Raw genomic sequence first — 57399 nt, forward strand, 5'->3', positions numbered from 1 at the left:
CATATCTGGCGTTGACTTTTGGCACGCTGTTGAGTTCTCAAGGAACGGTCGCTTCCTTTGTACTCACCCTCTCGGGCTTTCCTCCGGGCTTCCCTTCGGTGTTTCCGACTCTATCAGATCTTTTCTCGATCCGATTTCCTCGGTGCTTTCCAGGTTCCCGCTCTCGCGTTTCCCTTTCCGGCGGTTCCGACTCTATCAGACCCTTTCGGTGTCTAACCCCCAGTCAGCGGGGCTTGTCTTCCCGGCCGTTGGGCCGTTCCGACGTCTCAAACCTTAGCGGATCGCTCCGGCAATTCCCAATCGGGCCGCCGAATCCCTATTCGAATTGAATTCGGGCACGCCGAAATCAACCCGGAGGGAGATCGTGCTGTTGGTGTGAGAGGTGCCGCTCGAAGCGGCTGAGGTGCCACCGCGGAGACACTACGGCCCCGCGGCAACCCGAAGAACTCTACGGACCAGACCGGGGCGTGTCAACCACCCCTGTCAAGATCTTTTCTGCTGCCTCAGTCGAGATCGCTGAGGCGGCCGCCGGCGTCCGGCTGGGCGTGCTCCACCCGGCGCAGCAGCGTGGTGAGGACTTCGCCGAGGACCGAGCGCTCGGCGGGGGTGAGGTCCTGGAGCAGGTCCTCCTCGAAGACGGTCGCGAGGCGCATCGCCTCCAGCCACTTCTCGCGCCCCTCGGGGGTCAGCTCGATGATGACCCGCACCCGGTTGGCCTCGTCGCGCTCCCGCGTGACCAGGCCCTCGGTGACCATGCGGTCGATCCGGTGGGTCATGGCGGCCGGGGTGAGGCCGAGGCGCTTGGCGAGGTCGCTGGGGCCCAGCCGGTACGGGGCGCCGGAGAGGACCAGCGCCTTGAGCACCTCCCACTCGGCGTTGCTGATGCCGAGGGCGGCGGTCTGGCGGCCGTACGCCACGTTCATCCGGCGGTTGAGCCGGGACAGGGCCGACACGATCTTCTCGACCTGCGGATCGAGGTCCTGGAACTCGCGCTGGTAGGCGGCGATCTGTTCTTCGAGGGTCGGCTCTGTGACGCCGGCGCTGTCGGCCATGGCCCGAGTATGGCACGCGGCCGCTTTGCCTTGAAGTCCTTCACTGTGTACTCTTTAGCTTCGAACTTTAGTTTCGAAGTCTTCACTCCTAACTAGTGAGAGAGGTGAACGTGACCAGGGCGATGGGCGCTGCGATGCGCCGGATCCACGTGGGCAACGCACTCAGCGCATTCGGACTCGGCTTCACGGTTCCGTATCTGTACGTCTATGTGGCGCAGGTGCGGGGTCTGGGGGCCATGACGGCGGGACTGGTGCTCGCCGTCTTCGCCGTGGCCGCGCTGATCGTGCTGCCGTTCGCCGGCCGGGCGATCGTGCGGCGCGGCCCGCTGCCGGTCCTGCTCGCCGCCCTGGTCACCGCCGCCTTCGGAGCGCTGAGCCTGGGTCTCGCGGGCAGCGCCTGGTCCGTGCTGCTCGCCGCCTCGGCGCTCGGTGCCGGCCAGGCCGTGATGCAGCCGGCGCTGGCCACCATGATCGTGGACTGCTCCAGCGCCGACACCCGCTCCCGAGCCTTCGCGATGCAGTTCTTCCTGCAGAACCTGGGCCTCGGCATCGGCGGCCTCATCGGCGGTCACCTGGTCGACACCACGCGCGTGTCCTCGTTCACCCTGCTGTTCGCGATCGAGGCGGCGATGTTCCTGCTGCTGGTCGCGGTGATGGCGACCGTGCGGATGCCGCACTCCCCTCGCGTGGAGGACGCCCCGGCGTCCGCGAAGGGCAGCTGGAAGCGGCTGCTCGGCAACCGGGCGATGGTGCAGCTGTGCGTGCTGGGCTTCGTGCTGTTCTTCGCCTGCTACGGGCAGTTCGAGTCGGGTCTGAGCGCGTACGGCGTGGAGGCCGCCGGGATATCCACCTCCACGCTGGGCACGGCCCTGGCCGCGAACACGCTGATGATCGTGGTCGCCCAGTTCGCCGTGCTGCGGTTCGTGGAGCGTGCCCGGCGCACCCGCGTGATCGCCCTGGTGGGCCTGGTCTGGACGGTGGCCTGGGTGGCCGCGGGCTATGCGGGGCTCGGGCACGGCAGCCAGGAGATGGCGACGGCCGCGTTCGTGTCGACGTACGCGCTGTTCGGTCTCGGCGAGGCGATGCTGTCGCCGACGGTCGCCCCGCTGGTCGCCGATCTGGCGCCGGAGGGTCTGGCCGGCCAGTACAACTCGGCGTTCGCGCTGGTCAAGCAGCTGGCGCTGGCCGTCGGTCCGGCGGTCGGCGGCCCCCTCGGGGCGTCGCTGCACGCGCCGTACATCGTGACCTTCGTGCTGTTCTCGCTGGGCATCACGTATCTGGCGCTGCGGCTCGGGCGGCAGCTCACGGTGGCGCAGGACCAGCCGTGGTCGGTGCGGGCGAGCCGTGTGGTCAGCCGGGGCGGGGCGCCCGCCGAGACGGTGACCGCGGAGGCGTGACGCTGCGCGGGTGAAGGGGCGGAGGCCGGTGGGTGCGCGAGCGTGCCCACCGGCCTCCGTGTCGTGGTGGCCGCTCGCGCGCGGCGCGGCTCACGCCCCCGGTGCCCGTCGCCGCTCAGGGCCCCGGTTTCGGCAGCGGGAACTCGCACCAGACGGCCTTCCCGCCGTCCGGGGTGCGGCGGCAGCCCCAGGCGGAGGCGATGGTGGCGACGATGGCGATGCCCCGGCCGGACTCGTCGGCCGGTTCGGCGCGGCGGCGCCGGGGGAGGTGGTCGTCGCCGTCGGTGACCTCCACGATGAGCCGGCGGTCGGTGCGGCGCAGCCGCAGGCGCATGGGCGGGGTGCCGTGCTGGAGGCTGTTGGCGACGAGTTCGCTGGTCGCGAGGACGCCGAGGTCGTGCAGTTCGGTCGGGAAACGCCAGCTGGTGAGGACGCCGGAGGCGAAGGCGCGGGCGCGCGGGGCGGCCTCGACGCCGCCGAGGAGGTCCAGGGCCGCGCCCCGGAAGAGGTCGCCGTCGGGGCCGGTGCGGGCCGGGTGCTGGAGGACGAGCACGGCCACGTCGTCGTCGTGGTCGGCGGTGACGCCGGCCGAGCGGACCAGGCGGTCGCAGATGACCTGGGGGGAGCCGGTGGCGCCGGCCAGGGCGCGTTCCAGAGCGGCGATGCCCTCGTCCAGGTCTTCGTTCCTGCGCTCCACCAGGCCGTCGGTGTAGAGGACCGCGGTGGAGCCGGGGGCCAGCGCGATCGAGCCCGAGGAGTGCATCCAGCCGCCGGTGCCGAGCGGCGGTCCGGTGGGTTCGTCGGCGCGGGCGACCGTGCCGTTCTCGTCGCGGACCAGGATGGGCAGGTGTCCGGCGGAGGCGTACACCAGCCGGCCCTCGTTGGGGTCGTGGACGGCGTAGACGCAGGTGGCGATCTGGTGGGGGTCGATCTCGGTGGCGAGGCCGTCGAGGAGCTGGAGGACTTCGTGCGGGGGCAGGTCGAGGCGGGCGTAGGCGCGGGCGCCGGTGCGCAGCTGGCCCATGACGGCGGCGGCGCGCACACCCCGGCCCATGACATCGCCGATGACGAGCGCGGTGCGGCCGCCGCCGAGGGTGATCACGTCGTACCAGTCGCCGCCGACCGCGGCCTCGGTGCCGCCGGGCTGGTAGGTGGCGGCGATGCGCAGGTCGTCGGGTTCCTCCAGGTCCTGCGGGAGCAGGGAGCGCTGGAGGGTGACGGCGGTCTCGCGCTGGCGGCGTTCGCTGGCGCGCAGTCGCTCGGCGGCTTCCGCGTGGTCGGTGACGTCGGTGGCGAAGACCAGGACCGCGCCGTCGCCGCCGTCGCCCTCGGTGACGGGGGTGCAGGTGAAGGTGTACGAGCGGCCGTCGGCCGCGCGGCGGGACTTCAGGGTGCGGGGGCGGCCGCTGCGCAGCACCTGGTCGAGGAGCGGGAGCAGGCCCAGCCCGGCGAGTTCGGGCAGGGCCTCGCGGGCGGGGGCGCCGGTGGGGCGGGGGCCGAAGGCCGTCGTATAGGCCCCGTTGACGTAGGCGAGGCGGTGGTCGGGGCCGTGCACGAGGGCGACGAGGGCCGGGACGCGGTCGAGGACGTCGCGGGCGGGCAGTGCGTCGACGGCGGGCACCGGTCCGGACTCGTCGGCGGGGCCCCCGGCGCGGGCCGCGGGCACGGAGCCTTCGCCTCGCCGGTCCGGGGGTGGCGCGGTCTCGGTCCGCGCGGCGGCGCGGCGCTGCGTTCCGGGGAGCCGGGCGCTCCAGCGCGTGAAGTTCACTGTGGGCAAGGCCTCGTGGGTGCTAGGGCGGGCGGGAGCCCGTCCGATGTCGTGGGGCAGTCTGGCAGGGAGCGGGCCGCGGCGGGCGACATCCGTCAGACGGTGGGGCGGGCCGTGGAGTTCCTGGATCCGGTCAGGACGACCCCTTCGGGTCGTGAGGATGCTTTCCCCTGGCCGCGAGTTCGAACTCGGCGCGCGGGTGTTCGAGTGAACCGAGCGAGACGATCTCCCGTTTGAAGAGTCCGGAGAGGACCCATTCGGCGAGCACGCGGGCCTTGCGGTTGACGGTGGGCACCCGGCTGAGGTGGTACACGCGGTGCATGAACCAGGCAGGGTAGCCCTTCAGCCGGCGCCCGTAGACCTGGGCGACGCCCTTGTGCAGGCCGAGGGAGGCGACGGAGCCCGCGTGGGCGTGCGCGTAGGTCTCCAGGGGTTCGCCGCGCAGGGTGTGGACAAGGTTGTCACCGAGGACCCTGGCCTGGCGTACGGCGTGCTGGGCGTTGGGCGCGGTGAGGGTGCCGGGTTCGGCGGCGGTGACGTCGGGGACGGCCGCGGCGTCCCCTGCGCCCCAGGCGTGCTCGGTGCCCTCGACGGTCAGCCGGGCGGTGCACTTGAGCTTGCCGCGGTCGGTGAGCGGCAGATCGGTGGCGGCGAGCAGCGGGTGCGGTCTCACGCCGGCGGTCCAGACGACCGTACGGGTCGGGAAGCGCTGGCCGTCGCTGAGCACGGCGACCCGGTCGGCGCAGGATTCCAGGCGGGTGCCGAGCAGCACCTGGATGTTGCGGCGGCGCAGCTGGGTGACGGTGTAGCGGCCCAGGTCGGAGCCGACCTCGGGCAGGATGCGGTCGCTCGCCTCGACGAGGATCCACCGCATGTCCTCGGCACGGACGTTGTGGTAGTAGCGGGCGGCGTAGCGGGCCATGTCCTCCAGTTCGGCGAGGGCTTCCACGCCCGCGTAGCCGCCGCCGACGAAGACGAAGGTGAGGGCGGCGTCGCGGATCGCGGGGTCGCGGGTGGAGGAGGCGATGTCCATCTGTTCGATGACGTGGTTGCGCAGGGCGATGGCCTCCTCGACGGTCTTGAAGCCGATGCCGTACTCGGCGAGGCCGGGGATGGGCAGGGTGCGGGCGACGGAGCCGGGGGCGAGCACCAGCTCGTCGTAGCGGAAGAGTTCGGTGCGGCCCGCGTCGGCGGTGGCGAGGGTGGTGACGGTGACGGTGCGCGCCGCGTGGTCGACGGCCTTCGCCTCGCCGACGACGACATGGCACTGGTCGAGGACGCGGCGCAGCGGTACGACGACATGGCGGGGGGAGATCGAGCCCGCGGCCGCCTCGGGCAGGAAGGGCTGGTACGTCATATACGGGTCGGGGGTGACGACGGTGATGCCGATCTCCCCGCGCCCGAGCTCGGCCCTCAGCTTCCGCTGGAGGCGCAGGGCCGTGTACATCCCGACGTAGCCGCCGCCGACAACCAGAATGCGCGCACGTTCCTTCACCATCCCATGACGCACCCGGCGCTGTTGTTTGTCCACAGGCCCGGCAATTTGTGTGACCGGAGGTCTCGCGGCGGGCGGTACCGGCCCGGTGGCCGGGGTGGTGGAAAGGGGGCAGGTCAGCGGGGGCGGATGCGCGGGCGGACGCGCCGGGAATCGGGACGTATACGGCTCGTGCTCCGATCGGGGGGCGCAGTGTGCGGAACCTGCCCCTTCTGAATTGACTCCCTCTCAACTATGTTCGTGTCGACGGGGTGTAGGGGTTGTGGTCGTTCGGGCTCTGTGACGGGTCGGCCCGCGGCGACCGGTGCCCCTTCGCGCATTCCGGCATCAGTGACGGGGAGTGTCTCCGGGGGGAGACGTCATGCACCGGGGGAAACACATGCATATGCAGGACACGCACTGGTCGTCCGCCACCGCGGTGGCGACCGCAGGCTCGACGCTGCCGGCGGTGCCGGCGGTCGCGACGGTGAACGGGCGCGCGGACGGGGCGCGTACGACGCCGCTGCGGGTGGACGCACAGCGCAATCTGGAGCACGTGCTGCGCGCGGCGCGTGAGGTGTTCGGCGAGCTGGGCTACGGCGCGCCGATGGAGGACGTGGCGCGGCGCGCGCGGGTCGGGGTCGGCACCGTCTACCGGCGTTTTCCCAGCAAGGACGTGCTGGTCCGGCGGATAGCCGAGGAGGAGACGGCGCGGCTCACCGAGCAGGCGCGGGCGGCGCTGGGGCAGGAGGACGAGCCGTGGTCGGCGCTGTCCCGTTTCCTGCGCACGTCGGTGGCGTCGGGGGCGGGCCGGCTGCTGCCGCCGCAGGTGCTGCGGGTCGGTTCCGCGGAGGACGCCGGGGCTCCGGCCGACGGGGTCCGCCCGGTCGGTTCGGTCGCCGGGGAGACTCGTGTGCCGCAGCAGCGGCTCCAGCCCGGCACCGCTGAACTGCGGCTCGTGGGGCAGGAGTCCGGCCCCGCGGAGGATGCCGGGGCCGGGGAGCTGCTCGCGGTCGTGGGGCGGCTGGTGGAGCGGGCGCGGGCGGCCGGGGAACTGCGGGCCGATGTGTCCGTCTCCGATGTGCTGCTGGTGATCGCCACGGCGGCGCCGTCGCTGCCGGATGCCGCGCAGCAGGCGGCGGCGTCGGCGCGGCTGCTGGACATCCTGCTGGAGGGTCTGCGGTCCCGGCCGGCGATCGGCTGACCGCGCCTTCGGCGGGGATTTCCGGTCGCCCGCGTCACCCGAGCGATCTTCACACTCGGGTGGAGCGGGCGGCCCGTCTCCGTGGCTCCTTCCACGACGGTCCCGGTGGCTCGCCGCGCGTCTCCTTCCTGTCCCTTCGCGTCTCTCTTTCGCGGGCGTTTTCCCGCGAATCCCCTCGGACGGGTGACAGGGGGCGGAGGGGGTCGTTGAAGAAATGACGATGTGGCACGCTGGGGCGGTGATGTCGGGCTGGGGCGGGGGCGTTCCGCGATGAGTGCTGGCAGGGCACGTGAGGACGAGGGCGCCGGGGCCCAGGTGCCCAGCCAGGGGCGCCGGACGAGCAGGTGGAACGTCCCGGCGCAGCGGGGCATGCCGGCCGGTGACGCCGAGCTGATCGAGCGGATGCGGGGCGGCGACGACTCCGCGTACGAGGAGCTGTACCGGCGGCACGCGGCCGCGGTGCGCCGGTACGCGGGCACCTGCTGCCGGGACGCGCACACCGCCGACGACCTGACGGCCGAGGTGTTCGCCCGGATGCTCCAGGCCGTGCGCGGCGGCTCCGGCCCCGAGCACGCCGTACGGGCCTATCTGCTGACCTCGGTGCGACGGGTCGCCGCGCGCTGGGTCAGCTCGGCCCGGCGCGAGCAACTCGTCGACGACTTCGCCACGTTCGCCCAGCAGGCCGCCCGCTCCTCGGCGGTGTCCGATGACGACACCCTCGAACTCGGCGCCGACGTCAGGGCGTTGCACGAGGCCGAGCAGTCCATGGCCATGCGGGCGTTCCGTTCGCTGCCCGAGCGCTGGCAGGCCGTGCTGTGGCACACCGAGGTGGAGGACGAGTCCCCGAGCGAGGTCGCCGTCCTGTTCGGTCTGGACGCCAACGGCACCCGCGTGCTCGCCAGCCGCGCCCGTGAGGGGCTGAAGCAGGCGTACCTCCAGGCGCATGTCAGCACCACCCTCACCGAGGACGCGGAGTGCGCCCGCTACGCCGACCAGCTCGGCGGCTACGCCCGCCGCAAGCTGCGCGTGCGCGCCGAGCGGGGCCTGCGCAAGCATCTGGAGGAGTGCGCCAGGTGCCGGCTCGCGGCGGCGCAGATCGAGGAGGTCGCGGGGGGCATTCCCGCGGTCGTGCCGGTCGCGGTCATCGGCTGGTTCGGGGCCGCCGGGTACGCCAAGGCGCTCGGCCTGGTCGCGGGCGGCGCGGGGGCCGGTGCCGCGGGGGCGGCCGCCGCGGCGGGCGGGTCCTCCGGCGGATCCGGTGCCGCGGGCGGGGCCGCCTCGGAGGCGATCGGGGCGCCGGTCAAGGCGGGCATCGCCGCCGGTGTCGTCGCGGTCGCCGCCGCCGCGGTGGCCTTCGGCCTGGTGTACGACGGCCATCCGGCGAAGGAGGTCGCCAAGCCCGCCGCGCCGGCCCCGCCGGCCGTCGTGCGCACACCTTCCCCGACACCCGCCCCGCCGAAGCCGAAGCCCGTCCCGAAGCCGGCCCCGAAGCCGGTGGCGCCCGCCGCGCCCGCGCCGGCGCCCACCCCGGCCCCGACGCCCCCGCCGAAGCCGTCGCCGAGGCCCGCACCCCCGAAGCCCGGCCCCAGGCCCACGCCCACCCCCGTACCCACCCCGACCCCGACGCCCCCTGTCCCGGCGCCCCCCGTCGTCTACCAGCTCAGCGAGCTGGGCTACGACGTGAGCGGCGACCGCACCCGGCCGGAGATCGCGCTCGGCGCGAGCAGCTGGGTGTGGCAGCGGTACGGCCTGGAGGTCGGCGGCACGCGGTACGCGCACGGCGCGACCGTCCGCGGCGAGTCCTCCGTGACCATCGACCTCAACCGGCGGTGCACCGCGTACGACGCGGTGGCCGGTGTGGACGACCTGACCCTCGGCCTGGGCAAGGTGACCTTCGCCGTCTACGCCGACGGGGTCCCGCTGTGGCAGTCGGGGCTCGTCGAGGGCCGCGACCGGGCCGTCCCCGTCCATGTGGACCTCACCGGGCGCCGGACCGTACAGCTCGTCGTGCGCCCGCACCGTGCCCCCTTCGACCGGATGGCGCTGGCGGACTGGGCGGAGTCCCGGTTCACCTGCCGGTAGCCCGGATCACCCGAGGGCGGCGCGGCCGAGGAGTGCCCCGAAGGGGCGCGGGGAGCCGGACGGGCGCCCCGGCTCCGGGTCGCGGGCGGGACCCGACCGCCGTCGTCCCCGCTCGCGCCGCGGGCATCACGCGCCGGAGGCCAACGCGTCCCTCTTCCGCTGGATCCCCGCCGGCACCGCCCGCGACCGCGCCGGTGTTCCGGTCCAGCAGGTGCCCCGGCGGGCCAGCAGGCGGTGCAGCCACAGTTCGAGGGAGACCAGGTCGGCCAGCCCCTCCACCGTGGACCCCGCCGCCGCCGAGCGGAGCGCCTTGCGCACCACGCCCCCGTCCACCAGCCCCGCGTCCGCGAGCAGCGGGCGGGAGAAGAGGTCGAGCAGCGGTTCGGCGGACAGCCGCAGGCCCGCCCGCGCGGCCGCGGCGGCGGACGCGTGCGACGGGGTGCCCCAGCCCGGCGGCAACTCCGTGATGCCGGTGCCCTCCAGGACCGTGCGCAGGATCTCGGCCCGCGCGCCGGGCCGTACCCGCAGCGCCTCCGGCAGCTCACGGCACGCACGGACCACCTGGTTGTCCAGGAAGGGCGCGTGCAGCCGCTGCGAACGGACCTCCGCGGACTGCTCCAGCACCCGCAGGTCGGCCGCGTACCGGGCGAGTGCCGCCCGCGCCCGGTACTCGCCGGGCCGCTGCGCCCCCGTACCCGACCGATCCCCCTCCACCCCGAGCAGAACCGATACTTCAGCCAGTGCCTCCCCCGTGAGCCACCGGGCGGCCGGACCCGGCGCGGCCCAGGTCAGCGCCGCGAGCGACGCCCCGACGGCCCCCCTCGGCTCCTCGAACCGCCGCCGCATCAGCCGCTCGGCGAGCGCCTCCAGCCCGTCCCGGTACGGCGTGCGGGCGAGCCGCCGGGCCGCGCCGTACACGCGCGCGGAGACCAGGACCGAGCCGTCCGCACGGGCGAGCGCGGCGACCGGCCGGACCAGATGGCGGCGTCTGCGGTCCATCAGCAGGTCGGCGAGCCGGGCCGGATGCGCGTCCAGGACCTGGCGCGCGCCGTGCCCCGTGAAGTGGTCCGCGCTGCCCGCGGCCAGCCGCGCCCGGTGCCGTCCGGCCGTGACCAGCGAGGGTCCGGGCTCGTCGGTGAGGGGGCCGTCGAGGTCGGCGTAGGGCAGCGCCTCCTCGCCGCCGGTCACCACCACGTGGTGCAGCCGCGGATCGGCCCCGAGCGCCGCCGCCCGCTGCACCTCGGCCTCGCGGCCGGCGACGGCGAGGTCGTTGAAGGTGACGGCGAGGAGGCGTTCGCCGGCGCCGTGCCCGAGGAGGGTGCCGGGCCGGCCGGGCAGCCCGGCGGCGAGCAGCGCGAGGGTGGCGGAGGCCGGCCCGCCGGACAGGTCGGCGCCGATTCCGGGCACCGGCATCCCGCGCCGGGCGCGCCGCTCGGCGGGCCCCATTCCGGGCACCGGCCCCGGATCGAGGTCGGGCACGTGCCGCGGCGCCGAGAGCCGGGTGCGCACCGCCTCCACCAGGGCGTCGCGTACGGCGTCCACCGCGCGGACGGGGTCGGCCGGGGGCGCGGACACCGCGAGCGAGGAGACCGGGTCGTACCCGGCGATCTCCCGCGCCCCCGCGCGCAGCACCAGCGCGTGTCCCGGCGGAACGCGCCGTACCCCTTCGTAGGGGGTGGTGTCGCGCAGCGCGGCCGGGACGTCCGGGGCGGCGAGCAGGGCGGCCAGATGACCGAAGTCGAGGTTGGCCTCGACGAGGTCGGCGAGCGGCAGCGCGGCGGTGGCGTACGCCGTGCCGCCCGCCCACGGGGTGTGGAAGACCGGGCGGGCGCCCGCGAGGTCGCCGCAGACGGTGACGCGGCGGCCGACCTGGACGACGGCCGTGTAGCTGCCGGGCCAGTTGGTCAGATGGCGCAGCGCGCCGCCGCGCGCGGTGAACAGGCCGCGCCGCAGCTCCTCGTCGGAGGCGCCGCAGATGCCGAGGACGGCGATCCGGTTCTGCTCGTCGGCCTTGACCACGCGCACCTCGTCCGGGCGCCAGTCGCCGACGGCCCACAGCGGGTCGGGATCGCCCCACAAAAGCTGGGAGCCGACCGGGTGCAGGGTCTCGCCGTCGGGGCCCGGGGAGCCGGCGGAGCCGAGCCCGGCCGCGCCCCCGGCGGCGCTGCTCCACCCCACCAACCACCGCATCGTGCCTCCACAGCCTGTGGCAACCAGTGCACCGATCGAACCGGTCCCCATGCTGCCACGAAGGACGCGTGGGAGAGGTGTGGTGACACCGCCCGGAACGGCGGAGGGAGAAGGGGGGTCGGCGGTCGGGCGCCGGGTGCGGAGCGGAGGACGGGCGGGCGCTCACCAGGCAGGGCGCGACGTGAATGCGCCCCCGGTACGCTCCCCCAAAACGCCCTTCGCGCCCCCAAGTTGCATGGTCGGAACGGACATCCCCCGGACGACACCGGGACGATTTTCAGCCAAATAGCAGATGTGACACGGGAGATGAGCACGCTCTGTAGGGGCTCGCGGCCCGCGCGGCACCCCGGACGCACGCACGGTCCGGGAGACGGCATCCGCCTCCCGGACCGGTCCGCCGCCCGCGGGGATGAAGGCGGCGGTGTCCCCCAGCCCGCTGGATCCAGTACAGCGGGCCGACCCACGCAGGACCAGGTAACCGCCCGCCGCCCGGCCGCAGGAGAGCGCACGGCCGGGCGCACGGCCACACACGCGGGGGCACGGGACGGCCGTCCGTGCACGGTGCGTACTGGTCCGCACTCCCGTACGGACCACAATCCCGCCATCCGGAACAATGCCCCTTAACGCTTGGGATGCGGCGAACTACGCTGGGTTTACGAATGCCGCACGGTTATGCCCGCGCGGCGGCCGTCTGTGTCGAGGGGTGGCGCATGTCCAGGGAGCAACGCGGGCCGAACGAAAAACTCGGCGCCGTTCTCGCCCTCGCGGGAATCAGCAACGCAGGACTCGCGCGCCGCGTCAACGACCTTGGCGCCCAACGCGGGTTGACACTTCGCTACGACAAGACGTCGGTGGCGCGCTGGGTGTCGAAGGGCATGGTGCCGCAGGGCGCCGCGCCCCACCTCATCGCGGCCGCCATCGGACAGAAGCTCGGCCGCCCGGTGCCGCTCCACGAGATCGGCCTGGCGGACGCGGACCCCGCGCCCGAGGTCGGCCTCGCCTTCCCGAGGGACGTGGCGCAGGCGGTGCGCTCGGCGACCGAGCTGTACCGCCTCGACCTCGCCGGACGCCGGGCCGGCTCGGGCGGGATCTGGCAGTCGCTGGCCGGATCGTTCGCGGTGAGCGCCTACGCGACGCCCGCCTCGCGCTGGCTGATAACCCCCGCCGACAGCTCGGTCGCGCGGGCGGACGGCGCCGCCGAGGGCACCGGCGCACCGGTCAGAGTCGGCCACAGCGACGTCCGCAAGCTGCGGGAGGCCGCCGAGGACGCCAGGCGCTGGGACTCCAAGTACGGGGGCGGCGACTGGCGTTCGTCGATGGTGCCGGAGTGCCTGCGGGTCGAGGCGGCGCCGCTGCTGCTCGGCGGGTACTCCGACGAAGTCGGCCGGGCGCTGTTCGGCGCCTCCGCCGAACTGACCCGGCTCGCCGGATGGATGGCCTTCGACACCGGCCAGCAGGAGGCGGCGCAGCGGTACTACATCCAGGCGCTGCGGCTCGCCCGCGCGGCGGCCGACGTACCGCTCGGCGGGTACGTCCTCGCCTCCATGTCGCTCCAGGCGACCTACCGGGGATTCGGGGACGAGGGCGTCGACCTCGCGCAGGCCGCGCTCGAACGCAACCGGGGACTGGCCACCGCGCGCACGATGAGCTTCTTCCGGCTGGTCGAGGCGCGCGCCCACGCGCGCGCCGGGGACGCCCAGGCGGCGGGCGCGGCGCTGAAGGCGGCGGAGAGCTGGCTGGAGCGCTCCCGCGAGGGGGACAACGATCCCTCGTGGCTCGGCTTCTACGGCTACGACCGGTTCGCCGCCGACGCGGCCGAGTGCTACCGGGACCTGAAGCTGCCGCGCCAGGTGCGCCGCTTCACCGAGCAGGCACTGTCGAAGCCGACGGAGGAGTTCGTGCGCTCGCACGGGCTGCGCCTGGTCGTCTCCGCGGTCGCCGAGCTGGAGTCCGGCAACCTCGACGCGGCCTGCGAGCAGGGGGTGCGGGCGGTCGAGGTGGCCGGACGGATCTCCTCGGCGCGGACCACCGAGTACGTCCGGGATCTGCTGCACCGGCTGGAGGCGTACGGCGACGAGCCGCGGGTGGTCGAGCTGCGGGAGCGGGCCCGGCCCCTGCTGATGGCGCCCGCGTAAAGACATCCCCGCGCCTTCGGCCGTACCGCGGCATCCCGTGTTTGAAGGCATTGTCAGTGGCGCAGTGCACTATCGACGTGGGAGGTGGTGCAGGTGCCGGTCGGGGCGTACGACTGCGATGTGCTCGTGGTCGGAGGGGGGATCGTCGGGCTGTCGACGGCGTACGCGATCGGCCGTGCGGCGCCGGGGACGCGGGTGACCGTGCTGGAGAAGGAGCCGGGCCCGGCCCGCCACCAGACGGGCCGCAACAGCGGGGTGATCCACAGCGGGATCTACTACCGGCCGGGCTCCCTCAAGGCGCGGTACGCGGTGCGCGGCGCGGCCGAGATGGTCGCGTTCTGCGCCGAGTACGGCATCGAGCACGCCGTCACCGGCAAGCTGATCGTGGCCACCGAGCGCGCCGAGCTGCCCCGGCTGCACGCCCTGGTCCAGCGCGGCCGGGAGAACGGAATACCGGTGCGCGAGCTGGGCGCCGCCCAGATCGAGGAGTACGAACCCGAGGTGCGCGGGCTGGCCGCGATACACGTCGGCAGCACCGGCGTGTGCGACTACACGGGTGTCGCCCGGCAGCTCGCCCGCGCCTCCGGCGCCGACCTCCGCTACGGCGCGCGGGTCGTCGCCGTGCACCGGCGCCCCGAGCGCGGCGTGGCCGTGCGCACCGCGGCCGGCGAGGTCGTGCGCGCGCGGGTGCTGGTGAACTGCGCCGGGCTGTACTGCGACGAGCTGGCCCGGCTGACCGGTGACGAGCCGGGCGTGCGGATCGTGCCGTTCCGCGGGGAGTACTACGAGCTGGCGCGGCCCGAGCTGGTGCGCGGCCTGGTGTATCCGGTGCCGGACCCGGCCTTCCCGTTCCTCGGCGTGCATCTGACCCGCGGCGTCGACGGCGGCGTCCACATCGGCCCCAACGCGGTCCCGGCCCTGGCCCGCGAGGGGTACGAATGGGGGGTCGTACGGCCGCGGGAGCTGGCCGGCACCCTGGCCTGGCCGGGCTCGTGGGCGATAGCCCGGCGGCACTGGCGCTACGGCGCCGGTGAGCTGCACCGCTCGCTGTCGAAGGAGGCCTTCCTGGCGGCGGTGCGCAGACTGCTGCCCGCGGCGCGGGCCAGCGACCTGGTGCCGGCGCCGGCCGGGGTGCGGGCGCAGGCGGTGCTGCGGGACGGCTCGCTGGTGGACGACTTCCTGATCAAGGAGGGCCCCCGCGCGGTGCATGTGCTGAACGCGCCGTCCCCGGCGGCCACCGCGTCCCTGCCGATCGGCCGGGAGGTCGCGCGCCGGGCCCTGGAGATGCTGGCGGCGGCCGACGGCGCGGGCATATCCGCCGCACGCCCGTAGACTCGTTCGTACTGTGTCTGATGCGCTGAACACCCCCGACGTCCTGTCCGAGCCGGCCCCGGACGCCCCCGGTGCCGCCCCCCGGCCCGACCGGGCCAAGGGCGCGCCGCGTTTCCCGGACGGCCCGAAGGCCGATCCCGCCGGCTCGCACTTCGAGCGGCGGATCCGCAGCTTCCAGCCGCGCCGCAGCCGGGTCACGAGCGGGCAGGCCGACGCGCTCCAGCGGCTGTGGCCGGCCCGGGGACTGGACATCGACGGACAGCGGGTGCTCGACCTCGCCGAGCTGTTCGGCAACGACCGTCCGGTGGTCCTGGAGATCGGCTTCGGCATGGGCGAGGCCACCGCGCAGATGGCCGCCGCCGACCCGGACACCAATGTGCTCGCGGTCGATGTGCACACCCCCGGCCAGGGCAATCTGCTGAACCTCGCCGAGCAGAACGCGCTGGACAACATCCGGGTGGGCAACGGGGACGCGATCATCCTGCTGCGCGAGATGCTCCGCCCCGACGCGCTCGCCGGGCTGCGGGTCTACTTCCCGGACCCCTGGCCCAAGAAGCGCCACCACAAGCGGCGGCTGATCCAGCCCGCGTTCCTCGACCTCGCCGCGACCCGGCTGCGGCCCGGCGCGCTGCTGCACTGCGCCACCGACTGGGAGCCGTACGCCGAGCAGATGCTCGACGTGCTGACCGCCCACCCCGACTTCGAGAACACGCAGCCCGACGGCGGTTACGCGCCCCGGCCCGCGTTCCGGCCGCTGACCCGTTTCGAGGGGCAGGGGCTGGACAAGGGTCATGTGGTGCACGATCTTCTCTTCCGCCGCAGGTAAACCACTCAGCCCCGCGTCCCGCCACCGTTAGGGTCGATGCCGTGGCCACCAGTTCCGCGTACCCGATGTACCCCCCGAACCCCGGCGGCGAGATGCTGCGCCACCCGCACTGGTGGCAGCTGCGGTGGGTGCGGTACGGCGCACTGATCACGCTGCTGGCCATGTCCGGGCTGGTCATCCTGGCGCTGGTGCGCAAGGAGACCGGCACCGAGGGGTTCCTGGTGGGTCTCGGCCTCGCGGTGCTGCCGGTGCCCTGGCTGGTCACCGCGTTCCGCTGGCTGGACCGGGTGGCGCCGTTCGCCTGGCGGAACCTGGTGTTCGCGTTCTGCTGGGGCGCGTTCGCGGCGGCGCTGATAGCCATCGTCGCGAACAGCTTCGCGACCAAGTGGATAGCCACCTCCACCGCCGACCCCGCGGGCGCCAACACCCTCGGCGCCACCCTCATAGCCCCGATCGTGGAGGAGTCCGCCAAGGCGGCGGCCGTCCTGCTGGTCTTCCTCTTCCGCAGGCGCGAGTTCACCGGGATCGTGGACGGGATGGTGATAGCCGGGATCACCGCCACCGGGTTCGCGTTCACCGAGAACATCCTCTACCTCGGCACCGCCTTCGGCACCGACCGGATCAGCGGCGGCCACGGCATCGTCTCCGTCACCGCCGCCACCTTCTTCGTGCGCATCGTGATGTCCCCGTTCGCGCACCCCCTGTTCACCACCTGCACCGGCATCGGCTTCGGCCTCGCCGCGCTGTACGGGGCCCGCGGGCGCGCCCGGCGGGTGCTGCTCCCGCTCGGCGGTCTGCTGCTCGCGATGTGCATGCACTCCCTGTGGAACAGCTCCGCCGGCTTCGGCCAGTACGGCTTCCTCGCCGTCTACGGCGCCTTCATGCTGCCGGCGTTCGGGCTGCTGACCTGGCTCGCGATCTGGACCCGGCAGCGGGAGCTGCGCACGGTGCGCGAGGAGCTGCCCACGTACGTGCTGGCCGGCTGGCTGGGCCCGGCCGAGCCCTTCGCGCTCGGCTCGATGCGCGCCCGCCGGATGGCCCGCGACTACGCCCGCCACCACGCCGGCCGGCCCACGGCTCGGGCGGTCGCCCAGTACGAGACGTACGCCACCGCCCTCGCGCTGCTGCGCCGACAGGGCCGCCAGGGGCGGGCGGGCGCCGACTTCGCCCTCCGCGAGCGGGAACTGCTCGATCGGCTGTGGCAGCGCCGGGAGGCCGCCCGGCCCGCCCTGGAGTACGCGGCCCTCAGAGCGGCCGCCGCCCACGTCCCGATGGGATGGGCGCCCGCGCCGTACGGGCACGCGTACATCCGGCCGGGGCAGCCGCAGGGGCACGGGTACGGCTACCCGGCGGCGCCGTACCCGTCGTACCACCCGTACCGGATGTGACCTGCGAACCGCCGGCTGCTCAGGCCGAGGCGGCCGTCAGCTTCTCCAGCTCGTCGTCCGTCAGCTCCAGGTCGCCGGCCGCCAGCAGCGGCGGGAGCTGCTCCAGGGTGCGGGCCGAGGCGATCGGGGCGATGACGGTCGGCTGGGCGGCCAGCCAGGCGAGGGCGACGGTGGCATGTGCGGCCCCGTGCGCGGCGGCGATCTCGTCGAGGGCGGCGAGCACCTTCTGCCCGCGCTCGGTCTCCGCGTACTTCGCGGCCGAGCCGGCACGGGCGCTGTCCACCGTGGCGCCGGGCCGGTACTTGCCGGTCAGGAAGCCCGCGGCGAGTGCGAAGTACGGCACCGCGGACAGGCCCTCGCGGGCGACGAGGTCCTGGAGCGGGCCCTCGTAGGTGTCGCGGGAGACCAGGTTGTAGTGCGGCTGGAGCGCCACATAGCGGGCCAGGTTCTCGCGGGCGGAGAAGTCCAGGGACTCCTTGAGCCGCTCGGCGCTGATGTTGGACGCGGCGATCTGCCGCACCTTGCCGGCCTTCACCAGTTCGTCCAGCGCGCCGATGATCTCCTCGACCGGCACCTCGGGCTGGTCGAAGTGGGTGTAGTAGAGGTCGATGTAGTCGGTGCCCAGGCGGGCCAGGGAGGCGTCGGCGGCGGCCTTGATGTTGGCCGCGGACAGGCCCTTGTACTGCGGGTGCTGGCCGACCTTGGTGGCGATGACGACGTCGGAGCGGTTGCCGCGGGCCTTGACCCACTTGCCGATGACGGTCTCGGACTCGCCGCCCTGGTGGCCCTCGACCCAGGCGGTGTAGACGTCTGCGGTGTCGATGAAGTTGCCGCCCGCGGCCGTGTACGCGTCCAGGACGGCGAAGGAGGTCTGCTCGTCGGCGGTCCAGCCGAAGACGTTGCCGCCCAGGCAGAGCGGGAAGACTTCGAGGTCGGATGAGCCCAGTGTGCGCAGAGAAGTCATGCTTCACATCAACACCGGCGACGAATGATCGCATTCCGCCGCCGGTGCGGGCGCCGTCAGGGGTTGAGGCCCTTGTCGCGCAGCCAGGGCGCGGGGTCGACGGCGGTGGCCTGCCCGTCCGGGTGGACCTCCAGGTGCAGGTGCGGCCCGGTGACATTGCCGGTGGCGCCGACGCGGCCGATGACCTCGCCGGTGGCGACCTTCTGGCCGACCGAGACATTGATCGAGGACTGGTGGCAGAACCACAGCTCGGTGCCGTCGTCCAGGGTGAGGACGGTGCGGTAGCCGTAGGCGCCGGCCCAGCCGGCCTGGGTGATGGTGCCGCCGTGGATGGCCTTGATCAGGGTGCCGGTGGGGGCGGCGAAGTCGAGGCCGGTGTGGTAGCCGGAGGACCACATGGCGCCGGGCTGCCCGAAGGTGCCGGTGAGCGTGTACGAGACGACGGGCAGCGTGTACTGCTTGGCCAGCGCGGCCAGCCGCTTGGCCTCGGCCGCCTTCCTGGCGTCGGCCTCCGCCTTCTCCTTGGCGTCGGCGGCCTTGGCGGCGGCCTCCTTCTCCGCCTTGGCGGCCGCCGCCTCGCTCTGCTGCTGGGCGGCGGCGACCATCGCGGCGGCGGCCTTGCTGTCGGCCTGGCCCTGCTGCTGCTCGGCCTGGGCCATGATCCGGTTGCGCAGGGCCTCGCCCGCGCCGGTGTCCCTGGCGCCCTCGGTGGTCCGCCCGAGGTCGGAGAGCGCGGTGGCGGCCTCGGCCTTGGGCTTCTCGGCGGAGTCGTCGCCGAGGTAGTGCTCGACGGTGGCCAGGTGGGGCACCGAGACGTCCGGCAGGTCCGGCATCGAGACGGAGACCGGCGGCTTGCCGGGGTTGGCGCTGGCGATGCCGCCCGCGCCGACGGCGGCGATCACACCGACGCCGAGGACGGTGGAGCTGCGGGCGAAGCCGCCGCGCTGCTTGGCGACGCGGTGGCGGCCGCGGACCGGGGCGACGGACTCCTCGCTGGGGTTCCACTCCTCCCAGGGTCCGTCGCCCTCGGGGCCGGGGCCGAACGACTCGGGTTCGCGCTGAGCGGGCACGAACGGTGCTTCGGGGGCGGGACGGTTGGACGCCACGGGGGCGTGCTCCTTTCCTTCCTCCGCCTACCGGGTTAGCTGACGGGTTCGGAGCAGGAAGGTCTCCTACGCGCGTATACCGCTCGCGGACTCGGCTGAGTCCGCGGTGGTGTCCGCGTGATTCACCCCAAGGTGGTGGTTCCCCGGTTCCCTCGCGGGATTCGGCGCGTGCGCACGGAGCCGCCTCGGGTGACGGCTGGGACGACCGCGCTGCGTTATCGAACGTTAATAGACCGGAGGGGAACTTTCCAAGCCGTTCGGCTTGATCATCAAGGTTCAAACCCCTGGACTTACCGCCCAGCGGGCCGCCAAACCGGGCGAGTTGAGCGCCCTCCAGGAGTCATCGGGTTTTTGATGGTGACTCAGATGTTATGCGCTGGGCGTTCGAACGGTCACTGGGGGTAACCCCCCCATTGGGGGTCCGGAAAACACCCAGGGCCGGAATCCATGAACTGGATTCCGGCCCTGAGATATCAGTAGCGGGGACAGGATTTGAACCTGCGACCTCTGGGTTATGAGCCCAGCGAGCTACCGAGCTGCTCCACCCCGCGGCGATGTCTCTACTGTACGCCATCACCAGGGCGGAAAGCACATCGGTTACGACGGACCCCCGGATCGGCCGGGCAGATGCCGGTTCGGGGCCTGGGCCAGGGGCTCGTACTCGGGCAGGACGACGACCTCGGCGCCCGCGGCCGTCAGCACCCCGGAGCCGTCGGCCGCCACCACGAACGTGTCCGGCTCCCGCCAGGCGGTGACCACCCGGCGCACCCCCGCCCGCAGGATCAGCTCGGCGCAGGGCGCGGGGCGCGAGGCGCGGCGGGCGCAGGGCTCCAGGCTGCTGTAGACGGTGGCGCCGGGCAGCCGCGGGTCGGCGGGGTCGGTCTTGGCGAGCGCCGCCTCCTCCGCGTGCACCACCGGGTCCCCGCCCTCGCGGGAGTGGCCGCGGGCCAGCTCGGTGCCGTCGGCGGCGACCACGACCGCGCCGACGCTGAAGGCCGTCCGCGAAGGCGGGCACAGCGCGGCCAGCTCGCAGGCGGTGCGCAGCCAGTGCCGGTCGGCGGCGGTGGGCACCGGGCCGGTGCCGGGCGCGGTGGGCTCGTAGCGCATCAGGACGACGTCCCCGATGCGGCGGGACTCGACCAGCCGCAGCCGGCCCTCCTGGTAGCGGCCGGGCCCGAACAGCCGCGGGGCGCCCGGATCGCCCACGATCAGCGGGGCGACCACCAGCTGGAGTTCGTCGGCGAGGCCCTGCTGGAGGAGCTGGGTGTGCACGGCCGCGCCGCCCTCCACCATCAGCCGGCCGATTCCGCGCTCGGCCCGGAGATGGCCGAGCAGGGCCCGCCAGTCCAGCTCAGGGCCGAGTGGGACGACATCGGCGGCGCCGCCGAGGAGACGGGTGGCCCGCGCGGCGCCCTCGTCGGTGGTGTAGACGATCTTGTCGCCGCCGGTGTGCCAGAAGCGGGCCGCGGGGTCGAGGTCGCCGGTGCCGGTGACGGTGACCTTCAGCGGATACTCCGGCCGGCCCCGCGCGAGCCGGGCGGCGCGCCGCTCGGCGGAGCCGACCAGCAGCCGCGGGTTGTCGGCGCGCAGGGTGCCGGCCCCGACCAGGAGGGCGTCGGCCGAGGCCCGTACCGCGTCGACCCGGTCGAAGTCGGCCGGTCCGGACAGCAGCAGCCGCTCCGGGCCGGTGTCGTCCAGGCAGCCGTCGAGGGAGACGGCGGCGGACAGCAGCACGTACGGGTACGGCGCGGACTCGGGCAAAGCTCGCTCGGTGCTCATCGACTCCAGTGTGCGGCCCGCCGCCGGCCGGCCTGCCCATGGGGACGGCGCGCCCCGCCCGGCCCGGCCCCGGCCCGCCCGAAAAGCATTCTTATTTCCGCCCGTTGCTGTCATAGGACCGCCGAACCCCGCTTTCGAGTTACAGAAGCACCCGAATGCCCCACACCCTCAGCTCCCGAGAGGCTCGTTAGCTGACCGTGGCACGCACAGAGAGACGCGCAGCGCTGAATCTCCACTCGCCGGTCACATTCCGGGTGGAAAGCAAGGAAGGCGAGGTGTTCACCGACGGCTGTTCCGATCTTCTTGACGATTTCTTGAGGAGAATCCGCCAGCTGGAGAGTGAGTACCTGCGGGCGATGGTGAGGCTCTAGGACTCGGCCGATGGACAGGATTCACGATGAAGACGTTACGTGTGACTACGAGTTCAGCACGCTCGAGATGCAGTGGGACCCGGTCGAGGAACTGGCCCAGATGCTGTCCGGCGCGTCCGCCGCGAATCCCGACCCGGCCACCCCGCCCCACGGCAGGTCCAGCCACCGGAAAAATCGCCGGCGCATCCGCACCGAGCCCGGATTGCTGCGCGACGATCAACGCGGCGCGCCCGTCACGCTGCTGATCGCCACCATCTCGGTATGCGCGCTGTGCATGCTGGGCTGGTCCTTCTCCTATTCCTACGCCCAACTCCGTGCCACCGCTTCCTCCGTACTGCCGATGCGCCTCGCACAATGGTGGCCGCTGACGGTGTACGGGCCCTGGCTCGTGGCGGCGCTTTCCATTCTGCGGGCGACGGTCCAGAACCGAAGTGCCAGAAGATCGTGGGGAGTTCTGCTGGGCGCCTCCACCATGGCGGTCGCGCTGTGCGTCTGTCACACGGCGCATTCCCCGCTCTCCCTGATCATCTTCGGAATTCCGCCGATCACCGCCCTGGTGTGTTTCTGGGAGATCGTCGGCCAGGTCTCCTCCAAGGTGACCCGCCCCCGGCATGCCGCGCACAGCCGCCGCAATCCCAAGACGCAGGGACCGTACGACGTCAGATGAGGCCGCCGGCCCGCCGGGAGACCGGCGGGCGCGCGGTCGCCGCGGGGCGACGCAGGTCCGGCTTCTCCGGCGCGGGCAGGTCCACGATCCAGCCGGACGGGCCGGGTAAGCCGGTCGCCGCACACGCCCAGCCGCCGCGGCAGCGGCAAGCCGGCCCGGCATGACGGCAGTTCGGGTCCGCCCCGCAGGGCGCTTATGAGGTCGGCCCACGCGGTCGACGGGTCGTGCCGCGCCCGGAGTCAGACCGACTCGGGCACCCGGCCAAGCCGCCGCCACGGGTTCGGCACGCTCCCGGAACCCGGCGTCACGCCGCCCCCGCCCCGGCCGCCGTCAGGAGGCCCAGCACCTCACCGACCCGCCGGCGGATCTCCGTGTCCGCGACGAGCCCGTCCTCGCCCACGTCCCCGTGCCCCACCGGCACCCGGACACAGGCCGCCTCCACGATGGCCGCCCCGGTGTACCCGAGCACCGTCCGCAAAGTGGCCTCCGCGCCCTGCCCCCGCCCCGGCGCCGCCACGTTGACCCAGGCGACCGGCTTGTCGCAGATCTCGGTCCCGCCGACCGTCCAGTCCAGCAGGTTCTTGAACGCGCCCGGCAGCGTCCCGGCGTACTCCGGCGCGCAGACCAGCACCCCGTCCGCCGCGTCGATCGCCGCCCGCAGTTCGGCCACGGCCGCCGGCAGCGGTTCCCGGTCGTCATCGGGATTGAAGTGCGGCAGCCGCCCCAGCCCCTCGTACCGGACGGCCCGCAGGGCCGCCTCCGCCGCCACCGCCTGTGCCGTCCGCAGCAGCGCCTCATTCGCGGAGCCGGCCCGCAGGCTTCCCGACAGCAGCAGAATCATCCCCGACCCCCTCGAAACGGACGAGCCCCCAGCTCGAACTGCTCCTGAGCTGGGGGCGATTCCGTAGGCCCTGTGGGACTCGAACCCACAACCAATGGATTAAAAGTCCACTGCTCTGCCAATTGAGCTAAGGGCCCAGGCGATGTTGCCTGTCCGAGCATAGCCGCAGGAGGCCGGGTCTCCGATCGGGTAGGGGGGACCCGGCCGCGTCGCGGAGCGGGATGGCTAGTTTTTGACGGGCCCGGAGGCGGGCGCGGAGGCGGGGGTGCGGGCCGGGGCGAGGAACCAGTGGCGGGCGGAGACGAGCCACCAGGTCGCGGCGAAGCCCAGGACGACCAGGACGGCGACGGGGGCGTAGTTGAAGGTCTCCCAGGTGACGGGCGAGACCTGCGGGAGCATGAAGAGGATCGTGATCGCCAGCACCCACAGGACCGAGATCACTCCGATCACCCCCGACCAGCGGCCCAGATGCCAGGGGCCCCGCTCGAACGCCGCGCCCTTGCGGACCCGCAGGAAGGTCGGGACGACGTAGGCGAGGTACAGGCCGATCACCGCGATGGACGTCACCGCCGCGTACGCCGTCGAGTTGATCAGGTAGGGCAGGCCGAGGGCCAGCGCGGCGAGCGCGGCCAGCCAGACCGCCGCCACGGGGGTGCGGGTGCGCGGGCTCACCGTGTGCCACAGCCGGGAGAACGGCAGGGCGCCGTCGCGGGAGAAGGCGTAGATCATGCGGCTGTTGGCGGTGACGGAGGCCATGCCGCAGAACAGCTGGGCACCGATCACCACCAGGAGCAGCAGCTTGCCGGAGGTGGCGCCGAGCGCGTCCAGGAGGATCTGGGCCGGCGGCGCGCCCGTCGCGGACGTCAGCTCACTGTCGTACGACTGGATCGCGTAGGTGAAGCCGAGCAGCAGCACGAGCCCCGCGATCCAGGACGTCCAGATGGAGCGCACGATGCCCTTCGGACCCGCCGTGGCCGCGTCGTGCGTCTCCTCGGTCATATGGGCGGAGGCGTCGTAGCCGGTGAAGGTGTACTGGGCCATCAGGAGGCCGAGCAGCACGACGTAGACACCGCTGCCCCAGCCCGTCCGGTTGACGAAGTGGGTGAGGACGAAGGACGTCGGGCGGTGGTGGTCGGGTACGACGGCCAGCGCGCCGGCGATGACCGCCACCCCGAGCACGTGCCACCACACGCTCACGCTGTTCAGGAAGGCGACGATCCGCACGCCGAAGGTGTTCAGCAGGCCGTGCAGCAGCAGGATCGCGGCAAAGAGCAGGACGGTGCGCACCCGCGTCACCTCGAAGCCGAACTGGAGGTTCAGGTACGCGCCGAGGAAGGACGCCGCGCCGAAGTCGATGCCCGCGGTGACCGCGACCTGGCCCAGCACGTTGAACCAGCCCGTGAACCACGCCCACGCGGCCGCCGAGCGGGCCGGTGCCAGCCGGTGGGCCCAGAAGTAGAGGCCGGCCGAGGTCGGGTACGCCGAGCAGATCTCGGCCATCGACAGCCCCACGAGCAGCGTCATCAGGCCGACCGCGACCCAGCCCCAGGTGATCACGGCGGGGCCGCCCGTGGCCATGCCGAAGGCGTAGAGGGTCAGACAGCCCGACAGGACCGAGATGATCGTGAAGGACACCGCGTAGTTGGCGAACGCCGACATACGGCGGGCGAGGACCTGCGTGTAGCCGAGCTGGGCCAGCCGTTCCTCGTCCGAGGGCCCGCCCGCGGGCGCGGCACCCGTCGTGTCCCCCGTGACCTCGGTTGTGGCATCGCCTGTCGCGTCTTCTGTCATGCCCCCAGCAATTCCCCCGGCGCGGGCGTGACATGCGTCACTCGGGGGCGGTACGCGGAAGGGCCCGCACGACGTCGGTCGTGCGGGCCCTTCGCGGTGTACGGCGCTGTGCGTACGGCTCTGTGCGTCAGCCGTTGCGCTTCCAGCGCGGCTTGTCGTCGCGGCGGCCGAAGGAGGAGCCGGTGCCACGGTGGTCGTCACGACGGCCGTAGGGGCGCTCGTGGCCGCCGGACCGGAAGCCCGGACGGTCGTCGCGGCGGTCGCGGTTGAACGGGCGGTCGCTGCCCCGGTGGCCGCCGCGGTCGTCCCGGCGGAAGCCACCGCGGTCGTCACGGCGCTCGAAGGAACGGCCGCCACGGTCGTCACGGCGGTCGTCACGGCGGTCGTCACGGCGGAAGCCGCCGCGGTCGTCACGGCGCTCGAAGGGGCGGCCACCACGGTCGTCACGGCGGTCGTCGCGGCGGTCGTCACGGCGCTCGAAGCCACGGGCGCCACCACGGTCGTCACGGCGGTCCCGGTCGAACGGACGGCGGTCGTCGCGACGCTCGAAGCCACGGGCGCCACGGTCGTCACGGCGGTCGTCACGGCGGAAGCCGCCACGGTCGTCACGACGCTCGAAGGAACGGCCACCACGGTCGTCACGGCGGTCGTCACGACGCTCGAAGCCACGGGCGCCACCGCGGTCGTCACGGCGCTCACGGCGCTCGTACGGCGCCGAAGCCGCCGGACGCTCCTCGCGCTCGGCCTGCTGCGCGACGGGCTCCTCGGCCACCGCGAGCTCCTCGGCGGCGGACGCCTGGGCCTCGGCCACCGCGGTCTCCGGGTCCTCACCGCGCTCGCGGGCGACACGGGCCACCAGGCGGTCGGCCTCCTCGCGCAGCTCGGCGGCGCGGCGCTGGGCGCGCTCCAGCTGCTTGGTCAGCTGGACGACCTCGCGCTCGGCCTGCTGCGCGGCGTTGCCGGCGGACTCGGCCTGCACCTCGGTCATGGACCGGGCGCCGGTGATCTCGGCGACCTCCGGCTCGAAGGCGGCGCCGCCCTGGATGATGTGCCGGCCCGCATCGACGCCGGCGTCCTCCATCAGGCGGAAGATCTGGCGCCGCTGGTGCGGCAGCGACAGGGAGACGACGGTGCCGGTACGGCCCGCACGCGCGGTACGGCCCGCACGGTGCAGGTAGTCCTTGTGGTCGCCGGCCGGGTCCACGTTGAGGACCAGGTCGATGCCGTCGACGTGGATGCCGCGGGCGGCGACGTCGGTGGCGACCAGGACGTTGACGTAGCCGTCCTTGAAGTCGGCCAGGGTGCGGGTGCGCGCGCCCTGGGTCATGCCGCCGTGCAGCGCGTCGGCCTTCACGCCCGCGTCGCGCAGCTGCTCGGCGACGCGGTCGGCGCCCAGCTGGGTGCGGACGAAGATGATCGTGCGGCCCTTGCGGGAGGCGATCGCGGCGGTGACCGGCGCCTTGTCCTTGGGCTTCACGATGAGGATGTGGTGGGACATGGTCGTCACCGCGCCCTGGGCCGCGTCCACCTCGTGGGAGACGGGGTTCTTCAGGTAGCGGTCGACGAGGGTCTGGATCTCGTTCTCCATGGTGGCGGAGAACAGCATGCGCTGACCGCCCGCCGGGACCTGGTCGAGCAGCTCGGTGACCTCGGGCAGGAAGCCCAGGTCGGACATCTGGTCGGCCTCGTCCAGGACGGTGATCTGGACGTCCTCCAGCGAGCAGGCGCCGCGGTTGATGATGTCGCGCAGCCGGCCCGGCGTGGCGACGAGGATGTCGACGCCGCGCTCCAGGGCGTAGATCTGGTTGCCCATGGAGGTACCGCCGCAGACGACCTTCATCTTCAGGCCGACGACGTCGCCGTACGGCTGGAGGGCGTCCGCGACCTGCATGGCCAGCTCGCGGGTCGGGGTGAGGATGACCGCGCGGGGGCGCTTCTTCTCGGTGCGGCCGCCGGCCAGCTGCGCCAGCGTCGGCAGACCGAAGGAGAGGGTCTTGCCGGAGCCGGTGCGGCCACGGCCGAGGATGTCCTTGCCGAGCAGGGCGTCCGGGATGGTCGCGGCCTGGATCGGGAAGGGGGAGGTCACACCGTTCTGCGCGAGCTTGCGCACGACGCCCTCGGGGAGCCCGAGGTCGGCGAAGGTGATCTGGGGGGTCTGGGGGGCCTCGGGGGCCTGGGTCTCAGTGGCCTCGGTCGTCTCGTCCACGAGTTCGTTCTCGTTCTCGTTTTCGGGCACGACGATCTGGTCAAAACTGGACACGGACATGCGAATGCGAAACCTTCCGGAGTCTCGTCGGCACGCGCCCGTCAACTCCGTGATTCGCACACGACCGCCTCAATGCGGTCCGCCACGGCAAGGGAGAGTACGCGCCACACGGCGCGCTCTGTGGTGGCGCCGGGCAAATGGGATCAAACGATCTACCACCATACGCACCCTCCCCCCTCGGAGGCAAACCGATGGCCCGCCCGGCGGCGTGCGTCCGGTCACATCGGGACGCCCGCCGCGGGCGCCGGCACCCGTTGCACCAGTTGGGGGGCGGGGTCCTCGTGCGCCGAGGAGGAGGGCTCGGCCGAGGGGGGCGGGGTGTCGGGCGGCGGCGGGGTGGTCGCCGGGGGCGGGGGCGGGGCGGTGGTGGGTCCGGGCGTCGGCTGGGCCCGCGGCGGGGCCGGCGGGGCGCCGGGGGTCCTGCGGGGCTTCGAAGGGTCCGCGGGGGCGCTGTCCGCGCCGGACGCGCCGGACGGGGACGCCGGCGCCGACTCCCCCGGCTTCCGCTTGCCGCCGTGCCCGTGCTTGCCGTCGCCGCCGGGGGCCATGCGGCCGGGGACGGCCACGCCGTCCACCGCGGGCCCGGCACCCGCCGCCGCCCCGGCGCCGCCCTGCCGCCCCGCGGAATGGGAGGGCGCGGTCCGGCTCCCGGCATCACCCACGTTCACACAGCCGGCGGCGGTGGAGACGGCCAGTGCCGTGACGACCAGACGTACGGGTACGGGCAAGGGGCGCACGGCGGCCACCTCCGGGGACAGGGAACGGGGTCAACCTGTTCAACTCCCGTCGCCCGCGGGAGGACACGCGCCGCGTACGCATCACGTCACGCGGCTCGTACGGCCACTGCGGCGATGCCCCCGCCCCGCAGGGCCGTCTGACGCCTCGTCACCCGTAGCCGAGGGCGTGCAGCCGGGCGTCGTCGATGCCGAAGTGGTGGGCGATCTCGTGCACCACGGTCACCTCGGTCTCCGCCACGACATCCTCGCGCGTGTCGCACATCCGCAGCGTCGGCCCCCGGTACACCGTGATCCGGTCCGGCAGCACACCGGCGTACCACTCGCCCCGCTCGGTCAGCGGGGTGCCCTCGTACAGGCCGAGCAGATCGGGGTCGGCGGCGGGCGGCTCGTCCTCGACGAACACCGCCACGTTGTCCATGAGCCGCGTCAGCTCCGGCGGGATCCGGTCGAGCGCCTCGCCCACCAGTTCCTCGAACTCCTCGCGCGTCATCTCCAGCACAGGGCCATTGTCGGGCACGGGAAGGCCGTACGAGAGCGCCGGTCCGCCGCGCCCGGGGGCGACCGGGCCCGCGCACCGGGGGCCGCCGGCTCCCGCGCCGGCCGGCTCCCCCGCCCGCGCACACCGGAGCGGCCGATCACCACGCACGAGGTGGCCAACCCGCATAACCGCCCCCGCACATGGGCATAGGGGATCAATGGTCCGCGTCCCCGTCGCCGTCCTGAACCGCATGCCGAACCGCCTCGCAGCCCTCTTCCGCCGCCCCCCGGCTTCCCGCCCCCGGCCGCTGCCCGAGCTGGAGCTGGCCGCCCGGCCCCGGACCTGGTCCGGCGCGCTGGGCCTCACCCTGGTCGTGCTCGTCGGCGCCTGGCTGGGGCTGCTGGTCGTCGGCAACGTACGGACGCCGGTCGGGCCCATGAACACCACGATGGCGCTGCGCCCCTCGCTGACCGGCGGCACGAAGATCAACGTGTCCCCGCTGGGCGCACTCACCCTGGACAGCCATGTCGCCCCCGTCCGCCTGGACGTCAACGTCGATCAGCTGGACCCGCTGCGCTCCCAGGAACTGGTCGACCACCCGGAACGGATCTCCGGTCTCCAGGACGAGGTGGTGCACGACGTGGAGCACGGCACGTTCGACCTCGCCGTGCGCTCCTGCGTCGCCGTGGTCACCGGCGCGGGCATCCTCGGGTTCGCCGTCTACCGGCGCCCGCGCCGCGCGCTCACGGCCGCGGGGCTGGCCCTCGCGCTGCTGGCCGCCTCGGGCGCCTCCGCGTACGCGACCTGGAACCCCAAGTCCGTGCTGGAGCCGAGGTTCTCCGGGCTGCTCTCCTCCGCACCCTCGGTGATCGGCAACGCGCGCAGCATCGTCACCGACTTCGATGTCTACCAGGAGGAGCTGGCCCGCCTGGTGACGAACGTGACCAAGCTGTACGACGTCACGTCCACGCTCCCGGCCTACCAGCCGGACCCCTCCACCATCCGGGTCCTGCACGTGTCGGACATCCATCTCAACCCGGCGAGCTGGAAGATCATCGCCTCGCTGGTGCAGCAGTACAAGGTGAACGTGATCGTGGACTCCGGCGACACGATGGACCACGGCACCGCTGCGGAGAACGGCTTCCTGGACCCGATCGCCTCGCTGGGCGTGCCGTACGTCTGGGTACGGGGCAACCACGATTCCGAGGTCACCCAGCGCTATCTGGAGCACATGAAGAACGTCCGTGTGCTGGACGACGGGCACGCGCGGACGGTCGGCGGGCTGCGTTTCGCGGGCATCGGCGATCCGCAGTTCACCCCGGACCGCGCGGTGGTGCCCGGCGGTGACGCCGCCGAGCGGCTCGCCGGCGACCGGCTGGACAGCGCGCTGCGCTCCCAGCGGGCGGCGGGCACCCCGGTGGACGTGGCGATCGCGCACGAGCCGGTGGCGGCTCGGGAGACGGACGGGGAGGTGCCGCTGGTGCTGTGCGGGCATCTGCACCACGAGGGGGACGAGAAGCTGCCGTACGGGACGCGGCTGCGGATGGAGGGCTCGACCGGGGGCAGCGGACTGCGCGCGGTGGAGGGGAAGTACCCGGCACCGATCGAGGCGTCGGTGCTCTATTTCGACCGCGACAGCCATCGGCTCCAGGCCTGGGACGCGATCCGGCTGGGCGGCCTCGGACTGACGACGGCCGAGGTCAGCCGCCATCTGGCGGACGGCAACCGGCCCGGCGCCGCACCCGCGTCGACCGCCCCCGCGCCCTCCGGGAAGGCGCCCGCCTCCGGCCGCCCGTAAACCGTTTTGGCGATCCCCCTCGCCATCCCATATGCTTCTCACGTCCCCGACGCGCTGAGAAGCGCCCAGGCGGGCCGATAGCCCTCATCGTCTAGCGGCCTAGGACGCCGCCCTTTCAAGGCGGTAGCACGGGTTCGAATCCCGTTGGGGGCACGCAGAACCGTGTGCGACACTGTTGCACACAAACAGCTGGGTCCTGTGGAGCAGTTTGGAGTGCTCGCCACCCTGTCAAGGTGGAGGCCGCGGGTTCAAATCCCGTCAGGACCGCTGAGGTTTCACGTGAAACCTCGTGGCTGGGTAGCTCAGTTGGTACGAGCGATCGCCTGAAAAGCGATAGGTCGCCGGTTCGACCCCGGCCCCAGCCACCACCCGAAGGCCCCGTTCGACGAACGGGGCCTTCGTCGTCGTACGACAGCGTCGCACTCCAGCCAGGTCGGGGGGACCATGAGCGGCACCGAGATCGAGCTCGAAAAGGACAAGGCGAAGTACGGCCTGCTGGCGGTGATAGCCAGCAATGTCGCGATCGCCGCCGTGGCGGCCGTCGGGGTCTGGCGGCTCAAGGGCGACACCTCGGTGATCGTCGGCATCCTCACCGCCGCCTTCACCGCGGTGAGCGGCATGACCACCGCGTACCTGGGCATCAAGGCGGTGTCCAACACCGCGCGGTCCATGACCCTGGCCGGCGGCCCGGCCCAGCAGCAGGCCGCCGCGTCGGCTCCCGCGGCCGTCACGCCCCCCGTGGGGACCGACGCGATCCCCGCCCCCGCGGCGCCCGCCCCGAACTCCTAGGCACCGGTTTCCCGGACGCGGTCCGCCAGGGTCTTTCGTTTGGATCAGGCCGGATCAGGGCGCGGTGCCAGGGCCCGCGAGCCCGGCAAGATCCAAACGAGAGGCCCTAGGTTCCGACCTCCTTGGCCGGGCCCGTCGAGCGGCCGCCCGGATGGCGGTGGCGCCAGATCAGGAAGACCGCGCAGGCGAGGAGAGACCAGCCGGCCAGCACCAGGAACGGAAAGGCGTGCTGGTCGCCGCGGAAGTAGACGGCGGTGTGCTGGGCGTTCACCGAGGCGCCGGGCGGCAGCCAGCGGCCGATCGTGCCCAGCGCGGACGGCAGCAGGGGCCAGGAGACGGCACCGCCGGACGAGGGGTTGCCGAGCAGCACCATCAGGCCCCAGGTCGGCAGCATGGCCCAGCGCCCGAACAGGGTGTTGAACATCGTGAAGACCATGCCGGACGTGAACATCGTCAGGGCGAGGATCGCCCAGGACTCCGCGAACGGCAGCCGCAGCGCGCCCAGCCACCAGTCGACCACCGCGGCGATCGTGAACCCGCCGAGCAGCGCGTAGCCGACGGTGAAGGCGATCCGCTCCAGCGGATTCAGCGCCTTCGCGTGCACGCTGAGCTGGATCGCGCCGATGAAGCCGATCACCACGGCGGCGAGGGAGATGTAGAAGATCGCCAGCCCGCGCGGGTCGCCCTTCTGCAGCGGCTTGAGGTCGTGCAGCACGACGGGCGTCCCGGTGGCCCGGCTCACGCTCGCCGCGGCCTGGCCGAGGAGCTGGGCGACGGTCGCCCCGGAGGCCGAGGACACGTCCAGCCTGACCGGGCCGGCGCCCGCGGGGGCGTCGACCACCGCGAAGACGCGCTGCTGGTCCACGGCGCGTACGGCCGCCGCCCGGTCCGGGTACGGGTGCAGCTTCAGCGAGGCCGACAGGGCGTGCTCCATGCCCGCGAGGAAGGTGCGCGCCGGTGGTCTGTCGTAGGCGCCGGTGACCGCGGCGGGGATGCTGTGCGGGGTGGGGTTCGCCATGGCGTAGGTGTAGGAGCCCGCGAAGAGGCCGGCCGCGGCGGAGATGAGGAGGAGCAGGACGGTGGCGGGGAGGAACGGGGACCGCTTGAACGTCGTCCAGTGCGAATCGGGCGTACGCGAATCGGACATAGGGGAACTCTGGCATCTCGTCGCGGGGGGTGCCTGTTGATCGCCGGGTGCGGGCCGTCGGTGGTTGCCCGCGCCCACGTGGCGGAGCCGCGCATCGGCACGGCCCCGCGCCCCTTCGGGCGGCGGGGCGTCGGCCGGCGGCAAATCGGTCGACTCCGTTTCGGCCGAGGTGAGATCCTGGATCGCGTATGTCTACGCATCCAGCCCCCGCCCTCGGCTCCCTCGCCGCCCGTCTGACCGAGTTGTCGCTGCGTGACGCGCACCGGCTCGGGCGGCGGCTCGAGGGCGCGCGCAAGATCCGCAAGCCCGAGGCCCGTGACGCCGTGCTCGCCGAGATCGAGGGCGAGCTCGACAAGGCAGCGGGCCGGATGGCCGAGCGGCGCCTGCGCGTGCCGGCCGTCACCTATCCCGAACAGCTGCCGGTCAGCCAGAAGAAGGACGAGATCGCGGCGGCCATCCGCGATCACCAGGTCGTCATCGTCGCCGGTGAGACCGGTTCCGGAAAGACGACGCAGATCCCCAAGATCTGCCTGGAACTGGGCCGTGGCGTGCGCGGCATGATCGGGCACACCCAGCCCCGCCGGATCGCCGCCCGTACCGTCGCCGAGCGCGTCGCCGAGGAACTGCGCACCCCGCTCGGCGAGGCCGTCGGCTGGAAGGTGCGCTTCACCGACCAGGTGAACCCGGACGCCACCTTCATCAAGCTGATGACGGACGGCATCCTGCTCGCCGAGATCCAGACCGACCGCGAGCTGCGGGCCTACGACACGATCATCATCGACGAGGCCCACGAGCGGTCCCTCAACATCGACTTCCTGCTGGGCTACCTCGCCCAGCTGCTGCCCAAGCGGCCCGACCTCAAGGTCGTCATCACCTCGGCGACCATCGACCCCGAGCGCTTCTCCCGGCACTTCGGAAACGCCCCGATCGTCGAGGTCAGCGGGCGGACGTACCCCGTGGAGGTGCGCTACCGGCCGCTCCTCGAAGCGGACTCCGAGGACGCCGACCGGGACCAGATCACGGCGATCTGCGACGCGGTCGAGGAGCTGCAGGCCGAGGGCAAGGGCGACATCCTCGTCTTCCTCTCCGGCGAGCGGGAGATCCGCGACACGGCGGACGCGCTGGAGAAGAAGAAGTACAGATTCACCGAGGTCCTGCCGCTGTACGCGCGGCTGTCGCACGCCGAGCAGCACCGGGTCTTCCAGCCGCACACCGGCCGCCGGATCGTGCTGGCCACGAACGTCGCCGAGACCTCGCTGACCGTTCCGGGCATCAAGTACGTCATCGACCCCGGCTTCGCCCGGATCAGCCGCTACAGCCACCGCACCAAGGTCCAGCGGCTGCCCATCGAGCCGGTCTCCCAGGCCAGCGCCAACCAGCGCAAGGGCCGCTGCGGCCGTACCTCCGACGGCATCTGCATCCGGCTGTACAGCGAGGACGACTTCCTCGCCCGGCCGGAGTTCACCGACGCGGAGATCCTGCGCACCAACCTGGCCTCCGTCATCCTCCAGATGACCGCGGCCGGGCTCGGCGACATCGAGAAGTTCCCCTTCATCGATCCGCCGGACCACCGCAACATCCGCGACGGCGTGCAGCTGCTCCAGGAGCTGGGCGCGCTGAACCCCGCCGAGAAGGACCCGCGCAAGCGGCTCACCGAGACCGGCCGCAAGCTGGCCCAGCTGCCCGTGGACCCGCGTCTGGCGCGCATGGTGCTGGAGGCCGACAAGAACGGCTGCGCCCGCGAGGTCATGGTCATCGCCGCCGCCCTGTCCATCCAGGACCCGCGCGAACGCCCCGCCGACAAGCAGGCGCAGGCCGACCAGCAGCACGCCCGCTTCAAGGACGAGACCAGCGACTTCCTCGCCTATCTCAACCTGTGGCGCTACATCCGCGAGCAGCAGAAGGAGCGCGGCTCCAGCTCGTTCCGGCGGATGTGCAAGCAGGAGTACCTGAACTTCCTGCGCATCCGCGAATGGCAGGACATCTACACCCAGCTGCGGACCGTGGCCAAGCAGATGGGCATCCACCTCGCCGAGGAGGACTCGCCCGCCGACCGCGTGCACGTCTCCCTGCTGGCCGGCCTGCTCTCCCACGTCGGGATGAAGGACGTACGCGAGGGCAACAAGAACGAGTACCTGGGCGCCCGCAACGCCAAGTTCGCGATCTTCCCCGGCTCGGCGCTGTTCAGGAAGCAGCCCAAGTTCGTGATGTCGGCCGAGCTGGTGGAGACCAGCCGGCTGTGGGCGCGGGTCAACGCGAAGATCGAGCCCGAGTGGGTGGAGCCGCTCGCCGGGCACCTGCTGAAGCGCACGTACAGCGAGCCGCACTGGGAGAAGGACCAGGCGGCCGTGATGGCGTACGAGAAGGTCACGCTGTACGGCGTGCCGATCGTCGCCCAGCGCAAGGTGAACTACGGCCGGATCGATCCCGAGGTCTCCCGCGAACTGTTCATCCGCAACGCGCTGGTGGAGGGCGACTGGCGCACCCACCACAAGTTCTACGCCGACAACCGCAAGCTCCTCAGCGAGGTCGAGGAGCTGGAACACCGGGCGCGGCGCCGGGACATCGTGGTGGACGACGAGACGCTGTACGACTTCTACGACCAGCGGATCCCCGAACACGTCGTCTCCGGAGCGCACTTCGACTCCTGGTGGAAGCGCAAGCGGCACGAGCAGCCGGACTTCCTGGACTTCGAGCGGGAGATGCTGATCCGGGAGTCCGCGGAGGCGGTCACCAAGGCCGACTACCCGGACATCTGGCGGCAGGGCGCCCTGAAGTTCCGGGTCACCTACCAGTTCGAGCCGGGCGCGGACGCGGACGGGGTGACCGTGCACATCCCGCTCCAGGTCCTCAACCAGGTCACGGACGAGGGCTTCGACTGGCAGATCCCCGGTCTGCGGGAAGAGGTCGTCACGGAGCTGATCCGGTCCCTGCCCAAGCCGATCCGGCGCAATTACGTGCCCGCGCCGAACTACGCCAAGGCCTTCCTGGAGCGGGCGGTCCCCCTCCAGGAGCCGCTGACCGTGACGATGGCGCGCGAGCTCAAGCGGATGGTCGGGGTGCCGTTCGAGGCGGAGGACTTCGACTGGTCCAGGGTCCCCGAGCATCTTCGGATCACGTTCCGGATCGTCGACGAGCGGCGCCGGAAGCTGGCCGAGGACAAGGACCTCCAGGCGCTGAAGCTGCAGCTGAAGCCGAAGGCGCGCAAGGCCCTCTCCCAGGCCGCGGCGGCGACCGCGTCCCGCGAGGGCGGCCCCGCGCTGGAACGCGAGGGGCTGACCGACTGGACGATCGGCACGCTGAGCCGGGTCTTCGAGACCCGCCGGGCCGGCCAGCCGGTGAAGGCCTACCCGGCGCTGGTGGACGACGGCGACACGGTCTCCGTACGACTCTTCGACACCGAGGCCGAACAGGCGGAGGCCATGTGGAAGGGCACCCGGCGGCTGATCCTGCGCAACATCCCGGTGAACCCGGCCAAGTTCGCGTCCGAGAAGCTCAGCAACCAGCAGAAGCTCGGGCTGTCCGCGAACCCGCACGGCTCCGTCCAGGCCCTGTTCGACGACTGCGCGATGGCCGCGGCGGACAAGCTGATCGGCGACTTCGGCGGCCCGGCGTGGGACGAGGAGTCGTACCGGAAGCTGTACGACAAGGTGCGCGCCGAGATCGTCGACACCACGGTGCGCACGGTCGGGCAGGTGCAGCAGGTGCTGGCCGCGTGGGGGGCCTGTGAGCGGCGTCTGAAGGCCGTCCGCAGCCCGGCGCTGCTCGCGAACCTCACGGACGTCCGCAAGCAGCTGGACGCGCTGGTGAAGCCCGGATTCGTCACCTGGGCGGGGATACGGCGGCTGCCGGATCTGATGCGGTACCTGGTGGCGGCGGACCGGCGGCTCCAGCAGATGCCGGCGAACGTGCAGCGGGACACCACGCGCATGGAGAAGGTCCACGAGATGCAGGACGAGTACGCCTGGCTGCTGGAGCAGCTCCCCAAGGGGCGGCCGGTTCCGCAGCAGGTCCTGGACATCCGCTGGATGCTGGAGGAGCTGCGGGTCAGCTATTTCGCGCACGCGCTGGGGACTGCGTACCCCGTCTCGGACAAGCGGATCACGAAGGCGATCGACGCCGTCGCGCCGTGACCGGACGCTCACAGGGGGTGAGTTCGACCAGGCGGCCTCACCTCCTGTACAGTCTCATCTCGCAGCACAACGCACCAAGCGAAGCGCCGCGAAACCTGGTCCTGTGGAGCAGTTTGGAGTGCTCGCCACCCTGTCAAGGTGGAGGCCGCGGGTTCAAATCCCGTCAGGACCGCAGTAGAAGTAAGGCCCGCATCCCTTGAGGATTGCGGGCCTTACTTCATGCCCGGCGCCGCCCGGTCGTGCAGGCGCCGCCGCACCGTCTCAAAGGCCCTGAGAGCAGCGGGAGTCGGCACGCCCTCCCGGAAGCCCGTCCGTCTGTCTCTGGGCGCTTCCGGGCGGTTCCTGGTGCCGCGCGGCCTTGACGGGGTCCGCCGGGGCGCACCGGCCCCGCAGAGCGGACCGGGGGCCGGCGATCCCGTACGGCGTGACCGGCACGCGCCTCCAACTCCCGTTCGCGCAGCGGACGCTGGAACCGTCGATTCCATTAGCTCACCGGCGCCCGGGGCAACAAGTGGTCCGGCATGTGACGGGTGTCACCGCATAAGTTTTCAGTGGTGCGGAACTTACACCCGTCCTACAACGGGTCAATTTAATATGTGCAATTGCACCTCATACCGAAGTACACCCCACGCACCCGCCCGACCCCCCACCCCTCCACCGACCAGCGCACAAAACAGATCGCGCTGGACCCGGCGGAGTCCAGCGCGATCGACGACGCACCCTGTGTCGCTTGCCTACAACGTTCTCTTCGGCTCGGGCGTGGGGCCTGTTGGGGCAGGTCCCGCGTCGCTTGAAGCTAGGGTTTCGGGCGCCTCGGCAGGTTGGGGGGCCTGCCGTTTCGCCCTGTATTCAGTTGTTCCGCTGCTCGGTCAGGCCTCGCTGCGCTGCTGCGGGATGCCCGCGAGCAGGGCGCGGACCTCGGCCTCGCGGTAGCGGCGGTGCCCGCCGAGCGTGCGGATCGACGTGAGCTTGCCGGCCTTCGCCCACCGCGTGACCGTCTTGGGGTCGACGCGGAACATGGTGGCGACCTCAGCCGGGGTCAGCAGCGGCTCGGCATCAGGGGTGCGAGCGGTCATGAGCGGCCTCCTCGGGAGAACCGAACCTTCTCGGTTCTTTCCTCTAAATTCTGCACCTTGACCCGCGTTGCCCGAAATGGCGGACGCGAGTCGAGTCGGTTATAGGACGAACGGCTTGTCCTCGGCACTACAACTACACCATCTGTCCAGCCCGGTCGGCCAAACCGACGGAATTGCCCTCCCAGGTGTTCATCAGCGACGGAAGCCGATGGACCATGCCATAGCGGACAGTCACGCCACCGTGACGATCAGTCACAGGGCGATCAGGAGGCACCAGACCCCCCAAAGCGTGCAATGCAGAGATTCCGCCCATAGTGCACCACACTTGGACGGAAGGAACCCTCCCCGGACTCCTTGTCCTATTTTGGCATGAGGAGGGGGAAGAGGCGCAAGGGCCCCGTACGTGCAGTCCATCACCTTTCGGGCATCCTTGACGCAAAAGCCCGGATCGGGGCCGACGCCCCGTCAGATGAAGGAAACGCGCTTGACCGTACGCCGTTGAGCGCCGTGTCAGCTGTGGCGCAGATCACGTTCTGGCGGATTCTGTTTGAACGTCAGTTCGCCGAACGCCGGTCCCGCACCGCACGCCACCGCTCCACCAGCCGCGCGTACGCCTCCCCGGCCGCCACCTCGTCCCCCTGGCGCAGCGCCTCGATGCCCTCGGCCACGTCCGCCGCCGAGTGGTCGTCCGCCAGCTCGTCGGCCGGCAGGACATGCACCAGACCGCCGTAGTCCAGTTCCACCAGCGAACGCGGATGGAAGTCCTCCAGCCAGCGGCCGATGTCGAGCAGGCCGTCGATCAGCGGCCCTTCCGCCACGGCCTCCTTCAGGGTGCGCAGCGCCCTGGCCACCCGGCGCCGGGCCTGCACCATCGGCGTGCGGTAGCGCAGCGCCGGGGGCTCCTCGGCGCTCCCCTTGTCGTAGTGCCGCTCCTCGTCCGCGACCAGCACGAACCAGTTCACCGGCACCTGCCAGGTCGCCGTGCGGATCCACGGGCGGGCGTCCGGGTTGCGGCCGAGCCAGCGCTCGTAGTCCAGGGCCGCCTGCCGGCGCACCACCGGCGGCAGCACGGCGTCCAGCACCGGCGGCGGCAGCTCGTCGCCGAGCTCCTCCAGCGCCTGCCAACCGCGCAGCCGGGTCCGCCAGGGACATACGCAGACCACCCCCTCGACCTCCAGCACGAAGGCGTCGCCGCTCTCGTGCACCGGCACCGCGATGGGCGGGGTCGGCACCAAGTCGGCCAGGGAGCGGCGCAGTTCGTCCTGGTACGAGGGCCGGTCCGGGCGGCGGGCGTAGCGCGCCCAGTGGCCGCGCTCCGGCTCCGGGAAAGCGCCCAGCGGCTCGTACACGCGCAGGTAGGCGGCATAGGGGACGACCACGGAGGACACCTTCGGCACGCCTGCTCCCTCCCCATCGGACCCGGCTGGAAACACTGCAAATCGTGCCACGGTCCGCAGGGCTCGGTGAGCCCGTGCGAGTGATCCTGAGCACTGCGCGGACGGCGGCCGGACGCAGGCTCTACGCTCATGCCACCAGCCCCCGCCACCCACACGGGAGCTGACCCCACCCGCCGCTAGTACACAGGAGTCACCACAGTGACCGACGTAACCGGCGCGCCTGCTGATGTCCTGCACACCCTGTTCCACTCGGAGCAGGGCGGTCATGAGCAGGTCGTGCTCTGCCAGGACCGCGCCAGTGGCCTCAAGGCCGTCATCGCGCTCCACTCCACCGCCCTGGGCCCCGCTCTCGGCGGTACCCGCTTCTACCCGTACGCCACCGAGGCCGAGGCCGTCGCCGACGCGCTCAACCTCGCGCGCGGGATGTCGTACAAGAACGCCATGGCCGGTCTGGACCACGGCGGCGGCAAGGCCGTGATCATCGGCGACCCGGAGCGCGACAAGACCGAGGAGCTCCTCCTCGCCTACGGCCGGATGGTCGCCTCCCTCGGCGGTCGCTACGTCACCGCCTGCGATGTCGGCACCTATGTGGCCGACATGGACGTGGTGGCCCGCGAGTGCCGCTGGACCACCGGCCGCTCCCCGGAGAACGGCGGCGCCGGCGACTCCTCGGTGCTGACCTCCTTCGGCGTCTACCAGGGCATGCGCGCCTGCGCCCAGCACCTGTGGGGCGACCCCTCGCTGCGCGACCGCACGGTCGGTGTCGCCGGGGTCGGCAAGGTCGGCCACCACCTGGTGCGCCACCTGCTGGACGAGGGCGCCGAGGTCGTCATCACCGATGTCCGCCCGGACGCCGTCCAGCGGATCCTCGACCAGTACGAGGGTGTGCGGGCGGTCGCCGACACCGACGCGCTGATCCGCGTCGAGGGCCTGGACGTCTACGCGCCCTGCGCGCTCGGCGGCGTCCTGAACGACGAGACCGTGCCGGTGCTCACCGCCAGGGTGGTGTGCGGCGCGGCCAACAACCAGCTCGCCCATCCGGGGGTGGAGAAGGACCTCGCGGACCGCGGGATCCTCTACGCGCCGGACTACGTGGTGAACGCGGGCGGAGTCATCCAGGTGGCCGACGAGCTGCACGGCTTCGACTTCGAGCGGTGCAAGGCGAAGGCGGCGAGGATCTTCGACACCACGCTGGCCATATTCGCACGTGCGAAGGAAGACGGGATCCCGCCGGCCGCGGCGGCCGACCGGATCGCCGAGCAGCGGATGGCCGAGGCACGCGCGGGCCGCGCCGGGCGCTGAAGCCCCACGCGGAGCGCCGGGCCGGGCACCGCGCGGAGGGCCTCGCGCGCATGATTTCGCACACATGAGCGGTACCCGCCGGGGGCGGGTTCGAGAGAACTCTCACTTCCTTCGGCGGGTCGCTCCCCGATAAGTGGTTAAAATCGCCACTGACCAGCGAGGACAGGGCACCTCGAAGGTTCTGTGCACACGCGCGTGCTGCGGGCGACGTACCGTATGGGCGCGGGCTCAGGTACCGTGGAAGCCCTACGGACCGGCCTCTCCATGGAGAGTCCGATCCAGATCATGAACGCGTGTCAGACTCTGGGGCCGTCGAGCCCCGTCACCGAGGGGGTCGAGCCATGGGGCGCGGCCGGGCCAAGGCCAAGCAGACAAAGGTCGCCCGCCAGCTGAAGTACAACAGCGGTGGGACTGACCTGTCACGTCTGGCCAGTGAACTGGGCGCATCAACTTCGAGCCAGCCGCCGAACGGCGAGCCGTTCGAGGACGATGACGATGACGAGGACGACCTTTACTCCCGTTACGCCGACCTCTATGAGGACGACGAGGACGAGGACGAGGGCCCTTCACAACATCGTCGCGGCGCTTGACCTAGCACTGAGCACAAGTCCGGTCGGTGGCACAGCCACCGACCGGCTTCTGTGCTACCCGCGAGCGGTTCCCGCGGGCAGCACACCGTAGGCGTCAGTTCGCGTAGTCCCCCACCAGCTCCGCGCCGCTCTCCTTGTCGCCGCGCTCGGTGATCTCGCCGGCCACCCAGGCCTCGACGCCCCGGTCGGCCAGCGTCGCGAGGGCCACCTCGGTGGACTCCTCCGGGACGATCGCCATCATGCCGACGCCCATGTTCAGCGTCTTCTCCAGCTCCAGGCGCTCCACGTGCCCGGTCCTGCCGACCAGGTCGAAGATCGCGCCCGGCGTCCAGGTGGCGCGGTCGACCACGGCGTGCAGCCCGTCCGGGATCACACGGGCCAGGTTGGCCGCGAGGCCGCCGCCGGTGATGTGGCTGAAGGCGTGCACATCGGCCGTACGGGTCAGGGCCAGGCAGTCCAGCGAGTAGATCTTGGTGGGCTCCAGCAGCTCCTCGCCGAGGGTGCGGCCCAGCTCGGCCACCTCCGACTCCAGGGCCAGACCCGCCGTGTTCAGCAGGACGTGCCGGACCAGGGAGTACCCGTTCGAGTGAAGCCCGGAGGCCGCCATGGCGATCACGGTGTCACCCTTGCGGATGCGATCCGGCCCGAGCAGCCGGTCGGCCTCCACAACGCCCGTACCGGCGCCCGCGACGTCGAAGTCGTCCTCGCCGAGCAGACCCGGATGTTCGGCCGTCTCACCGCCCACCAGGGCGCAGCCGGCCAGCACACAGCCCTCCGCGATGCCCTTCACGATGGCGGCGACCCGCTCGGGGTGGACCTTGCCGACACAGATGTAGTCGGTCATGAACAGCGGCTCGGCGCCGCACACCACGATGTCGTCCATGACCATGGCGACCAGGTCGTGGCCGATGGTGTCGTAGACGCCCAGGCGGCGGGCGATGTCCACCTTGGTGCCCACGCCGTCGGTGGCGGAGGCGAGCAGGGGGCGCTCGTAGCGCTTGAGGGCGGAGGCGTCGAAGAGTCCGGCGAAGCCGCCGATGCCGCCGAGGACCTCGGGGCGCCGGGTCTTGCCGACCCACTCCTTCATCAGCTCGACGGCGCGGTCGCCCGCCTCGATGTCGACGCCCGCCGCTGCGTAGCTGGCACCAGTTGTCTCAGACATGACTGTGAGAGCTTTCGTGTCGTACTGCGGGGGTGTTACGGGCGACGGATCGCGTCGGCCGCGGCCGTCTCTGCGGGACCGGCCGCCAGTTCGGTCTCCAGCAGCTGCTTGCCGAGCAGCTCCGGGTCCGGCAGCTCCATCGGGTACTCGCCATCGAAACAGGCGCGGCACAGGTTCGGCTTCGCGATGGTGGTCGCGTCGATCATGCCGTCGATGGAGATGTAGGCGAGCGAGTCGGCGCCGAGGCTGGTGCCGATCTCGTCGATCGTCATGCCGTTGGCGATCAGTTCCGCGCGGGTGGCGAAGTCGATGCCGAAGAAGCAGGGCCACTTCACCGGCGGCGAGGAGATGCGGATGTGCACCTCGGCGGCGCCCGCCTCGCGGAGCATGCGCACCAGGGCGCGCTGGGTGTTGCCGCGCACGATGGAGTCGTCCACGACCACCAGGCGCTTGCCCTTGATGACTTCCTTGAGCGGGTTGAGCTTCAGCCGGATGCCCAGCTGGCGGATGGTCTGCGAGGGCTGGATGAAGGTGCGGCCCACATAGGCGTTCTTGACCAGTCCGGCGCCGAACGGGATGCCCGAGGCCTCGGCGTAGCCGATGGCGGCCGGGGTGCCCGACTCCGGGGTCGCTATCACCAGGTCGGCCTCGACCGGGGCCTCCTCGGCGAGCCGGCGGCCCATCTCCACGCGGGAGAGGTACACGTTCCGGCCGGCGATGTCGGTGTCCGGGCGGGCCAGGTACACGTACTCGAAGACACAGCCCTTCGGCTTTGCTTCCGCGAATCGCGAGCTGCGCAGGCCGTTCTCGTCGATGGCGACGAACTCGCCCGGCTCGATCTCGCGGACGTAGCTGGCGCCGCAGATGTCCAGGGCGGCGGACTCGGAGGCGACCACCCAGCCGCGCTCCAGGCGGCCGAGGACCAGCGGGCGGATGCCCTGGGGGTCGCGGCCGGCGTAGAGGGTGTGCTCGTCCATGAAGACGAGCGAGAAGGCGCCCCGCACCTTCGGGAGGACCTGCTGCGCGGCCTCCTCGATGGTCAGCGGCTTGCCGTCCTCGTCGACCTGGGCGGCGAGCAGCGCCGTGAGCAGGTCGGTGTCGTTGGTGGCCGCGACCCGGCTGGAGCGGCTGTTGTTCTCGTTCGGGAGTTCGGCGACCATCTCGGCGAGCTGCGCCGTGTTGACCAGGTTGCCGTTGTGGCCGAGCGCGATCGAGCCGTGCGCGGTGGCGCGGAACGTCGGCTGGGCGTTCTCCCAGACGGAGGCGCCGGTGGTCGAGTAGCGGGCGTGTCCGACCGCGATATGACCCTGGAGGGAACCGAGAGAGGTCTCGTCGAAGACCTGGGAGACCAGGCCCATGTCCTTGAAGACGAGGATCTGGGAGCCATTGCTGACCGCGATTCCCGCGGATTCCTGACCCCGGTGCTGGAGGGCGTAGAGCCCGAAGTACGTGAGCTTTGCGACCTCTTCACCCGGAGCCCAGACACCGAAGACGCCACACGCGTCCTGGGGGCCTTTCTCTCCGGGGAGCAGGTCGTGATTGAGTCGACCGTCACCACGTGGCACGGCACCGAGTGTAGGCGAGGTCGACCACTGGTCCGAATTGGGGATACGCGGTCGTCACGGCCGGGTGACCTGCGGATCACCTTGTCGGTTTCCGCGTCTACGCAGGTCAGTGCGGCGAGTCCGGCGGAATCCGGGGCTCACGCGTGCCGCCCGGAACCGCCCGCCGGGCGGTTTGGCCGGATGCGTGAGTGAGGTGTCGCACATCATTCGGGCGTGCTGCGGGTGAGGGTGACGTGGTCCCCGTGACTGGTGGTGAGCGTGAGTTCGCCGTGGTCGGGTACGCCGGTGAGTGTCCGGCCGCCGAGCAGTCCGCCGAGCAGCCGCTCGAAGGCCATCCGGGCTGCGTCGCAGGCCATCCTGGTGGTGCGCAGCCGCCCGAAGGTGACACGGTCGCCGTGCACGGTGACCGGGGCGCTGAAGCTGTTGCAGCCGAGGTTGCCGGAGGCGGTTCCGTCGTCGCGGACGAGCAGCCGGGCGGCGGCGGGCGCGGGGTGCGTCGCGCCCTCGGCGGTGACGCTCACGACGCGCCATTCGACGCCGGTCAGGGGTTCCTCCGCGGTCACCGCTCCACTGTGCGCGGGTGCGGCGCCACAGGCCACCGCCAGGAGGAGGAGAAGGGCGGCGACGGCGGTCGTTTTCGTCCGTTTCATACGGATACGACGGCCGGTCGCCCCCACCGGTTCCCCCGGCTCTCCCCGGCCCCTTCAGGACATGACCGGCAGCAGCGCCCCGATGTCGGCCCGCTCCCCGCTCGCGCTGACCCTGGCGTCGGCCACCGCCGTCCGCCAGTCCAGCCGCCCGGTGGCGAGCCGTACCCACGTCAGCGGGTCGGTCTCCACCACGTTGGGCGGGGTGCCGCGGGTGTGCCGGGGCCCCGCCACGCACTGCACCACGGCGTACGGCGGCACGCGCACCTCCGTGGACCCGCCGGGCGCCTTCGCCGCGAGCGCGTCGGCGAGCAGCCGGGTGGTGGCGGCCAGCGCCTGGCGGTCGTACGGCACGTCGAGCCCCGGCACGGCGGCGTTCAGGTCGTCGGTGTGCACGACGAGTTCGACGGCTCGGGTGACCAGGTAGTCGTCCAGGGAGAGGGCACCGGCGTTGGTGGTCAGCAGCCGGCTGCCGGGGTGTTCGGCGAGCAGATCGCGCAGGGACGCATCGACGTCCGCGAGGTAGGCGTCGAGGTCGGGGTGCTCGGCGGCGAGGTTCCGGGTGTACGCGTCGATGGCGGCGGCGTCGGCGGCGGTGGCGAACGGCCAGTCCAGCAGCACGGCATCCGCCCTGGCCGGCTCGGGCAGGGCGAGCGCCCGGTGCACGGCCGTCAACGCCATCCCGATGTGCACGGCCAACTCCCGCACGGACCAGCCCGCCAGCCGGGTCCCGCCCGCCAACTGCTCCTCGCCGAGCCCGCGTACGGCGTCCCGCACCGCACCGAACTGGCTGAGGACCGCGGCACGGGTGCGGACGGGGTCGTAGGTACGGGCACGCTTCTTGGCCGGGGGCATGGGGGGAGCTTATGCGCACTCACTCGTGTGGGTGAGCACCGGCGGAATCCACGCCGCGCGGCCGGGGGCGGGCAACACTGGCTTCCGCCTGGAAGGGGGTGCAACATGACGGTTATGGCCGAGCGCACGTCTCAGATGTCGGTGCAGGAGTTCGAAACGATCGCCTCCGCCGCTCCCGAGACCGTCACGTTGGAGTTCATCAACGGACGGATCGGAGTCAAGAAGGTGGCGGACGGAGATCACGACACCATCGTGACCTGGCTTGCACGGCGTTGTATGCAGGCGAGGCCCGACCTGGACCTGTACCAGGGTCGAGGACTTCAGGTGGAGGCATACCGGGACGGCCGGGCGAGGCCCGATGCGCTGCTCGTACCCGAAGGCCACTTCGCGGGCCACGGTGAGTGGGCCGGCCCCGAGGGCGTGCTCATGGTCGTCGAGGTCACCTCGTACGACTCCGACACCGACCGGCGGGACCGGCACGAGAAGCCGACCGCGTACGGGCAGTGCGGTATCCCCGTATACCTGCTGATCGACCGGGACTCCTGCACCGTCACCGTGCACAGCGGACCGGACCGGCGGGTCGGTGGCTACCGCGACCTCCACGTCGCCAAGTTCGGCGAGAAGGTCTCCCTGCCCGGTCCGGTCGGCTTCGAGCTGGACACGGAGATCCTCAAGAACTACGTCCGCTGAACCGTCACGGAAGACCCCCGCCCGGACTCGGGTTCCGGGCGGGGGCCTTCGTGGTCACGTCACGCCAGCAGCGAGGGGATCGTGCCCTCGTGGGCCTCGCGCAGATCGGCCAGGGGGAGGGTGAACTCGCCCTGGAGGTCCACCGCGTCGCCGTCCACGACGCCGATGCGGGTGGCCGGCAGGCCGCGCGCACCGCACATGTCGGTGAAACGCAGCTCCTCCGAGCGGGGCACGGCCACCAGGGCGCGGCCGGCCGACTCGGAGAAGAGGAAGGTGAACGCGTCCAGACCGTCGGGAACGACGAGACGCGCGCCCTTCCCGCCCAGCAGCGCCGACTCGACCACGGCCTGGATCAGACCGCCGTCCGACAGGTCGTGCGCGGAGTCGATCATGCCGTCGCGGGAGGCGGAGATCAGGATCTCGCCCAGCAGCCGCTCCCGCTCCAGGTCGACCACCGGAGGCATCCCGCCCAGGTGGTCGTGGATCACCTGGGACCAGGCCGAACCGCCGAACTCCTCGCGGGTGTCGCCGAGGAGGTAGAGCAGCTGGCCCTCCTCCTGGAAGGCGACCGGGGTGCGCCGGGCGACGTCGTCGATCACGCCGAGGACCGCGACGACCGGCGTCGGATGGATCGCCGCCTCGCCCGTCTGGTTGTAGAGCGAGACGTTGCCGCCGGTCACCGGGGTGCCGAGCTCCCGGCAGCCGTCCGCGAGGCCGCGTACCGCCTCCGCGAACTGCCACATCACCGCCGGGTCCTCGGGCGAGCCGAAGTTCAGGCAGTCGGAGACGGCGAGCGGCTTGGCGCCCGTCGTGGCCACGTTCCGGTAGGCCTCGGCCAGGGCCAGCTGGGCGCCGGTGTACGGGTCCAGCTTGGCGTAACGGCCGTTGCCGTCCGTCGCGATGGCGACGCCGAGGCCGGTCGACTCGTCGATGCGGATCATGCCCGAGTCCTCGGGCTGCGCCAGCACCGTGTTGCCCTGCACGAAGTGGTCGTACTGCTGCGTGATCCACTTCTTGGACGCCTGGTTCGGTGACGCCACCAGCTTCAGGACCTGCTCGCGCAGCTCCTCCGCGGTCGCCGGGCGGGGCAGCTTGCCGGCGTCGTCCGCCTGGAGCTCGTCCTGCCAGGAGGGGCGCGCGTACGGACGCTCGTAGACCGGGCCGTCGTGCGCGACCGTGCGCGGGTCGACGTCCACGATCTTCTCGCCGTGCCAGAAGATCTCCAGCCGGTCGCCGTCGGTCACCTCGCCGATGACCGTGGCGATGACGTCCCACTTCTCGCAGATCTCCAGGAAGCGTCCGACCTTGGCAGGCTCCACGACCGCGCACATGCGTTCCTGCGACTCGCTCATGAGGATTTCCTCGGGCGAGAGCGTCGAGTCGCGCAGCGGGACGTCGTCCAGGGTCACCCGCATGCCGCCGGAGCCGTTGGACGCCAGCTCGCTGGTGGCGCAGGAGAGTCCGGCCGCGCCCAGGTCCTGGATGCCGACGACCAGCTTCTCCCGGAACGCCTCCAGGGTGCACTCGATGAGGAGCTTCTCCTGGAAGGGGTCGCCGACCTGCACCGCGGGGCGCTTGGAGGGCTTGGCGTCGTCGAAGGTCTCGGACGCGAGGATCGAGGCGCCGCCGATGCCGTCGCCGCCGGTCCGGGCGCCGTACAGGATGACCTGGTTGCCCGCGCCGGAGGCCTTGGCGAGGTGGATGTCCTCGTGCCGCATCACACCGATGGCACCGGCGTTGACCAGCGGGTTGCCCTGGTAGCAGGCGTCGAAGACGACCTCGCCGCCGATGTTGGGCAGGCCCAGGCAGTTGCCGTAGCCGCCGATGCCCGCGACCACGCCCGGCAGGACGCGCTTGGTGTCGGGGTGGTCGGCCGCGCCGAAGCGCAGCGGGTCCACCACCGCGACCGGGCGGGCGCCCATCGCGATGATGTCGCGGACGATGCCGCCGACGCCCGTGGCCGCGCCCTGGTAGGGCTCCACGTACGAGGGGTGGTTGTGCGACTCGACCTTGAAGGTGACCGCGTAGCCCTGGCCGACGTCCACCACGCCGGCGTTCTCGCCGATGCCGACGAGCAGCGCGTCCGACTCGGGTGCCTTCTCGCCGAACTGGCGCAGATGGACCTTGGAGGACTTGTACGAGCAGTGCTCGGACCACATGACCGAGTACATGGCGAGTTCCGCGCCGGTCGGACGGCGGCCGAGGATCTCCACCACCCGCTCGTACTCGTCCTTCTTCAGGCCGAGTTCGGCCCAGGGCAGCTCGACGTCGGGGGTCGCGGCCGCGTGCTCGACCGTGTCCAGAGGAGTCCGGCTCATGCGTTGACCAGCTTCTTGAGGATCGAGGTGAAGAACGGGAGGCCGTCGGTGCGGCCCGAGCCGATCAGCGGCTCGACGGCGTGCTCGGGGTGCGGCATCAGGCCGACGACATTGCCCGCCTCGTTGGTGACGCCGGCGATGTCGTTGAGCGAGCCGTTGGGGTTGAAGCCGACGTAGCGGAAGACGACCCGGCCCTCCGCCTCCAGCTTGTCGAGCGTGTACGGGTCGGCGACGTACCGGCCGTCCATGTTCTTGAGCGGGATGTGGATCTCCTGGCCCCGGCGGTAGTCGCCGGTCCAGGCGGTCTCCGCGTTCTCCACCCGCAGTTTCTGGTCGCGGCAGATGAAGTGGAGGTGGTCGTTGCCCAGCATCGCGCCCGGCAGCAGGTGGGCCTCGGTGAGGACCTGGAAGCCGTTGCAGATACCGAGGACCGGGAGGCCGGCCTTCGCCTGCTCGATGACCGTGTCCATGACCGGCGAGAAACGGGAGATGGCACCGGCGCGCAGATAGTCGCCGTAGGAGAAACCGCCGGGCAGGACCACGGCGTCGACCTGCTTGAGGTCCTTGTCCTTGTGCCACAGGGCGACCGGTTCGGCGCCCGCGAGACGGATCGCGCGCTGGGTGTCCCGGTCGTCCAGGCTCCCCGGGAAAGTGACGACGCCAATACGAGCGGTCACTTCGCCGCCTCCGCGACTTCCGCGCCCTCTTCCACCTTGACGGTGAAGTCCTCGATCACGGTGTTGGCGAGGAAGGATTCCGCGAGATCGCGGATGCGGGCGAGCGCGGCCTCGTCGACCGGGCCGTCAACTTCCAGTTCGAAACGCTTTCCCTGACGGACGTCCGAGATCCCTTCGAAACCCAGGCGCGGCAGCGCACGCTGGACCGCCTGGCCCTGGGGGTCGAGGATCTCCGGCTTGAGCATGACGTCGACTACGACGCGTGCCACTGGCACTCCCGATGTGTGGTGCTGAGCAGGTTCCTTCAGACTACCCGCACAAAATTTCTACGCGGGTAGAGTTGGAGGAAACTACGTGAGCCGCATCACGATCGGGTGTCGGAGCCGGGTGGCCGTGAAAAGTTCTGGGAAAGTTCGACGGGCCGTCCGCAACCCCTATTGCCTTCGGACACGCGGACGGATTTAGTCGGGCTTCACTTTGCATTGCCGGGCACTGTACAAATGAATTGGCAATAGCCGATACTCGGCACGTCAACGCCGGTGAGCTGTATCGACGTGCCGCACGAAGGGACCGATATTCGTGGCGCAAAAGGTCGTGGTCACTCTCTTCGACGACATCGACGGCTCGGAAGCGGCGGAAACGATCGCCTTCGGACTCGACGGCAAGTCGTACGAGATCGACCTGAACGAAACCAACGCCAAGAAACTGCGCAAGGCGCTCGCGCCGTACGTCGAGGCCGGTCGCAAGCGGTCGCGCTCCGGCAAGGCGTACAAGCAGACCGAGGTGGCGCCCGACCCGGCGGCCGTACGCGCCTGGGCCCAGGCCAACAAGATGGACGTGCCCGCGCGCGGGCGCATCCCCAAGAAGGTCTACGAGGCGTTCAGCAGCGCGCAGTGAGGCGTGCCAGGGCCCGCGAAGGGGCGGTCTCCAGGGTCCGTCAGCGGGCCCTGGAGACCGTGCACTTGGGGCCGTACAGGGGCGCCCGGACGGTGCGCGGACGGCCGGCGGGGGTACCGACTTGCGCTACCCCCCTGCTGATCAGCTAATGTCTGAGACACGCCGAGGGGCGAGGCCGAAAGGCCGGAACCCCGAGGATCGTGCGGGTGTAGTTCAGTAGTAGAACATCCCCCTTCCAGGGGGAAGGCGCAGTGTGCGATTCCTGTCACCCGCTCTGGCACCGGTTGTCCGGACCACTCTTGTGGATCAGGTAGGCTGGTGCTCGCACCGATCGGTGGGAGCCGATCGGCAGCAGTGCGGACGTAGCTCAGTTGGTAGAGCGCAACCTTGCCAAGGTTGAGGTCGCGAGTTCGAGCCTCGTCGTCCGCTCCAAGGGAAAACCCCGGTCTTCGCGACCGGGGTTTTTTCGTTGTCCCCGAAAGCGCCATCCGGAGCCCGCTGACTTTTTTTGTGCCGGACGATGGCATCCCGCACCCGACCCGCGGCGCACCAGCAGGGGGGCTGGCCCGGCCCCCGCGCCTGGGCACCACCGATCCCCAGCGGATCGCGCAGGAGTCCCGGCGCGCGGTACGGGCCGTCGTACGCGGCTGTCGTGGGCCGACTCGGGCGGCGAACTCGTCGGCGCGCGGGGCATGTTCGAGGTCGCGGAGGCTGCCACCGGTCCCGGACGGCGGGGGCGCGCGCTGCCGATGCGGCGATGCCGGGCCTCCGGATGCCGGGTGGAGACGGTGTGAGGGTGACCACATTCCTGCGGGCCCGAACTGCCCGGCCGCCAGATGCTGATCGTCACCGGGCACGGGCGGCCGGGGCATCTGAAGCGGGCGCTCACGGGGGGTACGCGGGTTCGTGCCGCCGACGGACAGCGCGCGGCTGCCGACCGGGATCGTCCCGAGCGTGTACGGCGGAAACCATTACGGGGAAACGGAATTAGCCGCCGACGCGACCCCATCGGCGACTCACCGCCGGCGGTGCGAGAGGCGGAGGTCCGGAGTCGGCCGCCGGCGGGGCGGAGCTCGCCGAGCGGGCCGCGCCGTCTCCCGGCACCGTGCGCGGCCCCTCTCCTCGGGCGTCGCCACGCCCGGCGCCGAGAACCGGCATACGGCGGTGCGTCTCACGCACGAGCGAGGTTGGGTATAGTAGCTGTCGCGCCACGGCGCACTGCGGACGTAGCTCAGTTGGTAGAGCGCAACCTTGCCAAGGTTGAGGTCGCGAGTTCGAGCCTCGTCGTCCGCTCCACAGAGAAGGCCCCGGTCCACTGGACCGGGGCCTTCCGCGTAGCCCTTAGGACCAGCTGGTGCCGGTCAGACGCTCGTAAGCCTCCAGGTACTTGGCGCGGGTGCGCTCCACCACCTCCTGCGGCAGCGGCGGCGGGGGCTGCTCGCTCCTTCGGTCCCAGCCTGACTCCGGGGAGGTCAGCCAGTCGCGCACGAACTGCTTGTCGTACGACGGCTGCGCACGCCCCGGCTGCCACTGGTCGGCCGGCCAGAAGCGGGAGGAGTCCGGGGTGAGCACCTCGTCGGCGAGGACGAGCGTGTCCCCGTCGTAGCCGAACTCGAACTTGGTGTCCGCGAGGATGATGCCCCGCTCGCGGGCGATGTCGCGGGCCCGCGCGTAGACGGCGAGGGTGGCCTGGCGCAGCTGGGCGGCGGTGTCCGCGCCGACCTGGCGGGCGACCTCCTCGTAGGACACGTTCTCGTCGTGCTCGCCGACCTCGGCCTTGGTGGCCGGGGTGAAGATCGGGGCGGGCAGCTCGGAGCCGTCGACAAGGCCCTCGGGCAGGGCGAGGCCGCACACGGTCCGGGACTCGCCGTACTCCACCAGGCCCGAGCCGGTGAGGTAGCCGCGGGCCACGCACTCGACCGGGACCATCTTCAGCGACGTGCAGACCAGGGTCCGGCCCGCCCAGTCGGCGGGGGCGCCCGCGGGCAGTTCCTCGGAGATCACATGGTTCGGGGCCAGGTCGCGCAGCTGGTCGAACCACCACAGGGAGAGCCGGGTGAGGACCCGGCCCTTGTCCGGGATTTCCGTGGGCAGCACCCAGTCGTAGGCGGACATGCGGTCGCTGGCGACCATCACGAGGTCGCCCGCCTCGTTCCGGTACAGGTCCCGCACCTTTCCGGTGTGCAGGTGCACCAGGCCCGGCACCTGGACGGGCTCGGGCTTTTCTACGAATCCGGACACGGTTCCTCCCCGTGGTTCTGTCCAACTGCCTCGATTCTCCCTTACCGGGGTGTTCGGTTCCGGCCAGGGGTCGGTCGGGGGCCGACCAAGACCGGTCCGCGGTTCAGTCGCGCTTGCAGATGCGGTCCAGGAGGTTGGCCGTGGCCCGCTGGATACGGGGGTCCACATGGCCGGGGCGGTCCAGGGCCGGGGACCAGGCGAAGGTGCCGGAGGCGAACACCAAGGCGCCGGACGGGGCCCGGTACAGGGAGGTCTCCTGGTGGCGCGGGGTGCCGCCGGCGTCGGTGTAGGGGGAGTGGGCGAGCAGGATGCGCTCGTCGTGGGCGGGCAGCGCGGTGCGCGGGAAGTAGCGGTCGGCCTCGCCCGCGACCAGGCCGGGGATCTCGTCGCCCTCGTACGCCCCGGTGGCCTCCCACAGCCAGTGGCCCGCGTTGCGCACGATCAGCGGGCACGGTTCGGGCACCCGGCCCGCGTACTGGATGCCGATCAGCTCCTGTTCGGGGCGGTCGATCTCCCGCCACAGCACCGGCTTGCCCGGACCCTTGCGCTTGCGGCAGGTCAGCAGCCGGTCCGGCGTCCCGGACGGCGAGGGCCCCAACTCCACCTGCCAGTACATGGTGTTGGCGGAGAGGAAGACCAGCGAGGTGCCGTGGTCGCGGGCCCGCTCGGCGGCGCGGCGCATGGGCAGCGTCCAGTACTCGTCGTGGCCGGGGAAGATCAGGCCCCGGTAGCGGGTGGGGTCCACCCGGCCGGCGTGCAGATCGCGGGCGTCGGCGTAGGCGAGGTCGTAGCCGTAGCGCTCGGCCCAGCGGATGACGTCGTAGGCGTGTCCGACGTGCAGGGGTAGGCCCGCGCCCGCGTACGGCCGGTCGAAGGAGACCGTGGTCGCCGCGTCGGCCTCGCCGAGCAGCGCGCCCTGTTCGTCCCAGGCGTGGTAGAGGCTGGCGCCGGTGTGTCCGTCCTCCGGGTACAGGTTGTACGCCTGCCATGTCACGTCGGGCAGCAGCAGGAGCAGATCGGCCGGGCGGTCGTCGCGGACCGTGAACGGCACGTGGGAGCGGTAGCCGTCGGCGGTGGTCAGCACGGCCACATAGGCGCCGATGCTCCAGTGGGAGGGCACCTGGAGGCGCCAGGACAGCCACCAGTGGTGGCAGGAGACCGTGCGGTCGGCGGCCAGCGGCGGGGGCTGCACGATGCCGGACAGCCGGGGGCTGGTGGTGATCTTGGCAGCGCCGTCGCCCGCGTAGTGGCCGATCCGGTAGATGTCGACGGAGAACTCCTGCGGCGGGTCGACCGTGATGTGGAAGTCGATCGCCTCGCCGGGCGCGACCGCGCCGGTGGCGGTGAAGCCCTTGATCTGGCGGTGCACGTCGTCGGCCGAGCGGGGACCGCCCGGTGAGGTGCGCGGCACGGGGATGCGCACATCGCCGCGGGTGTGCTGCTGGGGCACGGCGTCCACGTACCAGGGCACGACGTGGCCGGTGTCGTCGAAGTACGTCTCGCTGCCGCGCAGCCAGGGCACGGGGCCCAGGCCGAAGGGATCCGTGACGGCGTGCGCGATCGCTCCGGACTCCCAGCGGCGGATGTGGTCCGAGGCCATGGTCGCTCCCCTCCCCGAGCCCCCCGATTCCTGTGGTGGGTGGTGCTCGCGGTGCTCGGCCGTGCTGTCGTATGTCGCATGCCTTTGCCAGGTGCGTGATGGATACCAGCACATCACATAACGCACGGGCTCGGTCACTATTCGTTGCGAATTGACCTGAAGTGGAAGCTGGGGCTCCCGTTGAGCGAGGCGACCCGGCTGTCAGACGAGGCGTATCGGCTTCTCGGGGCGTATCCCCGCGGTGGCCAGCCAGTCGCGCAGCGGGCCCGGATCACCCTCCTCGATCAGGCTGAGCACGCGGGGGGTCAGGTCGGCCACCCGCTCGCCGTGCAGCAGCAGGGACGGGCCGTCCAGCCAGTCCAGCGCCGGGGCCGCGCCCGCGGTGTCGACCGCGGCGCAGCACACCATCGCCGTGACGTGGTCGGTCAGCAGTTCGCGGGCGGTGCGCGGGGGCTGGAGGGGGACGAGGGGCAGCGCGCCGCCGTCCCAGAGGGTGCTGGGCGGGCTCTGGCCCGCGGCGGTGGCCCCATGCGGCACGGCGCTCTCCTCACGGGCCACCTCGGCGCTGAGACCGGCGGCGAGGGCGGCGCTGCGTTCGGTGCCGGGGTCGTCCTCGTCGGCGTCGGCGTCGGGATCCGTCACGGGTTCGGCGTCGAGGGTGGTGGGGCCGGGGACGGCGCCGGGGTCCGGGACGGCGCCGGGGGCCTCGGCGGGGACCGTGGGCTCGGCGAGGTGGTCCAGGATCCGGGCCAGGGTGGGCGCGCCGGTGTGCCGCGCGGGGCGGGCGGCGAGGGAGCCCAGGACGCGGTGCAGCCGGGCGGCGTCGGCGCGCCAGGTGCGGTCCACGACCTCCTCCGGGTACGACTGCCAGTCCACCGGCGCCCAGTCGGCGCGGGGTCCGGCGGGGCCGCCGTGGAAGAGGCGCGCGGCGAGCAGCGAGGTGGCTTCGTCCATGCTGCCGGGCTCCTCCAGCAGATCGCAGGCGGGCCGCTCGCCGAGGCGGGAGGTGAAGCCCTCGGCCAGCCGGTCGCGCCGGGACAACTCGGTGAGCGCGGCCACCACGCCCGCGTCCAGCCGGGAGGGCCAGCGGCCCATCCGCCAGGCGGGGAGCGCCACTCGGGTCAGCAGCCGGTCCCAGCCCGCGTACGCGAGGCCGACCTGTTCCTGGGCGACGATCCGCAGTCCGTAGTCCACCGTCTGCGCCCGCTCGGCGGCCGCCGCGGCGACCCCGCGCTCCATCTGCGCGGCGTGCTCACGGCAGGCGCCCAGCAGCAGCCGGGCAACCCGGCCGAGGACCGCGCACGCCCCGCGGGCCAGCGGCCCCCGGCCCGGTGTGGCGGCGACGGCCAGCGTGGCGTCGAGCCCGCGCACGAAGCGCCGGGCGGCGGCTATGTCGGGGTGCGCCGAGGGGCCCGTACCGGCGACGACCGGGGCGATGACCGCGCGCAGCTCGCCGACCCGCATCCACCACAGGAACGGGGAGCCGATGACGAGGACCGGAGCGACGGGGGCCCGGCGGGGACGGCGCCCCTCATCCGGTATGTCCGCCTCGCCGGGGGCCGGCCGGGCGGGCGGGCCGTGCGCCGCGTGTGCCCGGTCCTCCAGCCAGCTGTCGCAGTCGGGGGTGAGGGCTATGGCGGAGGGCGCCGGGACGTCCAGCCGGTCGGCGAGGTCGCGGACCATCCGGTACAGGTCCGGGGCGGACTCCTCGGCGACCGGCACCGTGGGGGTCATGGCGGGGCGGGCGCGGGAGAGGACCAGGGCGATGCCGGCGGTGGCCAACAGGACGAGGACCGCGAGAACGCCCACGGCCCAGCGGGCGGCGTCCCAGCCGGGACCGACCAGATGTCCCGTGGCCGCGCCGGCCAGCAGGATCACCTCCGCGGCCGCGGGCAGCACCGCCACGCCCAGGGCCCGGCCCCGGACCCGCAACACCGCGAGGGCCCGAGAACGCGCGGCCTGCGCGCCCGCTTCCACACCGATTCCGCTCACGTGCCGACCTCACCCCCTCCCCTGCCGATGCCGTGCTGTGCTGGTGCTGCTCACTCCCCCACTGTGGCATCCGCCACTGACAACGCAATGCCGGTGGGCCAAGTGCGCAATGCCGGTGCGCCACGTGCGTGCGGCCGGTGCGCCAAGCGCCGGAACGCTTGCGCGGCACCCTAGTTGCGGCCCCGGCCCACGTCATCAGGATGGACGATTGCTCACTCGATGGAATGGCTTTGGTCAGAGCTGGGTGACAGACAGCAAAGATCAGGCCCCGGATCGCGGATCCGGGGCCTGCGGGGGTGAAACAGGAGATGGGAGGCGTCGGGGCGACGCTCAGAGCGTCCCGTCGGCCGCCTTCGCCGCGATGTCGGTGCGGTGCAGCGCGCCGTCGAGCCGGATCCGGCCCACCGCCCGGTACGCCCGCTCACGCGCCTCGGTCAGATCCTTGCCGGTGGCGGTGACGGACAGCACCCGGCCGCCCGCGCTGACGACCGCGTCGCCGTCCTGCCGGGTGCCGGCGTGCAGCACGTAGGCGTGCGGGGCGTCCTCGGCGGCGACCTCGGCCAGACCGGTGATCGGGTCGCCGGTGCGCGGGGTGCCGGGGTAGTTGTGGGAGGCGACGACGACGGTGACGGCCGCGTCCTCGCTCCAGCGCAGCGGCGGCAGGTCGGCGAGGTTGCCGGTGGCGGCGGCCATCAGCAGCCCGGCCAGCGGGGTCTTCAGCCGGGCCAGCACGACCTGGGTCTCGGGGTCGCCGAAGCGGGCGTTGAACTCGATGACCCGCACGCCCCGGCTGGTGATCGCGAGACCGGCGTAGAGCAGCCCGGAGAACGGCGTACCGCGGCGCCGCAGTTCGTCCACCGTCGGCTGGAGCACGGTGTGCAGCACCTCGTCGACCAGCTTCGGGTCGGCCCACGGCAGGGGCGAATAGGCGCCCATACCGCCGGTGTTGGGGCCCTCGTCGCCGTCCAGGGCGCGCTTGAAGTCCTGTGCGGGCTGGAGCGGTACGACGGTCTCGCCGTCGGTGACCGCGAACAGGGACACCTCGGGGCCGTCGAGGAACTCCTCGATCACCACGCGCTCGCAGGCGGCCGCGTGTGCCTTGGCGGCGGCCAGGTCGGAGGTGACGACGACGCCCTTGCCGGCGGCGAGTCCGTCGTCCTTGACGACGTAGGGGGCGCCGAAGGCGTCGAGGGCGCCGGCGATCTCCTCGGCGGTGGTGCAGACGTACGACCGGGCGGTCGGTACCCCGGCCGAGGCCATGACGTCCTTGGCGAACGCCTTGGACCCCTCCAGCAGGGCGGCCTCGCCGGAGGGGCCGAACACCGGGATCCCGGCGGCGCGCACGGTGTCGGCGACCCCGGCGACCAGGGGGGCCTCCGGGCCGACGACGACCAGCTCGGCACCGAGGCGCTGCGCCAGGGCGGTCACCGCGGCACCGTCGAGGGCGTCGACCTCGTGCAGCTCGGCGACCTCGGCGATGCCGGCGTTGCCGGGGGCGCAGTGCAGCGCGGTGACGTCGGGATCGAGGGACAGGGAGCGGCACAGGGCGTGTTCGCGGGCGCCGCTGCCGATGACGAGGACGTTCACGGGGTCAGCCTAATGGCAAGGTTGCCGAAGGCTGGGGGGCGGGGAAGTCGTATGTTCCTACAGGGGCGGGTGAGGCCGGGTGGCTCCGTCGTCCGTCGGGGGCGGGGACATCGTGGTTGATCGCGCAGTTCCCCGGCGCCCCAGGGGTTGCCGGAGCCGTCGGCTTGAAAGGGGCCCTCGGCCCCCCTCAAGGTTGCTCACTCGTTGGTGAATTCCTCCACCACCGTCGCGCCCAGTTCGCGGACGATCAGTTCGTGGCCGGAGAGGGCGGATTCGTCCAGGTCGGGGTCGTCGTCCTCGGGGATGTCGTCCTCGATGGAGACGGGGGGCGGCTCGGGGGCGGAAGGGCGGGGGGTGGCCGGGCCGGATGCCGGGGCGGCGGGGCCGCCGGACGGCGGGGTGGAGGGCTGCGCGGCGGACTGGGTGGGCGCGCTGGGGCGGGGCGCGGGCGAGGAGCCGTAGCCACCGCTGCCGGACGCACCGCCACCGCCGTAACCGCCGCCGGGGGCACCCGAGCCGCCACCGCCGAAGCCCGTGGAGCCGCCCGGAGCCGGGGGTGCGGAGCCGCCGCCGGACGGGTCGACCAGCGACTCGATCTTCCACTGCACGTTGAACTGCTCGGCCAGCGCGGCCCGCAGTACGTCCTCGCTGCCGCTGCTCGCGAAGTTGTCACGCGCCCCGGCGTTCACGAAGCCGAGCTGGAGGGTGGTGCCGTCGAAGCCGGTGACCTGGGCGTTCTGGCTGAGCAGGATCCAGGTGAAGCGCCGGCGGTTCTTCACGGCCTCCAGAATGTTCGGCCAGAGCATGCGGGGATCGAGACCGCCGGCGGGAGCGGCCGCGGGGGCCTGGGGGGCCGGGGACGCGGAGGCGGCGGGAGCGGGCTGGGCCGGCGGCTGGGGACCGGCCGCGGGGGCCTGCTGCTGCGGAGCGCCGGGCGCGGCGGCCGTGGGCCAGCCACCGGGGCGCCGTCCGCCTCCCGCGGGCGCGGCCGTGGGCCAGGCGCCGGGGGCGGCGGCGGGCGGGGCCCCCGAGGGGGTGGGCGCCGCCGCGGCGGGAACAGGCTGCTCGGCGGGGGCGGGAGCAGGAGC

General features: G+C 72.2%; 42 protein-coding genes, 9 tRNA genes, 1 pseudogene and 1 riboswitch (1 of these 53 only partly in view). Of the genes and pseudogenes, 23 read left to right on the plus strand and 29 right to left on the minus strand.

All coding sequences use genetic code 11. From position 1 onward, the window contains the following. Nucleotides 1–503 precede the first annotated feature (503 nt). Nucleotides 504–1052 carry a MarR family winged helix-turn-helix transcriptional regulator gene (locus ACZ7EC_RS13400; protein WP_471062104.1) on the minus strand — a complete coding sequence of 183 codons (549 nt, stop codon included), beginning with the start codon at nt 1050–1052 and terminating at the stop codon, nt 504–506. Nucleotides 1053–1174: 122 nt separating this feature from the next. Here ACZ7EC_RS13400 and ACZ7EC_RS13405 point away from each other — a divergent pair, with 122 nt between their 5' ends. After that, nucleotides 1175–2449: an MDR family MFS transporter gene (locus tag ACZ7EC_RS13405; RefSeq protein ID WP_471062859.1), complete on the plus strand. Its 1275-nt coding sequence runs from the start codon at nt 1175–1177 to the stop codon at nt 2447–2449. Between the two features lie 115 nt (nt 2450–2564). Here the strand turns inward: ACZ7EC_RS13405 and ACZ7EC_RS13410 are convergent, their stop codons facing one another. Further along, nucleotides 2565–4217: an ATP-binding SpoIIE family protein phosphatase gene (locus ACZ7EC_RS13410; RefSeq protein ID WP_471062861.1), complete on the minus strand. Its 1653-nt coding sequence runs from the start codon at nt 4215–4217 to the stop codon at nt 2565–2567. Nucleotides 4218–4350: 133 nt separating this feature from the next. Next, nucleotides 4351–5715, minus strand: coding sequence for an NAD(P)/FAD-dependent oxidoreductase (locus ACZ7EC_RS13415; protein WP_471062107.1), 1365 nt, complete (start codon nt 5713–5715; stop codon nt 4351–4353). 376 nt (nt 5716–6091) lie between these two features. Between ACZ7EC_RS13415 and ACZ7EC_RS13420 the strand changes: the two genes are divergently transcribed. Further along, on the plus strand, nt 6092–6895 hold the full coding sequence (locus ACZ7EC_RS13420; RefSeq protein ID WP_471062110.1) for a TetR/AcrR family transcriptional regulator: 804 nt from the start codon (nt 6092–6094) through the stop codon (nt 6893–6895). A gap of 270 nt (nt 6896–7165) precedes the next feature. After that, nucleotides 7166–8977, plus strand: a complete 1812-nt coding sequence (locus ACZ7EC_RS13425) for a sigma-70 family RNA polymerase sigma factor (protein ID WP_471062113.1) — start codon at nt 7166–7168, stop codon at nt 8975–8977. A 126-nt stretch (nt 8978–9103) separates the two neighbouring features. On the opposite strand, the gene ACZ7EC_RS13430 is transcribed toward ACZ7EC_RS13425, so the two are convergent. Continuing rightward, entirely contained in the window at nt 9104–11167 is a 2064-nt protein-coding gene (locus tag ACZ7EC_RS13430) for an asparagine synthase-related protein (protein ID WP_471062116.1), read from the minus strand. A 710-nt stretch (nt 11168–11877) separates the two neighbouring features. Between ACZ7EC_RS13430 and ACZ7EC_RS13435 the strand changes: the two genes are divergently transcribed. From ACZ7EC_RS13435 to ACZ7EC_RS13450, 4 genes are all read left to right on the plus strand, one after another. Next, entirely contained in the window at nt 11878–13302 is a 1425-nt protein-coding gene (locus ACZ7EC_RS13435; protein ID WP_397985202.1) for an MFS transporter, read from the plus strand. Between the two features lie 84 nt (nt 13303–13386). After that, nucleotides 13387–14634, plus strand: a complete 1248-nt coding sequence (gene lhgO / locus ACZ7EC_RS13440; RefSeq protein WP_471062120.1) for an L-2-hydroxyglutarate oxidase — start codon at nt 13387–13389, stop codon at nt 14632–14634. A 13-nt stretch (nt 14635–14647) separates the two neighbouring features. After that, nucleotides 14648–15460, plus strand: a complete 813-nt coding sequence (trmB, locus tag ACZ7EC_RS13445) for a tRNA (guanosine(46)-N7)-methyltransferase TrmB (protein WP_471062123.1) — start codon at nt 14648–14650, stop codon at nt 15458–15460. A 41-nt stretch (nt 15461–15501) separates the two neighbouring features. Further along, nucleotides 15502–16848: a PrsW family intramembrane metalloprotease gene (locus ACZ7EC_RS13450; protein ID WP_471062126.1), complete on the plus strand. Its 1347-nt coding sequence runs from the start codon at nt 15502–15504 to the stop codon at nt 16846–16848. 19 nt (nt 16849–16867) lie between these two features. On the opposite strand, the gene ACZ7EC_RS13455 is transcribed toward ACZ7EC_RS13450, so the two are convergent. The 4 genes from ACZ7EC_RS13455 to ACZ7EC_RS13470 form a co-directional block, all read right to left on the minus strand. Then, nucleotides 16868–17812, minus strand: a complete 945-nt coding sequence (locus tag ACZ7EC_RS13455) for an aldo/keto reductase (protein ID WP_471062129.1) — start codon at nt 17810–17812, stop codon at nt 16868–16870. A 56-nt stretch (nt 17813–17868) separates the two neighbouring features. Further along, nucleotides 17869–18918, minus strand: coding sequence for a M23 family metallopeptidase (locus ACZ7EC_RS13460; RefSeq protein ID WP_471062132.1), 1050 nt, complete (start codon nt 18916–18918; stop codon nt 17869–17871). Between the two features lie 9 nt (nt 18919–18927). Next, nucleotides 18928–19095, minus strand: a riboswitch (cyclic di-AMP (ydaO/yuaA leader). A gap of 300 nt (nt 19096–19395) precedes the next feature. Next, nucleotides 19396–19469, minus strand: a tRNA-Met gene (locus ACZ7EC_RS13465). A 46-nt stretch (nt 19470–19515) separates the two neighbouring features. Further along, a complete protein-coding gene (locus ACZ7EC_RS13470) occupies nt 19516–20697 on the minus strand; it encodes a dihydrofolate reductase family protein (protein ID WP_471062136.1) in 1182 nt (393 codons plus the stop codon). A gap of 381 nt (nt 20698–21078) precedes the next feature. Here ACZ7EC_RS13470 and ACZ7EC_RS13475 point away from each other — a divergent pair, with 381 nt between their 5' ends. Beyond that, nucleotides 21079–21735 (plus strand): DUF2637 domain-containing protein, encoded by a 657-nt coding sequence (locus ACZ7EC_RS13475; protein ID WP_471062138.1) that lies wholly within the window; start codon nt 21079–21081, stop codon nt 21733–21735. Between the two features lie 304 nt (nt 21736–22039). Here the strand turns inward: ACZ7EC_RS13475 and ACZ7EC_RS13480 are convergent, their stop codons facing one another. The 6 genes from ACZ7EC_RS13480 to ACZ7EC_RS13505 form a co-directional block, all read right to left on the minus strand. Then, nucleotides 22040–22576, minus strand: a complete 537-nt coding sequence (locus tag ACZ7EC_RS13480; protein WP_471062140.1) for an NADPH-dependent FMN reductase — start codon at nt 22574–22576, stop codon at nt 22040–22042. A gap of 64 nt (nt 22577–22640) precedes the next feature. Then, nucleotides 22641–22713: transfer RNA gene (locus ACZ7EC_RS13485), tRNA-Lys, on the minus strand. 88 nt (nt 22714–22801) lie between these two features. After that, on the minus strand, nt 22802–24367 hold the full coding sequence (locus ACZ7EC_RS13490) for an amino acid permease (protein WP_471062143.1): 1566 nt from the start codon (nt 24365–24367) through the stop codon (nt 22802–22804). A 127-nt stretch (nt 24368–24494) separates the two neighbouring features. Next, nucleotides 24495–26633, minus strand: a complete 2139-nt coding sequence (locus ACZ7EC_RS13495) for a DEAD/DEAH box helicase (RefSeq protein WP_471062146.1) — start codon at nt 26631–26633, stop codon at nt 24495–24497. A gap of 218 nt (nt 26634–26851) precedes the next feature. After that, complete coding sequence (locus ACZ7EC_RS13500; RefSeq protein WP_471062148.1) at nt 26852–27370, minus strand: hypothetical protein; 519 nt, start codon at nt 27368–27370, stop codon at nt 26852–26854. Between the two features lie 148 nt (nt 27371–27518). Further along, a complete protein-coding gene (locus ACZ7EC_RS13505) occupies nt 27519–27869 on the minus strand; it encodes a metallopeptidase family protein (RefSeq protein ID WP_471062150.1) in 351 nt (116 codons plus the stop codon). Nucleotides 27870–28065: 196 nt separating this feature from the next. Between ACZ7EC_RS13505 and ACZ7EC_RS13510 the strand changes: the two genes are divergently transcribed. The 5 genes from ACZ7EC_RS13510 to ACZ7EC_RS13530 all read left to right on the plus strand — a co-directional run bounded on the left by ACZ7EC_RS13510 (nt 28066) and on the right by ACZ7EC_RS13530 (nt 30435). Continuing rightward, entirely contained in the window at nt 28066–29646 is a 1581-nt protein-coding gene (locus ACZ7EC_RS13510) for a metallophosphoesterase family protein (RefSeq protein WP_471062153.1), read from the plus strand. Between the two features lie 80 nt (nt 29647–29726). Next, nucleotides 29727–29799 (plus strand) — tRNA-Glu (locus ACZ7EC_RS13515). Between the two features lie 39 nt (nt 29800–29838). After that, nucleotides 29839–29913: transfer RNA gene (locus ACZ7EC_RS13520), tRNA-Asp, on the plus strand. Between the two features lie 24 nt (nt 29914–29937). Continuing rightward, a tRNA-Phe gene (locus ACZ7EC_RS13525) sits at nt 29938–30014 on the plus strand. Between the two features lie 76 nt (nt 30015–30090). Further along, nucleotides 30091–30435: a hypothetical protein gene (locus tag ACZ7EC_RS13530; RefSeq protein WP_471062156.1), complete on the plus strand. Its 345-nt coding sequence runs from the start codon at nt 30091–30093 to the stop codon at nt 30433–30435. A 106-nt stretch (nt 30436–30541) separates the two neighbouring features. Here the strand turns inward: ACZ7EC_RS13530 and ACZ7EC_RS13535 are convergent, their stop codons facing one another. Then, nucleotides 30542–31582 carry an ABC transporter permease gene (locus ACZ7EC_RS13535; protein ID WP_471062158.1) on the minus strand — a complete coding sequence of 347 codons (1041 nt, stop codon included), beginning with the start codon at nt 31580–31582 and terminating at the stop codon, nt 30542–30544. 188 nt (nt 31583–31770) lie between these two features. Between ACZ7EC_RS13535 and hrpA the strand changes: the two genes are divergently transcribed. Beyond that, complete coding sequence (hrpA, locus tag ACZ7EC_RS13540; protein WP_471062160.1) at nt 31771–35715, plus strand: ATP-dependent RNA helicase HrpA; 3945 nt, start codon at nt 31771–31773, stop codon at nt 35713–35715. Between the two features lie 97 nt (nt 35716–35812). Next, nucleotides 35813–35887: transfer RNA gene (locus ACZ7EC_RS13545), tRNA-Asp, on the plus strand. A gap of 697 nt (nt 35888–36584) precedes the next feature. Here ACZ7EC_RS13545 and bldC read toward each other — a convergent pair. Then, nucleotides 36585–36791, minus strand: a complete 207-nt coding sequence (bldC, locus tag ACZ7EC_RS13550; RefSeq protein WP_003949541.1) for a developmental transcriptional regulator BldC — start codon at nt 36789–36791, stop codon at nt 36585–36587. Nucleotides 36792–37345: 554 nt separating this feature from the next. Continuing rightward, entirely contained in the window at nt 37346–38188 is an 843-nt protein-coding gene (locus ACZ7EC_RS13555) for a DUF8083 family protein (RefSeq protein ID WP_471062163.1), read from the minus strand. Nucleotides 38189–38386: 198 nt separating this feature from the next. On the opposite strand from ACZ7EC_RS13555, the gene ACZ7EC_RS13560 reads away from it, so the two are divergent. After that, nucleotides 38387–39490 (plus strand): Leu/Phe/Val dehydrogenase, encoded by a 1104-nt coding sequence (locus ACZ7EC_RS13560; RefSeq protein WP_471062164.1) that lies wholly within the window; start codon nt 38387–38389, stop codon nt 39488–39490. 341 nt (nt 39491–39831) lie between these two features. Then, complete coding sequence (locus tag ACZ7EC_RS13565; protein WP_397985182.1) at nt 39832–40080, plus strand: DUF3073 domain-containing protein; 249 nt, start codon at nt 39832–39834, stop codon at nt 40078–40080. Between the two features lie 94 nt (nt 40081–40174). Here ACZ7EC_RS13565 and purM read toward each other — a convergent pair whose 3' ends face one another. The 4 genes from purM to ACZ7EC_RS13585 all read right to left on the minus strand — a co-directional run bounded on the left by purM (nt 40175) and on the right by ACZ7EC_RS13585 (nt 44309). After that, nucleotides 40175–41242, minus strand: a complete 1068-nt coding sequence (gene purM / locus ACZ7EC_RS13570; protein ID WP_471062168.1) for a phosphoribosylformylglycinamidine cyclo-ligase — start codon at nt 41240–41242, stop codon at nt 40175–40177. Nucleotides 41243–41277: 35 nt separating this feature from the next. Further along, a complete protein-coding gene (gene purF, locus ACZ7EC_RS13575) occupies nt 41278–42807 on the minus strand; it encodes an amidophosphoribosyltransferase (RefSeq protein WP_471062171.1) in 1530 nt (509 codons plus the stop codon). Nucleotides 42808–43010: 203 nt separating this feature from the next. Beyond that, complete coding sequence (locus ACZ7EC_RS13580) at nt 43011–43370, minus strand: META domain-containing protein (protein ID WP_471062173.1); 360 nt, start codon at nt 43368–43370, stop codon at nt 43011–43013. Between the two features lie 141 nt (nt 43371–43511). Continuing rightward, nucleotides 43512–44309, minus strand: a complete 798-nt coding sequence (locus ACZ7EC_RS13585) for a maleylpyruvate isomerase family mycothiol-dependent enzyme (protein WP_471062175.1) — start codon at nt 44307–44309, stop codon at nt 43512–43514. Nucleotides 44310–44414: 105 nt separating this feature from the next. Between ACZ7EC_RS13585 and ACZ7EC_RS13590 the strand changes: the two genes are divergently transcribed. Further along, complete coding sequence (locus ACZ7EC_RS13590; protein WP_471062177.1) at nt 44415–44999, plus strand: Uma2 family endonuclease; 585 nt, start codon at nt 44415–44417, stop codon at nt 44997–44999. A 59-nt stretch (nt 45000–45058) separates the two neighbouring features. On the opposite strand, the gene purL is transcribed toward ACZ7EC_RS13590, so the two are convergent. Genes purL through purS form a run of 3 tightly spaced genes read right to left on the minus strand, consistent with a single transcriptional unit; the run spans nt 45059 to nt 48263 of the window. Further along, nucleotides 45059–47317: a phosphoribosylformylglycinamidine synthase subunit PurL gene (purL, locus tag ACZ7EC_RS13595; protein ID WP_471062180.1), complete on the minus strand. Its 2259-nt coding sequence runs from the start codon at nt 47315–47317 to the stop codon at nt 45059–45061. Beyond that, entirely contained in the window at nt 47314–47994 is a 681-nt protein-coding gene (purQ, locus tag ACZ7EC_RS13600) for a phosphoribosylformylglycinamidine synthase subunit PurQ (RefSeq protein WP_471062182.1), read from the minus strand. Before purQ ends, purL begins: the two co-directional genes overlap by 4 nt. Continuing rightward, nucleotides 47991–48263: a phosphoribosylformylglycinamidine synthase subunit PurS gene (purS, locus tag ACZ7EC_RS13605; RefSeq protein WP_037650676.1), complete on the minus strand. Its 273-nt coding sequence runs from the start codon at nt 48261–48263 to the stop codon at nt 47991–47993. The genes purQ and purS overlap by 4 nt, the downstream gene beginning before the upstream one ends. A 310-nt stretch (nt 48264–48573) precedes the next feature. Here purS and ACZ7EC_RS13610 point away from each other — a divergent pair, with 310 nt between their 5' ends. From ACZ7EC_RS13610 to ACZ7EC_RS13630, 5 genes and pseudogenes are all read left to right on the plus strand, one after another. Further along, nucleotides 48574–48891, plus strand: a complete 318-nt coding sequence (locus tag ACZ7EC_RS13610; RefSeq protein WP_145488531.1) for a histone-like nucleoid-structuring protein Lsr2 — start codon at nt 48574–48576, stop codon at nt 48889–48891. Nucleotides 48892–49093: 202 nt separating this feature from the next. Further along, nucleotides 49094–49165 (plus strand) — tRNA-Gly (locus tag ACZ7EC_RS13615). An 82-nt stretch (nt 49166–49247) separates the two neighbouring features. Continuing rightward, nucleotides 49248–49323, plus strand: a tRNA-Gly gene (locus ACZ7EC_RS13620). A 215-nt stretch (nt 49324–49538) separates the two neighbouring features. After that, nucleotides 49539–50088, plus strand: a pseudogene (locus ACZ7EC_RS13625) (response regulator). A gap of 23 nt (nt 50089–50111) precedes the next feature. Then, nucleotides 50112–50187, plus strand: a tRNA-Gly gene (locus ACZ7EC_RS13630). Between the two features lie 45 nt (nt 50188–50232). On the opposite strand, the gene ACZ7EC_RS13635 is transcribed toward ACZ7EC_RS13630, so the two are convergent. The 5 genes from ACZ7EC_RS13635 to ACZ7EC_RS13655 all read right to left on the minus strand — a co-directional run. Continuing rightward, nucleotides 50233–51132: a phosphoribosylaminoimidazolesuccinocarboxamide synthase gene (locus ACZ7EC_RS13635; RefSeq protein ID WP_471062187.1), complete on the minus strand. Its 900-nt coding sequence runs from the start codon at nt 51130–51132 to the stop codon at nt 50233–50235. 103 nt (nt 51133–51235) lie between these two features. Then, the gene (locus tag ACZ7EC_RS13640) at nt 51236–52732 is read right to left on the minus strand and encodes a N,N-dimethylformamidase beta subunit family domain-containing protein (protein WP_471062190.1); all 1497 of its coding nucleotides are present in this window, start codon (nt 52730–52732) and stop codon (nt 51236–51238) included. Between the two features lie 201 nt (nt 52733–52933). Beyond that, on the minus strand, nt 52934–54724 hold the full coding sequence (locus ACZ7EC_RS13645; protein WP_471062192.1) for a M48 family metalloprotease: 1791 nt from the start codon (nt 54722–54724) through the stop codon (nt 52934–52936). Nucleotides 54725–55054: 330 nt separating this feature from the next. After that, nucleotides 55055–56311: a phosphoribosylamine--glycine ligase gene (gene purD / locus ACZ7EC_RS13650; protein WP_471062195.1), complete on the minus strand. Its 1257-nt coding sequence runs from the start codon at nt 56309–56311 to the stop codon at nt 55055–55057. A gap of 197 nt (nt 56312–56508) precedes the next feature. Further along, nucleotides 56509–57399, minus strand: the 3' end of a protein-coding gene (locus tag ACZ7EC_RS13655; RefSeq protein ID WP_471062198.1) for a DNA polymerase III subunit gamma and tau. Its footprint extends 1452 nt past the window's final position; 891 of the gene's 2343 nt are visible here — the last part of the coding sequence; its start codon lies beyond the right edge, outside the window; it ends in the stop codon at nt 56509–56511.

The sequence above is a fragment of the Streptomyces sp. NPDC037203 genome (genome assembly GCF_055605065.1).

What these genes read in the sequence shown, in the direction of transcription:
- ACZ7EC_RS13400 (WP_471062104.1), bottom strand. Translation starts at nt 1,052, where the DNA reads ATGGCCGACAGCGCCGGCGTCACAGAGCCGACCCTCGAAGAACAGATC.
- ACZ7EC_RS13405 (WP_471062859.1), top strand. Translation starts at nt 1,175, where the DNA reads ATGGGCGCTGCGATGCGCCGGATCCACGTGGGCAACGCACTCAGCGCA.
- ACZ7EC_RS13415 (WP_471062107.1), bottom strand. Translation starts at nt 5,715, where the DNA reads ATGGTGAAGGAACGTGCGCGCATTCTGGTTGTCGGCGGCGGCTACGTC.
- ACZ7EC_RS13420 (WP_471062110.1), top strand. Translation starts at nt 6,092, where the DNA reads ATGCATATGCAGGACACGCACTGGTCGTCCGCCACCGCGGTGGCGACC.
- ACZ7EC_RS13425 (WP_471062113.1), top strand. Translation starts at nt 7,166, where the DNA reads ATGAGTGCTGGCAGGGCACGTGAGGACGAGGGCGCCGGGGCCCAGGTG.
- ACZ7EC_RS13430 (WP_471062116.1), bottom strand. Translation starts at nt 11,167, where the DNA reads ATGCGGTGGTTGGTGGGGTGGAGCAGCGCCGCCGGGGGCGCGGCCGGG.
- ACZ7EC_RS13435 (WP_397985202.1), top strand. Translation starts at nt 11,878, where the DNA reads ATGTCCAGGGAGCAACGCGGGCCGAACGAAAAACTCGGCGCCGTTCTC.
- ACZ7EC_RS13455 (WP_471062129.1), bottom strand. Translation starts at nt 17,812, where the DNA reads ATGACTTCTCTGCGCACACTGGGCTCATCCGACCTCGAAGTCTTCCCG.
- ACZ7EC_RS13470 (WP_471062136.1), bottom strand. Translation starts at nt 20,697, where the DNA reads ATGAGCACCGAGCGAGCTTTGCCCGAGTCCGCGCCGTACCCGTACGTG.
- ACZ7EC_RS13475 (WP_471062138.1), top strand. Translation starts at nt 21,079, where the DNA reads ATGGACAGGATTCACGATGAAGACGTTACGTGTGACTACGAGTTCAGC.
- ACZ7EC_RS13480 (WP_471062140.1), bottom strand. Translation starts at nt 22,576, where the DNA reads ATGATTCTGCTGCTGTCGGGAAGCCTGCGGGCCGGCTCCGCGAATGAG.
- ACZ7EC_RS13490 (WP_471062143.1), bottom strand. Translation starts at nt 24,367, where the DNA reads ATGACAGAAGACGCGACAGGCGATGCCACAACCGAGGTCACGGGGGAC.
- ACZ7EC_RS13495 (WP_471062146.1), bottom strand. Translation starts at nt 26,633, where the DNA reads ATGTCCGTGTCCAGTTTTGACCAGATCGTCGTGCCCGAAAACGAGAAC.
- ACZ7EC_RS13510 (WP_471062153.1), top strand. Translation starts at nt 28,066, where the DNA reads ATGGTCCGCGTCCCCGTCGCCGTCCTGAACCGCATGCCGAACCGCCTC.
- ACZ7EC_RS13530 (WP_471062156.1), top strand. Translation starts at nt 30,091, where the DNA reads ATGAGCGGCACCGAGATCGAGCTCGAAAAGGACAAGGCGAAGTACGGC.
- ACZ7EC_RS13535 (WP_471062158.1), bottom strand. Translation starts at nt 31,582, where the DNA reads ATGTCCGATTCGCGTACGCCCGATTCGCACTGGACGACGTTCAAGCGG.
- hrpA (WP_471062160.1), top strand. Translation starts at nt 31,771, where the DNA reads ATGTCTACGCATCCAGCCCCCGCCCTCGGCTCCCTCGCCGCCCGTCTG.
- bldC (WP_003949541.1), bottom strand. Translation starts at nt 36,791, where the DNA reads ATGACCGCTCGCACCCCTGATGCCGAGCCGCTGCTGACCCCGGCTGAG.
- ACZ7EC_RS13565 (WP_397985182.1), top strand. Translation starts at nt 39,832, where the DNA reads ATGGGGCGCGGCCGGGCCAAGGCCAAGCAGACAAAGGTCGCCCGCCAG.
- purM (WP_471062168.1), bottom strand. Translation starts at nt 41,242, where the DNA reads ATGTCTGAGACAACTGGTGCCAGCTACGCAGCGGCGGGCGTCGACATC.
- ACZ7EC_RS13585 (WP_471062175.1), bottom strand. Translation starts at nt 44,309, where the DNA reads ATGCCCCCGGCCAAGAAGCGTGCCCGTACCTACGACCCCGTCCGCACC.
- ACZ7EC_RS13590 (WP_471062177.1), top strand. Translation starts at nt 44,415, where the DNA reads ATGACGGTTATGGCCGAGCGCACGTCTCAGATGTCGGTGCAGGAGTTC.
- purL (WP_471062180.1), bottom strand. Translation starts at nt 47,317, where the DNA reads ATGAGCCGGACTCCTCTGGACACGGTCGAGCACGCGGCCGCGACCCCC.
- ACZ7EC_RS13640 (WP_471062190.1), bottom strand. Translation starts at nt 52,732, where the DNA reads ATGGCCTCGGACCACATCCGCCGCTGGGAGTCCGGAGCGATCGCGCAC.